Source organism: Azospirillum sp. B21, from assembly GCF_008364825.1.
Classification (GTDB): Bacteria; Pseudomonadota; Alphaproteobacteria; order Azospirillales; family Azospirillaceae; genus Azospirillum.
Window position 1 is genome coordinate 392,364 of sequence record NZ_VTTO01000005.1, and the last position, 57,671, is coordinate 450,034.

At 66.3% G+C, this 57,671-nt stretch carries 46 protein-coding genes, 2 pseudogenes and 1 CRISPR repeat array (2 of these 49 cut by a window edge); of the genes and pseudogenes, 19 read left to right on the forward strand and 29 right to left on the reverse strand.

The genetic code is table 11. The features are described 5' to 3' along the window. Window positions 1-527, reverse strand: the 5' portion of a protein-coding gene (locus tag FZ983_RS15220) for a DUF4427 domain-containing protein (protein ID WP_149224344.1). It extends 724 nt beyond the left edge of the window; the window shows 527 of its 1,251 coding nt (coding positions 1-527); its start codon is at window positions 525-527; the stop codon falls past the left edge of the window. A 132-nt stretch (window positions 528-659) separates the two neighbouring features. Then, window positions 660-1,139, reverse strand: a complete 480-nt coding sequence (locus FZ983_RS15225; RefSeq protein ID WP_149224345.1) for a VOC family protein — start codon at window positions 1,137-1,139, stop codon at window positions 660-662. Between the two features lie 282 nt (window positions 1,140-1,421). Between FZ983_RS15225 and FZ983_RS15230 the strand changes: the two genes are divergently transcribed. Then, the gene (locus FZ983_RS15230; RefSeq protein ID WP_149224346.1) at window positions 1,422-1,847 is read left to right on the forward strand and encodes a VOC family protein; all 426 of its coding nucleotides are present in this window, start codon (window positions 1,422-1,424) and stop codon (window positions 1,845-1,847) included. A 36-nt stretch (window positions 1,848-1,883) separates the two neighbouring features. Here FZ983_RS15230 and FZ983_RS15235 read toward each other — a convergent pair whose 3' ends face one another. From FZ983_RS15235 to FZ983_RS15290, 12 genes are all read right to left on the reverse strand, one after another. Beyond that, a complete protein-coding gene (locus tag FZ983_RS15235) occupies window positions 1,884-2,321 on the reverse strand; it encodes a CopD family protein (RefSeq protein ID WP_149224347.1) in 438 nt (145 codons plus the stop codon). Between the two features lie 29 nt (window positions 2,322-2,350). Continuing rightward, window positions 2,351-3,301 carry a zinc-dependent alcohol dehydrogenase family protein gene (locus tag FZ983_RS15240; RefSeq protein WP_149224348.1) on the reverse strand — a complete coding sequence of 317 codons (951 nt, stop codon included), beginning with the start codon at window positions 3,299-3,301 and terminating at the stop codon, window positions 2,351-2,353. 243 nt (window positions 3,302-3,544) lie between these two features. Beyond that, entirely contained in the window at window positions 3,545-4,504 is a 960-nt protein-coding gene (locus FZ983_RS15245; RefSeq protein WP_149224349.1) for an isoaspartyl peptidase/L-asparaginase, read from the reverse strand. An 11-nt stretch (window positions 4,505-4,515) separates the two neighbouring features. Further along, on the reverse strand, window positions 4,516-5,349 hold the full coding sequence (locus FZ983_RS15250; RefSeq protein ID WP_149224350.1) for a M55 family metallopeptidase: 834 nt from the start codon (window positions 5,347-5,349) through the stop codon (window positions 4,516-4,518). After that, the gene (locus FZ983_RS15255; RefSeq protein WP_149224351.1) at window positions 5,346-6,425 is read right to left on the reverse strand and encodes a P1 family peptidase; all 1,080 of its coding nucleotides are present in this window, start codon (window positions 6,423-6,425) and stop codon (window positions 5,346-5,348) included. The genes FZ983_RS15250 and FZ983_RS15255 overlap by 4 nt, the downstream gene beginning before the upstream one ends. Next, on the reverse strand, window positions 6,400-7,296 hold the full coding sequence (locus FZ983_RS15260; RefSeq protein WP_149224352.1) for an ABC transporter permease subunit: 897 nt from the start codon (window positions 7,294-7,296) through the stop codon (window positions 6,400-6,402). Before FZ983_RS15260 ends, FZ983_RS15255 begins: the two co-directional genes overlap by 26 nt. After that, on the reverse strand, window positions 7,293-8,213 hold the full coding sequence (gene gsiC, locus FZ983_RS15265) for a glutathione ABC transporter permease GsiC (RefSeq protein ID WP_149224353.1): 921 nt from the start codon (window positions 8,211-8,213) through the stop codon (window positions 7,293-7,295). The genes FZ983_RS15260 and gsiC overlap by 4 nt, the downstream gene beginning before the upstream one ends. A gap of 194 nt (window positions 8,214-8,407) precedes the next feature. Further along, a complete protein-coding gene (locus FZ983_RS15270) occupies window positions 8,408-9,940 on the reverse strand; it encodes a glutathione ABC transporter substrate-binding protein (protein ID WP_149224354.1) in 1,533 nt (510 codons plus the stop codon). A gap of 22 nt (window positions 9,941-9,962) precedes the next feature. Beyond that, on the reverse strand, window positions 9,963-11,876 hold the full coding sequence (locus FZ983_RS15275) for a dipeptide ABC transporter ATP-binding protein (RefSeq protein WP_149224355.1): 1,914 nt from the start codon (window positions 11,874-11,876) through the stop codon (window positions 9,963-9,965). Then, entirely contained in the window at window positions 11,873-12,718 is an 846-nt protein-coding gene (locus tag FZ983_RS15280) for a D-amino acid aminotransferase (RefSeq protein ID WP_149224356.1), read from the reverse strand. The genes FZ983_RS15275 and FZ983_RS15280 overlap by 4 nt, the downstream gene beginning before the upstream one ends. Before the next feature lie 41 nt (window positions 12,719-12,759). Continuing rightward, window positions 12,760-13,653, reverse strand: coding sequence for a MurR/RpiR family transcriptional regulator (locus FZ983_RS15285; RefSeq protein WP_149224357.1), 894 nt, complete (start codon window positions 13,651-13,653; stop codon window positions 12,760-12,762). A 168-nt stretch (window positions 13,654-13,821) separates the two neighbouring features. Beyond that, on the reverse strand, window positions 13,822-14,577 hold the full coding sequence (locus tag FZ983_RS15290) for a hypothetical protein (protein WP_149224358.1): 756 nt from the start codon (window positions 14,575-14,577) through the stop codon (window positions 13,822-13,824). A 195-nt stretch (window positions 14,578-14,772) separates the two neighbouring features. Here FZ983_RS15290 and fliG point away from each other — a divergent pair, with 195 nt between their 5' ends. The 7 genes and pseudogenes from fliG to FZ983_RS15325 all read left to right on the forward strand — a co-directional run. Then, window positions 14,773-15,795 carry a flagellar motor switch protein FliG gene (fliG, locus tag FZ983_RS15295; RefSeq protein ID WP_014188857.1) on the forward strand — a complete coding sequence of 341 codons (1,023 nt, stop codon included), beginning with the start codon at window positions 14,773-14,775 and terminating at the stop codon, window positions 15,793-15,795. A gap of 255 nt (window positions 15,796-16,050) precedes the next feature. Further along, on the forward strand, window positions 16,051-17,061 hold the full coding sequence (locus FZ983_RS15300; RefSeq protein WP_188092338.1) for a TRAP transporter substrate-binding protein: 1,011 nt from the start codon (window positions 16,051-16,053) through the stop codon (window positions 17,059-17,061). Window positions 17,062-17,166: 105 nt separating this feature from the next. Beyond that, window positions 17,167-17,676 carry a TRAP transporter small permease gene (locus FZ983_RS15305; protein WP_149224359.1) on the forward strand — a complete coding sequence of 170 codons (510 nt, stop codon included), beginning with the start codon at window positions 17,167-17,169 and terminating at the stop codon, window positions 17,674-17,676. A 3-nt stretch (window positions 17,677-17,679) separates the two neighbouring features. Continuing rightward, window positions 17,680-18,981, forward strand: coding sequence for a TRAP transporter large permease subunit (locus FZ983_RS15310; protein ID WP_149224360.1), 1,302 nt, complete (start codon window positions 17,680-17,682; stop codon window positions 18,979-18,981). Window positions 18,982-18,992: 11 nt separating this feature from the next. After that, entirely contained in the window at window positions 18,993-19,715 is a 723-nt protein-coding gene (gene pxpB / locus FZ983_RS15315) for a 5-oxoprolinase subunit PxpB (protein ID WP_247883767.1), read from the forward strand. After that, window positions 19,712-20,782 carry a biotin-dependent carboxyltransferase family protein gene (locus tag FZ983_RS15320; RefSeq protein WP_149224362.1) on the forward strand — a complete coding sequence of 357 codons (1,071 nt, stop codon included), beginning with the start codon at window positions 19,712-19,714 and terminating at the stop codon, window positions 20,780-20,782. The genes pxpB and FZ983_RS15320 overlap by 4 nt, the downstream gene beginning before the upstream one ends. Before the next feature lie 21 nt (window positions 20,783-20,803). Then, window positions 20,804-20,893, forward strand: a pseudogene (locus FZ983_RS15325) (IS5/IS1182 family transposase); the annotation flags it as partial. A gap of 48 nt (window positions 20,894-20,941) precedes the next feature. Continuing rightward, window positions 20,942-22,165: a CRISPR direct-repeat array (repeat unit 36 nt; unit sequence GTTGCGGCTGGACCACGGTTTCCCATCGGCTACACT). Window positions 22,166-22,239: 74 nt separating this feature from the next. Here the strand turns inward: FZ983_RS15325 and cas2 are convergent. The 8 genes from cas2 to FZ983_RS35045 form a co-directional block, all read right to left on the reverse strand. Beyond that, the gene (cas2, locus tag FZ983_RS15330; RefSeq protein ID WP_247883768.1) at window positions 22,240-22,539 is read right to left on the reverse strand and encodes a CRISPR-associated endonuclease Cas2; all 300 of its coding nucleotides are present in this window, start codon (window positions 22,537-22,539) and stop codon (window positions 22,240-22,242) included. A 39-nt stretch (window positions 22,540-22,578) separates the two neighbouring features. Beyond that, entirely contained in the window at window positions 22,579-23,541 is a 963-nt protein-coding gene (gene cas1, locus FZ983_RS15335) for a type II CRISPR-associated endonuclease Cas1 (RefSeq protein WP_149224364.1), read from the reverse strand. Beyond that, on the reverse strand, window positions 23,541-26,780 hold the full coding sequence (cas9, locus tag FZ983_RS15340) for a type II CRISPR RNA-guided endonuclease Cas9 (RefSeq protein ID WP_149224365.1): 3,240 nt from the start codon (window positions 26,778-26,780) through the stop codon (window positions 23,541-23,543). Before cas9 ends, cas1 begins: the two co-directional genes overlap by 1 nt. A gap of 255 nt (window positions 26,781-27,035) precedes the next feature. Further along, on the reverse strand, window positions 27,036-30,215 hold the full coding sequence (locus tag FZ983_RS15345) for a class I SAM-dependent DNA methyltransferase (protein WP_211102914.1): 3,180 nt from the start codon (window positions 30,213-30,215) through the stop codon (window positions 27,036-27,038). Between the two features lie 574 nt (window positions 30,216-30,789). Continuing rightward, window positions 30,790-31,731 (reverse strand): hypothetical protein, encoded by a 942-nt coding sequence (locus FZ983_RS15355; RefSeq protein ID WP_188092339.1) that lies wholly within the window; start codon window positions 31,729-31,731, stop codon window positions 30,790-30,792. Window positions 31,732-31,790: 59 nt separating this feature from the next. After that, entirely contained in the window at window positions 31,791-32,765 is a 975-nt protein-coding gene (locus FZ983_RS15360) for a cupin-like domain-containing protein (protein WP_149224367.1), read from the reverse strand. Window positions 32,766-33,005: 240 nt separating this feature from the next. After that, a complete protein-coding gene (locus FZ983_RS15365) occupies window positions 33,006-34,046 on the reverse strand; it encodes an MvdC/MvdD family ATP grasp protein (RefSeq protein ID WP_149224368.1) in 1,041 nt (346 codons plus the stop codon). 47 nt (window positions 34,047-34,093) lie between these two features. Further along, a complete protein-coding gene (locus FZ983_RS35045; RefSeq protein ID WP_282187000.1) occupies window positions 34,094-34,225 on the reverse strand; it encodes a hypothetical protein in 132 nt (43 codons plus the stop codon). Between the two features lie 211 nt (window positions 34,226-34,436). Here FZ983_RS35045 and FZ983_RS35050 point away from each other — a divergent pair. Further along, window positions 34,437-34,670, forward strand: a pseudogene (locus FZ983_RS35050) (transposase); the annotation flags it as partial. Between the two features lie 108 nt (window positions 34,671-34,778). On the opposite strand, the gene vapB reads toward FZ983_RS35050, so the two are convergent. Beyond that, window positions 34,779-35,024 (reverse strand): type II toxin-antitoxin system VapB family antitoxin, encoded by a 246-nt coding sequence (gene vapB / locus FZ983_RS15375; RefSeq protein ID WP_149224369.1) that lies wholly within the window; start codon window positions 35,022-35,024, stop codon window positions 34,779-34,781. A 495-nt stretch (window positions 35,025-35,519) separates the two neighbouring features. Here vapB and FZ983_RS15380 point away from each other — a divergent pair, with 495 nt between their 5' ends. The 7 genes from FZ983_RS15380 (at window position 35,520) to FZ983_RS15410 (ending at window position 46,661) form a co-directional block, all read left to right on the forward strand. Then, a complete protein-coding gene (locus FZ983_RS15380; RefSeq protein ID WP_149224370.1) occupies window positions 35,520-37,061 on the forward strand; it encodes an amino acid adenylation domain-containing protein in 1,542 nt (513 codons plus the stop codon). A gap of 78 nt (window positions 37,062-37,139) precedes the next feature. Next, entirely contained in the window at window positions 37,140-38,144 is a 1,005-nt protein-coding gene (locus tag FZ983_RS15385) for a TauD/TfdA family dioxygenase (RefSeq protein WP_149224371.1), read from the forward strand. 58 nt (window positions 38,145-38,202) lie between these two features. Then, window positions 38,203-39,219, forward strand: a complete 1,017-nt coding sequence (locus FZ983_RS15390) for a TauD/TfdA family dioxygenase (RefSeq protein WP_188092340.1) — start codon at window positions 38,203-38,205, stop codon at window positions 39,217-39,219. After that, window positions 39,219-44,810 (forward strand): FkbM family methyltransferase, encoded by a 5,592-nt coding sequence (locus tag FZ983_RS15395; protein ID WP_149224373.1) that lies wholly within the window; start codon window positions 39,219-39,221, stop codon window positions 44,808-44,810. Before FZ983_RS15390 ends, FZ983_RS15395 begins: the two co-directional genes overlap by 1 nt. Window positions 44,811-44,960: 150 nt before the next feature. Continuing rightward, window positions 44,961-45,203, forward strand: a complete 243-nt coding sequence (dmpI, locus tag FZ983_RS15400; protein WP_149224374.1) for a 4-oxalocrotonate tautomerase DmpI — start codon at window positions 44,961-44,963, stop codon at window positions 45,201-45,203. Window positions 45,204-45,356: 153 nt separating this feature from the next. Continuing rightward, entirely contained in the window at window positions 45,357-45,968 is a 612-nt protein-coding gene (locus tag FZ983_RS15405; RefSeq protein WP_188092341.1) for a formyltransferase family protein, read from the forward strand. A gap of 15 nt (window positions 45,969-45,983) precedes the next feature. Further along, complete coding sequence (locus tag FZ983_RS15410) at window positions 45,984-46,661, forward strand: 4'-phosphopantetheinyl transferase superfamily protein (RefSeq protein WP_149224376.1); 678 nt, start codon at window positions 45,984-45,986, stop codon at window positions 46,659-46,661. A gap of 23 nt (window positions 46,662-46,684) precedes the next feature. Here the strand turns inward: FZ983_RS15410 and FZ983_RS15415 are convergent, their stop codons facing one another. Then, complete coding sequence (locus tag FZ983_RS15415) at window positions 46,685-48,037, reverse strand: PLP-dependent aminotransferase family protein (protein ID WP_247883769.1); 1,353 nt, start codon at window positions 48,035-48,037, stop codon at window positions 46,685-46,687. A gap of 130 nt (window positions 48,038-48,167) precedes the next feature. On the opposite strand from FZ983_RS15415, the gene FZ983_RS15420 reads away from it, so the two are divergent. The 3 genes from FZ983_RS15420 (at window position 48,168) to FZ983_RS15430 (ending at window position 50,657) form a co-directional block, all read left to right on the forward strand. Then, complete coding sequence (locus FZ983_RS15420; protein ID WP_149224378.1) at window positions 48,168-48,773, forward strand: LysE family translocator; 606 nt, start codon at window positions 48,168-48,170, stop codon at window positions 48,771-48,773. 82 nt (window positions 48,774-48,855) lie between these two features. Beyond that, window positions 48,856-49,266 (forward strand): antibiotic biosynthesis monooxygenase, encoded by a 411-nt coding sequence (locus FZ983_RS15425; RefSeq protein ID WP_348771054.1) that lies wholly within the window; start codon window positions 48,856-48,858, stop codon window positions 49,264-49,266. Window positions 49,267-49,628: 362 nt separating this feature from the next. Beyond that, on the forward strand, window positions 49,629-50,657 hold the full coding sequence (locus FZ983_RS15430; protein ID WP_149224380.1) for a linear amide C-N hydrolase: 1,029 nt from the start codon (window positions 49,629-49,631) through the stop codon (window positions 50,655-50,657). A gap of 138 nt (window positions 50,658-50,795) precedes the next feature. Here the strand turns inward: FZ983_RS15430 and FZ983_RS15435 are convergent, their stop codons facing one another. The 5 genes from FZ983_RS15435 to nrfD all read right to left on the reverse strand — a co-directional run. After that, entirely contained in the window at window positions 50,796-51,482 is a 687-nt protein-coding gene (locus FZ983_RS15435; protein WP_149224381.1) for an ABC transporter ATP-binding protein, read from the reverse strand. Between the two features lie 4 nt (window positions 51,483-51,486). Further along, window positions 51,487-52,620 carry an ABC transporter permease gene (locus FZ983_RS15440; protein WP_149224382.1) on the reverse strand — a complete coding sequence of 378 codons (1,134 nt, stop codon included), beginning with the start codon at window positions 52,618-52,620 and terminating at the stop codon, window positions 51,487-51,489. Continuing rightward, complete coding sequence (locus tag FZ983_RS15445) at window positions 52,617-53,792, reverse strand: efflux RND transporter periplasmic adaptor subunit (protein ID WP_188092343.1); 1,176 nt, start codon at window positions 53,790-53,792, stop codon at window positions 52,617-52,619. Before FZ983_RS15445 ends, FZ983_RS15440 begins: the two co-directional genes overlap by 4 nt. Window positions 53,793-53,950: 158 nt before the next feature. After that, window positions 53,951-57,055, reverse strand: a complete 3,105-nt coding sequence (locus FZ983_RS15450; RefSeq protein ID WP_149224384.1) for a molybdopterin-dependent oxidoreductase — start codon at window positions 57,053-57,055, stop codon at window positions 53,951-53,953. Window positions 57,056-57,084: 29 nt separating this feature from the next. Further along, window positions 57,085-57,671 carry the 3' portion of an NrfD/PsrC family molybdoenzyme membrane anchor subunit gene (nrfD, locus tag FZ983_RS15455; protein ID WP_149224385.1) on the reverse strand. It continues 547 nt past the right edge of the window, so 587 of the gene's 1,134 nt are visible here — the last part of the coding sequence; its start codon lies beyond the right edge, outside the window; it ends in the stop codon at window positions 57,085-57,087.

Genomic DNA, 57,671 nt, shown 5'->3' on the forward strand with positions numbered 1-57,671 from the left:
CGCTCATGTGTCCAATCAATCCGCTGGCCGCTTGAAGACACGTCAGACACATATCTGTATTGCTCAACAGGTGGCATTACATCAGCGGGAAAGATGCGAGGTCTTCCATCCGAACCGGAGGGCCAAACACTCAATTCCTGACTCAGCCCGTACACCACTGGGCGCGCACCTAGTCTTCGCATGTCATTCTTAGGAAAGACGAGTGCGACTTCTCCCATCGCTTCGCCACGAGCATGACGTAATTGACTCGCTTCTACGAACGCAGCGATCGGCATATCAGTGAAGCACACGGCGGGATCGGGTCCATAAATTGTCCGAGCGTTGCCGCGATAAGACCAAGTAGCCCACAGTCGACCATTGCGCAGTGCGGCGCGCAACATGAACATCGCCGGCAAATTAGTGCCTTCGTAAAGGCTATGCCAACCCATGTGCTCTGGCATATCAATAGCACTTTGTCCAAATAGATCGATATCTCGAAAGAAGTGGATCAAGTAATCGGAAAGATCGAAACGATGGCTGTTCCTCAAGATCTTCTCCTTACGTCAAATATATCAGCGCTTTCAATTTTCTTTAATATTAAAGTATAGCAGCAATCACTGCAAGGGGCCACTTCGGGTCATAAGCCGACGCACAGATTCACGGTGTTGCCCCGAAACCCCTCACCCCCTCCGCGCCGCCTTAATCGCCGCCACGTCGATCTTCGTCATCTCCATCATCACCTCGAACGCCCGCTTGGCCTCCTCTCCGCCCGCCGCCAGCGCATCCGTCAGCACGCGGGGCGTGATCTGCCAGGAGATGCCCCAGCGGTCCTTGCACCAGCCGCAGGCGCTCTCCTGGCCGCCGTTGCCGACGATGGCGGTCCAATAGCGGTCGGTCTCCTCCTGGTCGTCGGTGGCGATCTGGAACGAGAAGGCCTCGCTGTGGGTGAAGGCCGGGCCGCCGTTCAGGCCGAGGCAGGGGATGCCGGCGACGGTGAACTCGACCGTCAGAACGTCGCCCGCCTTGCCGGACGGGTAGTCGGCGGGGGCGCGGTGGACGGCGTGCACGGCGCTGTCGGGGAAGGTCTCGGCGTAGAAGCGGGCGGCGGACTCGGCGTCCTTGTCGAACCAGAGGCAGATCGTGGTCTTGGCGACGGCCATGGCTTGTCCTTTCGCGCTGGAACCGACTCCCCGGCATGGGGCCGTGTGCTGCTGGATAGGGTTTTACCACCGCAAGTGTCACGGTGGCGATAGGCCAGGCGTCCAGGGGCGCCATTCTTGACGCCCTCTCGCCCAAAGCATAGGATCCCGCCGTCTGAAACAGGTTAGGTTCGGGACGGTTGGCCCGGCCCCCGCCATGCGGGTCCTTCCGTTACCCAGGGTAACGGCCCAAGACTATCAGGGTGCGTGCATGATGCAGGCGCCGATAGCAGGGACGTGGACATGAAGCCGAGAATCTCCGTTCTGACGCTGGGCGTCGCCGACCTCGACCGGGCGCTTGCCTTCTATCGTGATGGCCTCGGCCTGCCCACCGACGGCATCATCGGCCGCGAGTTCGAGCATGGTGCGGTCGCCTTCTTCGATCTGGCGGGCGGATTGAAGCTGGCGCTCTGGGCGCAGGACGACATCTGCCACGACACCGGTCTGGCCAAAACTCCCGTCAGTTCCACCGCCGTCACCATCGGGCACAATGTCGCGCGCAAGAACGAGGTGGACGAGGTGATGGAGGCCGCAGGACGCGCCGGCGCCGAAATCGTCAAGACCGCGCAGGACACGTTCTATGGCGGCTATGCCGGATATTTTCGGGATCCGGACGGGCATCTGTGGGAGGTCGTCTGGAACCCCCATCTGCTCCCTGCCGATAACTGACCAAGCGCAGGCGACACCGGTCCGTCGGGCTTCGGCTCAATAGGGCTTCACCACCACCAGCGTGACGATGGCGATGACCCCGGCGATCACCACCAGCGGGGAGAAGCGCAGCAATGGCGAGACCGGCCGGACACCCGACGTGGGCGCCGGTTCGCCCAACCGGCGCAGCCCGGCGGCGAGCGTGCCGTGCAGGGCGGACAGGACGACGACGATGGCAACCTTCGCCACCAGCCATGGCTCGAAGCCCCAACCGCCCCACAGCACCAGCGTGATGCCCAGCAACCAAGCGAGGCCCATTGCCGGAGAGGTCACGCGGCGGTCCCAGCGCGATGTTGCGCGCAGGATGCGGGCCGGACCCTCCCCGGTGGCGGTCGTGGAGTCCAATGCGCTGATCAGGATGGCGGCGACGGACATCCCCGCGATCCACACCGTCACCGCGGCGACGTGCAGCCCGATAAGCCAGATATACTCCACGACCGTCCCTCAAGAGCCTCGCCTGGGCGTCAGGCGCCCACCTGGAGGATGATCTTACCGCGGCCGTGGCCGGAATCGAGCCGTTCATGCGCCTTGCCGACCTGCTCCAGCGGCAGGACGGCGTCGACGATCACCTTGGCCTGCCCACGCTCGAACAACGGCGCCATCTCGCGCAGGCGGGCGCCCTCGCGGGTCAGGAAGGTGCCGTAGAGGGTCTGGTTCTTCACATAGAGCGCATCCAGGTCGCCGGTCGGCGGCAGGATGGTGGCGATGCGGCCGAAGGGGCGGGTCACCTGCGTGCTCATCGGCACATTGCCGCCGGCGGTGTCGAAGGAGGCGTCCACCCCCGCCCCGCCCGCCTCGCGCAGGATCTGGTCCACCACGTCGGTGTCGCGGTAGTCGAGCGTCACGTCGGCGCCGAGATCGCGCATCGCCTCGTGGTTGGCCTTGCTGGCGGTGGCGAGCACGCGGGCGCCGGCCGCCTTGGCGAACTGGATGGCGAAGCTGCCGACGCCGCCGGCCCCGCCATGGATCAGCACCGTCTCGCCCGGCCGCACCGCCAGTCGGCGGACGATGGCCTCCCACGCCGTGCCGCCGGCCAGCGGGATGCCCGCCGCCTCGACATGGGAAAGGCCGGGCGGCTTGTGCGCGACGATGGACGCGGCGGCGACGGTGTATTCGGCATAGCTGCCGTTGGGATTGCCGAAGATCTCCGGGGTGTAGAACACCTCGTCGCCGGCCTTGAAGCCGGTCACGCCGGGGCCGACCTCCTCCACCACGCCCGACACGTCATAGCCGAGCACCGCCGGAAAGGGGATGCCGGCCCAGCTGCCGGCCTGCCGGATCTTGGCGTCCACCGGGTTGGTCCCCGACGCCACCACCCGCACCAGCAACTCGCCCGGCCCCGCGACTGGGCGTGGCCTGTCCTGAAGTTCGAACACGTCGGGACCGCCGAACCGCGAAATCACCATCGCACGCATGCCGTCATCCTCCAATCCAGGCGTTGCACCGTTGAAGCAGCAACGTGGGAAGCCGCCCGCCGCCTGTCCAGCGGGGGAAACAGGATCCCCCTCTCCCCCCCGGGGAGAGGGTCGGGGTGAGGGGGATGCACAGCGTGGCTTTGGTGGGAGCCGGGAGTGCGCGATGCTTGGGAATCCTCGCCATGCGTCCCCCTCACCCTAACCCTCTCCCCAGGGGGGAGAGGGGACTTTCCCGTCGGAGGGTCAGCCGATCCGGAACTCCTCGCGGTGGATCGCGGTCATCGCCAGCCCTTCCGGCCCGATGGCACCGCGATACATGCCGGAGCAGTTGAAGGGCAGTGCCACCCGGCCGTCGCGGTCGATGGCGACGAGGCCGCCGGAGCCGCCGATCACGCCCAGCTCGTCCACCACGTCGGCGGCGGCGCGCTCCAGGGTCTGGCCGGCCCAGCGCATGCGGGCGTCGATCTCGTGGGCGGCGCAGCGGCGGATGAAATGCTCGCCGTGGCCGGTGGCGGAGACGGCGCAGGTGATGTTGTCGGCGAAGGTGCCGGCGCCGATCACCGGGCTGTCGCCGACGCGGCCCTTGGCCTTGGCGGTCATGCCGCCGGTCGAGGTCGCGGCGGCGAGGTTGCCGTCGCGGTCGCGGGCGACGGCGCCGACGGTGCCGTGGCGGCGCTGCTCGTCCCCGTCGTCGGGGGCGCCGGCGCGGCGGCGCTCCAGCTCCGCCTGCAGGGCGTCCCAGCGCGGCTGGGTGAAGAAATAGGGGGCTTCCTCCATCGGCAGACCCTGGCGGCGGCAGAGATCCAGCGCGCCCTCGCCGATCAGCAGGACATGCTCGCTGTGCTCCATCACCGCGCGGGCGGCCAGGATGGGGTTGCGCGGGCCGAACAGGCCGGCCACCGCACCGGCGGCGCGGTCGCGGCCGTCCATGATGGCGGCGTCCATCTCCTGCTTGCCCTCGGCGGTGAAGACGGCGCCGCGGCCGGCGTTGAACAGCGGCTCGTCCTCCAGAGCCATCACGGCGGCGGTGACGGCGTCGAGCGCGCTGCCGCCGTCGGCCAGCACCTCGTGCCCGGCGGCGAGCGCCCGGCGCAGGCCTGCATGGTAGCCCTCGGTCAGCACGGGCGTCAGGGCGTTGCGCTTGATGGTGCCGGCGCCGCCATGGATGGCCAGCGCGAAGGGCTGCGGTTGGGTGAAGCTCATGGGTGCGGGTCTCAGCGCAGGGCAGCCGACATGGCCGACAGGGTGTTGATCCAGCCGAGCACGGCAGCCATGCTGGCGGCCGGCAGACGGACGGTGACGGGGTTGAGGCGTTCGGAAACGGGGATCAGTACCGCCAGATCGGCCAGCGCCGGGCTGTTCATCTCGATCTCCAGCCGGTAGGGCACGCCATCGGCTTGCGGCGGGACGCGGAAGGGCGGGATGCTCGATGCCCGGCGGACGGCGCGGGCAGCGGCCTCGCGGATGCGGTCGCGGGCGACCTTGGGCGCTACGGAGCGGGCGGCGCGCTGGCCGAGCGCCTGCTTGACCACCACCCGTTCGGACTCCGGGAACAGCGGCGCCATCTCTGCGGCGAAGCGGTCGTCGCCGCTCAGCAGGATCACCGGCACGCCGATCTCGCCGGCATAGGCGCCGTAATTGCCGGCCTCGCCCAGTTCCAGCCCGTTCACCCGGACGCGGCCGAAGGCGAAGCTGTTGGTGGTGTGGGCGAGGATGCCGTATTGCCGGGCCGAGGTGTGGAAGCCGACGCACATCACCCCGGCAGCGTCCGGCTCCAGCCCGGCGAACATGCCGATGGGCTTGGGCCGGCCGAGGATCAGTTCGGCGGCGGGGTGAAGCTCGTCCGGCAGCAGGTTGACCATCGGGCCGTGGCTGTCGTTGACCAGGATTTCGCTCGCCCCGCCCTCCAGGGCGCCTTCGATGGCGGCATTGACCTCGGCGGTCATCAGGCGGCGGGCGCGCTCATACTCGGTGTTGCCCTGCGTCACCTGCTGCTGGGAGACGACGCCGGCAACGCCTTCGATGTCGGCGGAGATGTAGATCTTCACGGAGTGCTCCCGGATGTCAGGGCATCGGATAGGCAAGGCCGGCTGGCGCCGTCGCGGCCGACCACCGGAGTGGCGGCGGCGAGCGCGTCGAGAACGGCTTCCTGCGTAGCGTCGGCCATCGCTTCGAACAGGGCGTCGATGCGGCGTTCGTTCAGCATGCGCAGGACCAGGATGTCGGCGGATTCGTCATGGTCGATGCGGTTGGCGGTGGTGAATCCCAGCGCGATGTCGCCGCTGCCATGGCCCCAAAAGGATCCCACCCGCGCGAGCCCGACCCCGGCGCGGCGGATCACCCGGCGCAGCTGGCGGTGATCGAGCGGCACGTCGGTGGCGGCGATGACGATGACGGAGCCCTTTTCCGGCGCGTCGTCCTTCGCCGGCGGGGCGACGCGGCGGCCATCGGGGAGGCGCAGCTCCCCCGGCCGGCCGAAATTCGCCAGGACAAGCAGGCCGATGTGATGGCGTTTGCCGTCCAGCTTCAGCCGGCGCGACGACGTGCCGATGCCGCCCTTGAAGCCGAAGCAGGACATGCCGCGCCCGGCCCCGACCGATCCGACCGCAACCTCGGCGCCGTCCGGCTCCGACAGCGCGGCGGCCAGGGCGGCGGCGGCGTGGGCCTCGGTGACAGCCAGCGCCTGGATGTCGTTCAGCGGGCCGTCGTTGCACTCCATCACCACCGGGTTGACGGTGGCGGTGGTGCGGCCGATGTCGGGGTTGGCGGCGATGGCGTGGCGGACCAAAGCGGTGGACGCCGTGCCGACCGACAGGGTGTTGGTCAGCAGGATCGGGGTTTCCAGCGCGCCGAGTTCCTCCACCTGCATCAGGCCGACGCTCTTGCCGAAGCCGTTCAGCACTTCGGCGGCGGCTATGGGCTTGTCGCGGTAGAGGTTGCCGGCATGGGGCAGGATGGCGGTGACGCCGGTCTGGATGGCGCCGTCATCAAGCGTGACATGGCCGACGCGCACGCCTGGAACGTCCGTGATGGCGTTGCGCGGCCCCGGCGTCAGCCGGCCGCAGGCGAGCCCGAAGGCCCGCGCGCGCTTTGCCGGTTCAACGGAGTTTCGGGTCGAGGGCATCGCGCAGTCCGTCGCCGAGCAGGTTGAAGGCCAGCACCGTCAGGAAGATGGCGAGGCCGGGATAGAAGGTGACATGGCTGGCGACGCCGATGTAGCTGCGCCCATCGGCCAACATGGCGCCCCATTCCGGGCTGGGCGGCTGGGCGCCGAGGCCGATGAAGCTGAGGCTGGCCGCCGTCAGGATCGAGGTGCCGATGCGCATGGAGACATAGACGATCACGCTGGGCAGCGTGCCCGGCAGGATGTGGCGGACCATCAGCAGCCGGTCGCGCACGCCGATGGCGCGGGCGGCGTCGACATAGACCGCGCGCTTCAGCGACAGCGTGCTGCCGCGCACGAGGCGGGCGAAGACCGGCACGCTGAAGATCGCCACCGCATAGATGACGTTCTCGATGCCCGGACCCAGGATGGCGACGATGCCGATGGCCAGCAGGATGCCGGGGAAGGCCAGCAGCACGTCGCAGATGCGCATGATCAGGCTGTCGATCCAGCCGCCGCGGAAGCCGGCGATCAGCCCCAGCGCCACGCCGGCCACCCCGCCGAGTAGGACCGACAGCAGGCCGACCGACAGCGAGATGCGGGCACCCCACAGGATGCGGCTGAAGATGTCGCGGCCATAGGCGTCGGTGCCGGCCCAATGGTCGGCCGACGGGCCTTCAAGGATGCGGTCGTAGTCGAAGGCAGCCGGATCGAACGGCGCGATCCAGGGAGCGGCGGCGGCAGCCAAAGCCAGCGCCAGCAGACAGATGCCGGCCGCCATGGCGGTGCGGTTGCGCCGAAACTTGCGCCAGAACTCGCGCAGCGGCGAACGGACGGCTTCGTGGCCCGTATTTTGGCCGGCGGCCACGCCGGTTGCGTCTGTCGTGGTCATGAGTAGCGAATCTCGGGGTTGGCGAAGGCGTACAGCACATCGACCAGCAGGTTGATGATGATGAACTCCAGCGAGAACAGCAGGATCTCCGCCTGGATGACGGTGTAGTCGCGGTAACTGACGCTATCGACCAGCAGCCGGCCCAGCCCCGGCCAGGAGAACACCGTCTCCACCACGATGGACCCGCCCAGCAGGAAGCCGAACTGCAGGCCGACCATGGTGATGATCGGGATCAGCGCGTTGCGCAGCGTGTGCTTCCACACCACCAGCCGGGCGGGTACGCCCTTGGCCCTGGCGGTGCGGACATAATCCTCGCGCGCGATCTCGATGAAGGCGGAGCGGGTGAAGCGCGCCATCACCGCGGCGACGCCGAGACCGAGCGTCAGCGACGGCATGACGAAATGCTGCCACGTGCCATAGCCGCTGGTCGGCAACCAGCCGAGCTTGACCGAGAACAGGTCGATCATCAGCAGGCCGAGCCAGAAGGACGGGAAGGCGATGCCCGACACCGCGACGATCATGCCGGCATGGTCCTGCCAGCGCCCACGCTTGGTGGCGGACGCCACGCCGATCAGCAGCCCGGCCAGCGTCGCCCACGCCATGGCGGCGACGGTGAGGTAGAGCGTGGGCATGAAGCGTTCGCCGATCTCCTGCGACACCGGCCGCTTGGTCTTCATCGAGCGCCCGAACTCGCCCTGCACCGCGTTGCCGAGGAAACGGCCATACTGCACCCACAGCGGCTGGTCGAGGCCGAGGTCCTGGCGCACCAGTTCGACGTCGCGCTGGGTCGCATCGGGACCGGCAACCAGCCGCGCCGGATCGCCCGGCAGCAGATGGACGAAGCCGAAGACGAAGACGGAAATCACCAGCAGAACCGGCAGGATGCCGGCGACACGGCCGACGAGATATTTCAGCATGGGGCAGAGGTCCTGGTGGAGGGCCTGGAGGTGCGGGGGGTGGATTCTTGGGGGCGTTAGACCCCCACCTAACCTCCCCCGCTGGGCGGGGGAGGGACTGCCGCCACTCTCCCGCCTAAGCACTTAGTCCCCTCCCCCGCCCAGCGGGGGAGGGTTAGGGTGGGGGTCAAACCTCCCCACCCCCACACTTCACATCACTGCAGATCGGCCTCTTCCATCTGCAGGCCGCCGTCGGCGACGTAGTAGAAGCCGGTCAGCTTCTTCGACTTGCCGGCCAGCAGGTTCTCGACGCCGAGGAAGATCCAGGGCGCGTCCTTCCAGATCTGCTCCTGGGCAACGCGGTAGGCCTCGGCGCGCTTGGCGTTGTCGGCGGTGCCGATGCCGGTCTCGATCGCGGTGTCGACCGTCTCGTTCTTATAGTAAGCCACGTTGAAGAACTTCGGCGGGAAGCCCTTGCCCCACAGCAGCGGACGCAGGCCCCAGTCGGCATCGCCGGTCGAAGCCGACCAGCCGCTGTACTGCATCTGCACCGTGGCATCCTCCGGCTTTTCGACGCTCCAGACACGGGAGGCCTCGACACCGGCTTCGAGCGGGGTGACGGTCAGCTTGACGCCGACCTGGGCCAGCTGCTGCTGCACGAACTGCATGCCGCGGATGAAGTTGGTGCTGTTGCGGCCGATCATCTCGGCCTCGAAGCCGTTCGGGTAGCCCGCTTCGGCCAGCAGCGCCTTCGCCTTGGCAAGGTCGTAGGTGTACTGGTTCGGCTGCGAGACGTGGAAGCCCAGCTTGGACGGGATGGCCGAATCCAGCGGGCCGGCATAGCCGCGATAGACCACCTTCGCGTAGGCGTTCTTGTCGATGGCGTAGTTCAACGCCTGACGGACGCGCGGGTCGTTGAACGGCTTCTTCATGGTGTTCATCGCCACATAGCGGGCGATGATCGACGGGGCGTCGATGATCTCCAGCGCCTGGTTGGCTTCCACCATCTTCACCATTTCCGGCGGCAGCGGATAGATGAACTGCGCCTCGTTGGTCTGCAGCATGGCGATGCGGCTGCCGTTCTCCGGCACGCTCTTCAGCGTCACGCGGTCGACCTTCGGCAGGCCCGGCTTCCAGTACTTGTCGTTCTTCTCGACCTTCAGCGTGTCCGCTTCCCAGCTGACGAACTTGTAGGGGCCGGTGCCGACCGGGTGGCGGCCGATCTCCTTGCCGAAGGTCTCCAGCGCCTTCGGGCTGTGGATCATGGCGCCGGGGTGGGCGAGGTTGTTGTTCAGCGCGCCGAAGGGCTGCGACAGCTTCAGGGTGATGGTGTAGTCGTCGACCACCACCGATTCGGCCAGCATCGCCAGCAGGCTCTGGCGCTTCAGACGGTTGGCCGGGTTGGACAGGCGGTCGAAGTTGGTCTTCACCGCCTGGGCGTTGAAGGGCGTGCCGTCATGGAAGGTGACGCCCTTGCGCAGGCGATAGGTGTATTCGGTGGCCGTGTCGTTGACCGTGAAACTTTCCGCCAGCAGCGGGACCAGCTTCATCTCCTTGTCGAAACCGAACAGGCCCTGCATCATCGTGCGGCTGGCCGACTGCGACAGGGTGTCGTTGATGTCGGCCGGGTCCAAACCGGTGATGTTGTCGGGAAGGCCGACCACCAGAGTCTTGGCGGCGAAGGCCGGACCGGCCAGCGCGGTGCCGGCGAGCAGGCCGGCCAGCAGGGGAAGAGCGAAACGCGTCACGTGATGTCTCCCTTTTCTTGATTCAAAAGTCGCCGCCGACGGGGTGGCGGGCGACGAAATGGTCATCGCCGACCGGCACCAGCGGCTGCACCGCCGGCTCGTCGCCGATGGCGCGGATCGGGCTGGGGATCTCGCCGGTCAGAAGCCGCAGGTCGCGGGTGCGCCGGCTGGGATCGGCGATCGGCACGGCCGCCATCAGGCGGCGGGTGTAGGGGTGCTGCGGATTCTCGAACACCGCGCGGCGCGGACCGAGTTCGACGATCTGGCCGAGATACATGACGGCGACGCGGTGGCTGACCCGCTCCACCACCGCCATGTCGTGGCTGATGAACAGGTAGGACAGGCCGCGCCTGGCCTGCAGCTCCATCAGCAGATTGACGATCTGCGCCTGGATCGACACGTCGAGCGCCGCCACCGCCTCGTCGGCGATGATCAGCTTGGGATCGCAGGCGATCGCGCGGGCGATGCAGATGCGCTGGCGCTGTCCGCCCGAGAACTCGTGCGGGTAGCGGCGCGCGTGCTCCGGCTTCAGGCCCACCTGGGTCAGCAGCTCCGCCACCCGCTCCTCGATGGCGCGGCGGCGCGACACGCCCGGCCTGGATGTGGGCACATAGTCGTGGACCAGCATCGGTTCGGCGACGCTGAAGCCGACGGTCATGCGCGGGTTCAGCGAGGCGAAGGGATCCTGGAAGATGTACTGGATCTTCTCCTTCAGCTTCGCCTGACCGTTGGAATCCAAGGTCGCGGTATCGGTGCCGTCGAAGCGGATGCTGCCGGAGGTGGCGGACTGCAGCCCCATGATGGTGCGGCCGGTCGTCGACTTGCCGCAGCCGGATTCGCCGACCAGCGCCAGGGTCTCGCCCGGACGGACGGCGAAGCTGACCTTCTCCACCGCATGCACGCGGGCCTTCAGCGATCCGAAGATGCCCTTGCGCACGTCGAAACGGGTGGTGAGGTCGCGCACCTCCAGAAGCGGGGCGTCGACGGCGCGCACGGTGTCCTGTACCGGCGGCGGAGCCGGCGGCGCTGCTTCGGCCTTCGCGTCGTCCACCACCAGCAGGGGGAACCGCATCGGCAGGTCCTGGCCGCGGAGCGCGCCCAGCTTCGGCACGGCCGACAGCAGCGCCTTGGTGTAGGGGTGCTGCGGCGCCTGGAAGATGCGCTCTACCGTGCCCTCCTCCACCTTGCGGCCGCGCCACATCACGACGACGCGGTCGGCCACCTCCGCCACCACGCCCATGTCGTGGGTGATGAAGATGACGCCCATCCCCATCTCTTCCTGCAGCAGACGGATCAGCCGCAGGATCTGGGCCTGGATGGTGACGTCCAGCGCCGTGGTCGGCTCGTCGGCGATCAGCAGCGACGGCTTGCAGGACAGCGCCATGGCGATCATCACGCGCTGGCGCATGCCGCCCGACAGCTGGTGCGGGTGACGGTCGAGCAGCCGGGCCGGTTCGGGAATCCGCACCTTTTCCAGCATGCGCAGGGCCTCATCCCGCGCCGCCTTACGGTCGAGACCCTGGTGCAGCATCACCGCCTCGGCGATCTGGTCGCCGATGGTGAAGACCGGGTTCAGCGACGTCATCGGCTCTTGGAAGACCATGGCGATGTCGTTGCCGCGCATGTCGGTCAGCGATTCGGCCGGCGGGGATGCCAGGTCGCGTTCGCGCCCGTCACGGCCCTTGAAGCGGATGCGCCCGCCAACGATGCGGCCGCCGGCATAATCGACCAGCCGCATCAGCGACAGCGAGGTCACCGACTTGCCGGAGCCGGATTCGCCGACGATGGCGACCGTCTCGCCCGGCGCCACGGTGAAGCTGACGTCGTCGACCACGCGCACGGGACCATGCTCGCCGTCGAAGGCGACGCTCAGCCCCTCTACCGACAGCAGGGCCGGCGCGGTGTCGACCGCCCGCATCGCGGCGGCGCCGCTCATCGTCCCAGCCTCTCGGCGAACAGCGCGAACATGCGGCGCCACACCATGCCCGGCGCGCCGGTGCCGACCGGCTTGCCGTTCAGGCTGGTGACGGGGGTGATTTCCTTGGTGGTGCTGGCAATCCAGATTTCGTCGGCCGTCTCAAGCTCAGCCGCCGGGATGTCGCGCTCCTCCAACCGCAGGCCGGCCTCGGCGGCCAGGCGCAGGATGACAATGCGGGTGATGCCTTCCAGGATGCGGTTGTCGTTGATCGGGGTGGCGATGACGCCGTCCTTCACCACGAAGATGTTGGTCGCGGCCCCCTCGGTCACCAGACCGTCGCGCAGCTGCAGCGCATCGACCACGCCGGCATCGGTCGCCGCCTGCTGCGCCAGCACGCTGCCGAGCAGCGCCACCGTTTTGAGGTCGCAGCGGCTCCAGCGGATGTCGGGGATGGTGATGGCGGCGACACCCTGGTCGCGCCAGGAAGCCGGCGGGCGCTTCAGCGGGCTCGCCATGCCGAAGACCGACGGGGTGACGCCGGCCGGGAAGGCATGGCCGCGGCTGGATGCTGCACCGCGCGTGACCTGGAGATAGACGGTCAGGTCGCCGTCGATGCCGGAAGAGGAGGCCAGCCGCTCCATGATGTCCAGCCAGTCGCCGGCCGACAGCGTGCAGTCGATGCGCAGTTCGGACAGGCCGCGCTGCAGGCGGGCGATGTGCGCCTCCGGCTCGAACAGGCGGCCATTGTAGGCGGCGGTCACCTCATAGAGGCCGTCGGCGAACAGGAAACCGCGGTCCAGCGGCGACACATGGACCTCGTCCAGCGGCAGGTAACGCCCGTTCCAATAGGAGATCGTCATCGCTTTTCAGCTTCTTTGGCGCGTGGAAAGGAAAGCCTTGCTCACTCGGTCGGCCGTTTGCTCTTCGGCACGACGTGGAGATAGGGCAAGATACGTTCGGCGACGTCGGCGGCCTGTCCGACGCTGTCGGGACCGGAGCGGGACAGCGCGGTGCCCAGCGCCACGATCAGCGCCATCAGCCCGGTGGGGGAGCTGTGGCGCACGCCGTGGTCGGCCCCGGCCAGCAGGGTGACGTCGGCAAGCGGAACGATCGGGCTGTCCGGCGCGTCGGTCAGCGCGATGGCCTTCGCCCCGCGCTCGCGGCACAGCTGCAGATGCTCGATGGTCCGGCGCGAATAGCGCGGCGAGGTGATGGCGATCACCAGATCGCCGGGCTTCACCGTCATCAGCCGGCGGATGGTGCGCTCCGTACCCGCGAACTCGATGGCTTCGCGGACATGGTCGACATAGGGCTCCAGCACGTCGGCCAGGAACAGGGCGAGATAGGCGCTGTCCCCAAGGCCGAGCGCCACGATGCGATCGGACTCGCGGATCAGGCGGATCGCGGCCTCGCACTGTTCGGGCTGCAGCAGATCCATGGTGCGGGTGATGTTGCCGGCGTCGCTGGCCAGCGATTCCCGCATGATCTCGGCGTTGGAGGTGTCGCGCTGCACCGCCACGCGCAGCTTCTCCACCGGGGCGAAGGTGGATTCGAAGGCGCGCAGCAGATCCTCGCGGAACTCCGGATAGCCTTCATAGCCGAGGAAGCGGGCATAGCGGTTGACGGATGCCACCGACACCTCGGCCGCCGCCGCCAGCTCCCCGATCTTCAGGGTCGCGGTGCGGAACGGATAGGCCAGAGCCCACTCCCCCACCTTGGCGAGCGCCGCCGGCAGCTGCGCCTGGCAGTTCTGCATCCGGATCAGCAGCGATCCCGTCTGAATGGGTGGCTCCATCCCCCCGATGCTCCTCCGGAAAGCCCAAGCGTGGCTTGCGTGAGCACAGAGTTACAGGCTTTCCACATTCCTGTAAATTCATTTTCACATAGTGGCGTATGCCAAAGGGCGGCGTGACTGGGGGCGACGCCCATGGGGAGCCTAAGACGGACGGTGAAAGGACGCCGGTTATTGCTGCGGGGTGCGCAGAAGCTGATTGGGCTCCGTCAGCCATTCTTCCAGCCGCTGCGGCCCGGCGGCGTCGGCTGGCGGCGATGCGGGAACCGGCGGAGGAACGGATGCGGATTGCGGCGGACGGTCGAGCGGAGCCCCGGCCCTGATCGTGCCGCGGGCGTCGACCTGCGCCTGGAAGCGGCGGCCGTCGGCGGTCACGAACTCGCCCGGACCGGTCGGACGGTTGCGGTGGAATTCGCCGACATACTTGTTTCCACTGGGGAAAATAAGCGTGCCGAAGCCGGTGCGGCGGTCGTCCCGCCATTCCCCCTCATATGTCCGCCCGTCCGCCCAGACATGGGTGGCCTGTCCCGAAACCAGCCCGTCCCTGAAATTGCCGTTGAGGCGGCGGCCATCGCGCCATGTGATGCGGGCCGGCCCTTCGATCCGCCCGTCGACGAGGGTGGCCTCCGCCCGGCCGTCATAGCGGCCGTCATGGAACCAGGTCAGCACGCCGGACCCGCTCGCCCAGCCGTCCACACAGGCGCCGGACCAGCGGATTGTCTTGCGCCGGTCGGGATACTGGTCGCGATAGCGGCAGTCGGAGCCCTCCAGCGTCACCGCCTGTTCCGCCAGGACGGGGGCCGGCAGGGCGACCATCAGGCCGGGAAGGAGCAGGACGGTCGCGGCGCCGCGAAGCCCGGCACGGATCATCAACGCCCGGATGGCGAGAGCGGCGGGACGGCGGGACATGTCCGGCGGGGCAGGCATGGGCGCCTCCCATTCTTGTGCAGGGGAATGACGCAGACCCCAACCGCGCCGGCCGGCTTCGGTTCCGGGACGCCGGCGGAAAGCTGGCGCGACAGCCGGTTTTGCTATTCCCGACCGGCTTCCTTATCGTTTGTTAACGATGTTTGCCGCAATGATCTGCCGGTAATGGCAATCGCGCAGGCATGAAGGTCAGCAATGGCTCAAAAGGTTCGTGAGGACTACCGGACCCTCACCGGCCCGGAAAAGGCCGCCATCATGATGCTGGCCTTGGGCGAGGAGCATTCGTCCAAGCTGTTCTCGCTGATGGACGACGAGGAGATCAAGGAGCTGTCCCAGGTGATGGCGAACCTGGGCACGGTCTCCGCCAACCTGATCGAGCGGCTGTTCGTCGAGTTCGCCGAACAGATGTCGTCGAGCGGCACCGTCGTCGGCTCCTTCGATTCCACCGAGCGGCTGCTGCTGAAGACCCTGCCGAAGGACAAGGTCGACCAGATCATGGAGGACATCCGTGGTCCGGCCGGCCGTACGATGTGGGACAAGCTGACCAACGTCAACGAGTCGGTCCTGTCCAACTACCTGAAGAACGAGTATCCGCAGACCGTCGCCGTCGTGCTGTCCAAGATCCGCTCCGACCATGCCGGCCGCGTCCTTGCCCAGCTTCCGGAAAGCTTCGCGATGGAGGTCATCATGCGCATGCTGCGCATGGAGGCGGTGCAGAAGGAGGTTCTGGACGACGTGGAGCGCACGCTGCGCACGGAGTTCATGACCAACCTCGCCCGCACCAGCCGACGCGACAGCCACGAAATGCTGGCGGAGATCTTCAACGGACTGGACCGCACCACCGAACACCGCTTCATGGCGGCCCTGGAGGAGCGCAACCGCGACAGCGCCGAGCGCATCAAGTCGCTGATGTTCACCTTCGAGGATCTGTCGAAGCTCGACCCCGGCGGCGTCCAGACCGTCCTGCGCACGGTGGACAAGCAGAAGCTGGGCACCGCGCTGAAGGGCGCGTCGGAGTCGCTGAAGGATCTGTTCTTCTCCAACATGTCCGAGCGCGCGGCCAAGATCCTGCGCGAGGACATGGCTGCCATGGGCCCGGTCCGCGTCCGCGACGTGGACGAGGCGCAGATGTACATGGTCCAGCTGGCCAAGGACCTCGCCGCCCGCGGCGAACTGGTGCTGGCCGAGGGCAGCGGCGAGAACGAGCTGATCTACTGAGCCCGCACCCATAAGGGACGGGCGGCGCTGATTTTTCCCCGTTTGTAACATTGGAGGTTTGACGGATCGCTCGGAACGGTGAACCCTTGGGGACCGAATGGGCAGGATAAGGGAGGCCGCCGTCACGATGCCTTGGCTATGGGCTGCTCGCGCAGGCTCCGGCCGGGCCGGACATCCGGCTTCTGCCCACCGTCCGACCGGCCACAAGGCCGGCGGGCGCCGCTTCGGCCAACAATCAGGGAGCTTCCGAACATCATGACCGCTGACATGCTGCAATCCCGTCTCGTCGCCCGGATGGCCGGCCCGATCGTCGCCGGCCTGCTTGGGCTGGGCGTCGCCGCCGGGCCGCTGGCAGCACTCGCCGAGACCTGGGACATGCCGACCCCCTATCCCGACACGAACCTGCACACCGTGGTGGTGAAGCAGTTCGCGGAGGACGTGAAGGCGGCCACCGGCGGCAAGATCCAGATCACCGTCCATTCCAACGGCTCGCTGGTCCGCCATCCGGAGATCAAGCGCGCGGTCCAGTCCGGACAGGCGCAGCTGGGCGAGGTGCTGATCAGCTCCTGGGCGAACGAGGATCCGCTGTTCGGCCTCGATTCGGTGCCCTTCCTCGCCACCGACTTCCAGGCGTCGCGCAAGCTCTACGACGTCTCCAAGCCGTATCTCGAGAAGAAGCTGGAGCGCCAGCGCCTGAAGCTGCTCTACTCGATTCCGTGGCCGCCGCAGGGCCTCTACGTGAAGGACGAGATCCAGTCGGTCGAAGCGCTGAAGGGGCAGAAGTTCCGCGCCTACAACCCGGCCACCACCCGCATCGCCGAGCTGAGCGGCGCCGTCCCGGTGAAGATCGAGGCGGCGGAGGTCGCGCAGGCCTTCGGCACCGGCATCGTCACCGCGATGATCACGTCGGCCGCCACCGGCGTCGACACCAAGGCCTGGGATTTCGTGAAGGTCTATTACGACGTCCAGGCCTGGCTGCCGCGCAACATGGTCTTCGTCAACGCCGAGGTGTGGAAGGGGCTGGACGCCAACACCCAGAAGGCGGTCCAGGACGCCGCCGCCAAGGCCGAGGCCGCCGGCTGGGCCGAGTGGGAAAAGAAGACGGCCGAGCTGAACAAGACCATGGCCGGCAACGGCATGAAGGTCCTGCCGCCGTCCGACAAGCTGAAGGAAGGCCTGTCCACCATCGGCAAGACCATGACCGAGGAATGGACCAAGGCCGCCGGTGCCGACGGCGAGGCGATCATCTCCGCCTTCCGCAAGTAACCGGCCGTTGCGCGGCATCCCGGACGCCCCGCTGCGGCGTGCCGGCTGGGATGCCGCCGCATCCTTGCCCCTTCGCCCCGACCGACCGCAGGAGGTGGTTGCGCCATGCGCACCGCACTGTCCCTTCTTTATCGAACCGCCGAGATCCTGGGCGCGGTCGCGCTTGCCGCCATTGCCGTGCTGATCATCACGCAGGTGGGAAGCCGCCTGTTCGGCCGCATGGTGCCGGGAGCCGACGAGCTTGCCGGCTATTGCATGGCGGCGTCCTTTTTCCTGATGCTGGGGCCGGCGCTGCGCCGCGGCTCCCACATCCGCGTCGGGGTGCTGGTGGAGCGGCTGCACGGCGCGCCCCGCCGCGCCTTCGAACTGGCCTGCCTCGCCTTCGGTACGGCGCTGAGCGCCTATTTCGCCTGGTACTGGGCGCGCATGACCTATGATTCCTACGATTTCGGCGACCTCAGTCAGGGCGTACTGCCGATCCCGCTGTGGATCCCGCAAGCGCTGATGGCGGCCGGGCTGGTCGTGCTGGTCATCGCCCTGATCGACGACCTTGTGGCGGTGCTGCGGGGCGGGGACGCGTCCTACCAGCATGCCGGCATGCAGAGCGAGGGCTGAACGATGGATCAGACGACCGCATCCCTCGTCGTCGTGGTGACGATGTTCCTGATGCTGGGGGCCGGCGTGTGGGTGGCGCTGGCGCTGGCCGGCGTCGGCTTCGTCGCCATGGCGCTGTTCACCGCCCGGCCGGTGGGCATGGTGATGGCGACCAACATCTGGGGGGCCAGCACTTCCTGGACGCTGACGGCCTTGCCGCTGTTCATCTGGATGGGCGAGATCCTGTTCCGCACCCGCATCTCGTCCGACATGTTCAAGGGGCTGGCGCCCTGGACCGGCTGGCTTCCCGGCCGGCTGATGCATGTGAACGTCATCGGCTGCTCGATCTTCGCCGCGGTGTCGGGGTCCTCGGCCGCCACCGCCGCCACCATCGGCCGCATGACGATTCCAGAGCTGAACCGGCGCGGCTACGACCCGCTGATGACCATCGGCACGCTGGCGGGCGCCGGCACGCTGGGGCTGCTGATCCCGCCGTCGATCATCATGATCGTCTATGGCGTGGCCGCCGACGTGTCCATCGCCCGGCTGTTCATCGCCGGTGTCATCCCCGGCATCGTGCTGACCGGCCTGTTCATGGCCTATGTCGGCGGCTGGTCGCTGCTGAATCCCGGCCGGGTGCCGCCGCCCGAGCCGTCCCAGAGCTTCGCCGAGAAGCTCCGCGATACCGGCGCGCTGATCCCGGTGATGCTGCTGATCGCCGCGGTTCTGGGGTCCATCTATGTCGGCATCGCCACCCCGACCGAGGCCGCCGGCATCGGCGTGCTGGGGTCGCTGGTGCTGGCGCTGGCGACCGGCACGCTGAGCTGGGCGACCTTCCGCGACAGCCTGTTCGGTGCCGCCCACACCTCGTGCATGATCGGCTTCATCCTTGCGGGTGCGGCCTTCCTGACGGTGGCGATGGGCTATACCGGCATCCCGCGCCTGCTGGCGGAGTGGATCACCACGATGCAGCTGTCGCCGGCGGCGCTGCTGGTGGCGCTGACCGCCTTCTTCATCGTGATGGGCTGCTTCCTCGACGGCATCTCCATGGTGGTGCTGACCACCTCGGTGATCCTGCCGATGGTGCAGCAGGCGGGCATCGACCTGCTGTGGTTCGGCATCTACATCATTATTGTGGTGGAAATGGCGCAGATCACGCCGCCTGTCGGCTTCAACCTGTTCGTGCTGCAGGCGATGACCGGCAGGAACATCTTCACCATCGGCAAGGCCAGCCTGCCCTTCTTCCTGCTGATGGTGCTGATGGTGGCCCTGTTGTGGCTGTTCCCCGGCATGGTGACGTGGTTGCCGTCGATGATGATCGGGTAAGGAGCGTGGGCGTGAAGATCCGCTTCACCACCGCAGGCGACACCGCCTTCAACGTCGAGTTCGGCGAGGCCATCGACCGGGCGACCAACGCCCGCGTCATGGCCCTGCACGCCCGGCTGAAAGCCGAACCGCCGGCTGGGCTGGTGGAGACGGTGCCGACCTTCCGCTCGCTGCTGGTGGTCTACGACCCGGTCGCCACCGGTCGGGGGGAGATGCAGGCGGCGGTGGAGGCGGCGCTGGCCGGCAGCGACGCCGCCGCGTCCGAAGGACGGCTGTGGCGCCTGCCGGTCTGCTACGACCCGGACCTCGGCCCCGATCTGGCCGAACTGGCCGGCGGGCTGGGGCTGACCACAGAGCGGGTGGCAGAGTTGCACGGCTCGGCCGAGTATTTCGTCTATATGCTGGGGTTCATGCCGGGCTTCGGCTACATGGGCGACCTGCCGGCCGAACTGGAACGGCCGCGCCGGACGGAACCGCGGGTGCGGGTGCCGGCCGGCTCCGTCGCCGTCGCCGGGCGGCTGACCACCGTCTATCCGTGGGAGAGTCCCGGCGGCTGGCACCTGATCGGCCGCTGTCCGGTTCCGCTCTATGACTCCGGCCGGGCCGATCCCGTCCTGCTGGCGGCGGGCGACCGGGTGCGCTTCGAGACGGTGGACCGCGCCGCCTTCGACGGCATCGCGCAGGCGGTGGCTGCCGGCCGCTTCGATCCCGCCAGTCTGAGGACCGCATCATGAGCGCCTTTCTGACCGTGGTGCGGCCGGGCCTGTTCGCGACGATCCAGGATTTGGGTCGCTTCGGCTTCCAGGAGTTGGGCATGCCGGTGGCCGGTGCGCTCGACCCGGTGGCGCTGCGGCTGGCCAACGCGCTGGTCGGCAACCCGCAGGGCATGGCGGGGCTGGAGATCGCCCTGCTCGGCCCCGTCCTGCGGGTGGACGCCGCCTCCGTCCGCATCGCCGCGGTCGGTCCGCTGGCAATGACGCTGGAGCGCGAGGGGGAGGCCTCCCGGCCGCTGGAACCCCACCGCAGCCACAGCCTGCGCCAGGGCGATCTGCTGCGGCTTGGGGCGGTCGATGGGGCGTCGGTCGCCTATCTGGCGGTGGCCGGCGGCTTCGCGCTGGCACCGGTGATGGGCAGCCTGTCCACCTATGTCCGGGCCGGCATCGGTCCGCTCGGCGGGCGTCCTCTGGGCCAGGACGACCGGTTGCCGCTTGTCCGCGACAGCGCGCCCATTGGGCCGCCCGATGAGCAGGAATTGGAACTGCCGCAGCCGCCGGAGTATGGCGTTGGGCCGTTGCGCGTCGTGCTTGGGCCGCAGGACGACCGCTTCACCGAACAGGCTTTGGCGACCTTCCTGTCGGCGCGCTATCATGTCGGCAAGCAGGCCGACCGCATGGGGCTGCGGCTGGAGGGGCCGGCGCTGAAGCATCGCGGGTCGGCCGATATCCCGTCGGACGGGCTGGTCACCGGCTCCATCCAGGTTCCGGGCAACGGGCAGCCGATCCTGCTGCTGAACGACCATCAGACCGCCGGCGGCTATGCCAAGATCGCCACCGTGATCTCCGCCGACCTGCCCCGCGCCGGCCGCCTGCGTCCCGGTGACCGCCTGTCCTTCCAGGCCGTGACGGTGGACGAGGCGGAAGCGATCCGCCGCCGACAGGAACAGGCGATATCCGGCTGGATCCGCGCCATCCGCCCGGTGCGTCCGGCCGGCGGCATCGATCTGGAGGCACTGTATGCGGAGAACCTGATCTCCGGCACGGTGGACATCGTCAATGGCGGCAGCGATCTGCCGCTGGTGTGAGGGGGCTCCCTAGAGTCTGTTGACATCCGCCGCATCGCCACACGATGTGACAAAGCAGACAAAAGCTTCGCAGCGGCCATCAACCTCGTCGCTACAGTCTTGGCAACGCGGCGAATGTCAACAGACCCTAGCGCCGCCGCGGGTGTAGAGGGGTTACCGGTTGCGGCTGGACCACGGTTTCCCATCGGCTACACTTTCCCGGTCGGCACGATGGAGGCGTTCAAAGTTGCGGCTGGACCACGGTTTCCCATCGGCTACACTGCTCTTGCGCCGAGTAACGGCCAGGGCCTTGTTGCGGCTGGACCACGGTTTCCCATCGGCTACACTCGGAAGGGGGGCGCTTTTGCGGGACAGCCGGTTGCGGCTGGACCACGGTTTCCCATCGGCTACACTACTTCGCCGGATGGCGTCAAAACCAGCTCTGTTGCGGCTGGACCACGGTTTCCCATCGGCTACACTGCGGCGAGTTCTTCGGCGAAGGGCTCGATCGTTGCGGCTGGACCACGGTTTCCCATCGGCTACACTCTGGCGCTCGCGTGCACCCAGAACCGGGCGGTTGCGGCTGGACCACGGTTTCCCATCGGCTACACTCCCGCGCCCGTTACCCAGTCCGTGCGCGCTGTTGCGGCTGGACCACGGTTTCCCATCGGCTACACTGCTGGGCCGGCTGGGCGAGCGCGCCTTCGAGTTGCGGCTGGACCACGGTTTCCCATCGGCTACACTCATCGCCGACAGCGTCCGGATCGAGGGCACGTTGCGGCTGGACCACGGTTTCCCATCGGCTACACTCGGGCGTGGCGCTCTGACCATGGGCGACCTGTTGCGGCTGGACCACGGTTTCCCATCGGCTACACTCGATCTCGCCGCACGCGCTGTAGTTGGGGTGTTGCGGCTGGACCACGGTTTCCCATCGGCTACACTGCGAAGACGGCTGGGCACCCGACTACGTCAGTTGCGGCTGGACCACGGTTTCCCATCGGCTACACTCAAATAGCGGCGCTCCAACTCGTGCGGCTCGTTGCGGCTGGACCACGGTTTCCCATCGGCTACACTGAAGTGCTTCACGAGATCGACCGCGGCGCGGTTGCGGCTGGACCACGGTTTCCCATCGGCTACACTTACCACCGGTTGCGCCTCATCCGCCGCCCCGTTGCGGCTGGACCACGGTTTCCCATCGGCTACACTCAGCTGCGGGTCTATCCGGGTGACGGCGCAGTTGCGGCTGGACCACGGTTTCCCATCGGCTACACTAGCAACCAAGAGGACAACATGACGACCCTGGTTGCGGCTGGACCACGGTTTCCCATCGGCTACACTGCAGCTGCCGCTGGATCTGGGGCAGCCGCCGTTGCGGCTGGACCACGGTTTCCCATCGGCTACACTACGTGGCGGGATAAGGCTCTGAAAAAGCAGCCTTATCCCGCCGCTCCACTGCCTCGATTCCGCCGCTCGGGCCGTCAGAAAAGAACGTATTGCTCCGGATTTTTCCGAGAGGGCTGACGGACTCGCCCATCAAAGCACACGATGGTTTCATACTGCTTTTCCGTGATGAAGACGATGTGCACCTTGCCAGTTGGTGGAACTGCCTTCTCGATTCGGCGCGTCAGCGCTTCCGATTGCTCTTTGCCAATGCAATGGCGGAGATAAACGGAGAACTGCGACATCTCGAAGCCTTGGTCCAGCAGGAACTTGCGGAAGGTCGTCGCGGCCTTGCGTTCGCGTTTGGTCAGGACCGGCAGGTCGAACAGCACCATCATCCACATGATCCGGTATCCGCTCAACATTGCCGCGGTCCGTCAGGCCGGTTGCGGCACGTTCGACCGCGCGGGTGGGGGAGCAGGCCATTCCAAAGGCTTCGGCGCCCAGGCTTTGCTGCCTTCCCCGGCCGGAAGGTCGAGCACCGCTTCCCCCTTTTCATAGGCCTGCGCCAGTGACGTCGCGGCCCGCATCACCACCGTGGACAGCGGCGTGGTCCCCTCCGCCGTCGGCAGGTCGAGTGACGGGACAAGCGCCAGGAATCGTTTGGTGTCCGGCGTCACCGCTTCGTGCCCCGCATCGGCCAGCCGAGCCACGGCGAGGTCGACGAAGGGGCGGAAAGGCTCCATCAGATCGTCCACCAGGCACAGCGGATTGGCCCTGTTGCGGTGGAACAGGCCAAGCGTGGGGTGCAGTCCCGCCCCCATCACCGCCCGCGCCACGGTGGAGCGCAGGATGGCGTAACCATAGTTCAACAGGCCGTTCATACCGTCGGCGTCCGAATCGCGCCGGAAATCGTTCCCGAACAGCAGCGGCCAGTATCGGCGCGCCGCCTGCGCCTCGATGTTGTCGGGGTCGCCGGAGCGCACCTTGCGGGCCAGCGCCTCGAACGCACCGGCGGGCGCGCCGCGCGCCTCCAGCACCGCGCCCTGCTGGCGGACCTTGGCGCGCACAAGCAACTGCCAAAGCCGCTTCGTCTGCGGCACCGAGACGTTCAGCTGGGCGCGCATGCGCTGGGCCTGTACATGATGGCCATCCACCGGCCACAGGAAGGCTGCCGGCACATGGTTCGGTCCGCACAGCACCACCACGACGCCGCGCTCCGCCAGGGCCAGCAGCAGGTTGTTGCTGTAGGTCAACCCATGGGCGTTGGCGACCACCGCGCCGATGTCGTCGAGCGGCACGCGCCCGATCTCCCGCCCCTGCCCTTCCACCACCAGAAAGCCGCGCGACAGCGACAGGTGGCGGCCATCCTCGGCGATCTCGACGATGCGGCCGGTCATCAGGCGGGCTCCGCCTCGCCGGAAATGGGCATCGCCGCCCATTTCGGGAATCCGGGGTCGCGCACCCGGCCCAGCGGGTCGACGGTCACCCGCCTCGCCCTGCGCGTGCGCAGCTTGTCGAAGGCGACGATCAGCCAGCGGAACGGGTCGTCCGGATCGGCGTGGCGCTTGTCCAGTTCCCCGGCGTCCACATGCTCGACCATGCGCAGGCGGTTGTTGGCAGGCTCCAGCCGGGCCACGCGCATGATCCGCAGGCGCCCGTCATGGTCCAGCCTGACGAGGTCGCCCTTGTGCAGGCGCATGACGAAGCGCTCGCCGTCGGCCGGTACATAGGGTGCGGCACGGCCGTCCGGCAGGGCGGTCCGGCGGGCCTCGAACAAGGTGGCGGCGCGCCCGGCCCAGCGGCCATCCGGAAGCGCCACGATGTCGATGTGGTGCACGTCGCCGGCGATCAGCCCCTTGTAGGGTTCGCCGTCCGGCCCGGCGAGCCAGATCGGATCGGCCTCCTTGGCCAGCAGGCGGACACGCCGGATGCCCACCCAGGGTTCGGTCGCTGCCAGATCCTCCGCCGCCTTCGCCACCGCCTGCTTGGCGTCCAGCCGGTCGGGGCCGTTCCGGTGGAAGGCGACACGCTCCTGCATGGCTTTGCGCAGGTCGGGGGCACGGATGCGCGCGACCTCCTTCTCCGTCAGACCGTCGAGCGGCTTACGGTAGACGAGGTTGAAGCCAAGCGCCCGTTCCGCCTCCAGGGTCGGACCATAGGCCGTGTCCTCGTGCAGGCGGCCGCCGGTGCCGTGCTCCGGCTTGTGCGAGACGGTCACGCCGCGCGCCCGCGCCGCCAACTCGTCGCGGAAGCCGTCCCAGGGATCGTCGATGTCGTCCATCAGACGGTCGAGCCCCAGATCCTCGGCACGGGATGCCGCCTGAGCCAGCCTCTGCACCATGCCCTGGTCGATGCAGCCGATCACCGCCGCGTCCAGCGCGTGGTGCAGGTGGTTGTCGCGGTTCTTGGCGAAGGTCGCATCGACCGGCGCTTCACCGCCTTCGCGGTTGTGGTCGCGCAGGATGGAATCGACGCCCCAGCGCCGGCGCAGCATGGCGGTCAGCCGCCCCGGCGAGACACGCACGCGGTCGGGGTGACAGACATGGCGCAGATACTCCCGCGCCAGCCGGGCCAGATATTGCGTGTCGGTGATCTGCCGGGCGAGGAACTCTTTCTCCTCTCCCCAGCGGTTCATGGCGCCTTCGGCAAAGCGCCAGCGCTTGTTGGGCGGCAGATCCTCGACGCAGCCGAGAATCCGCGACCAGCGCGCCTCGTCGCCGTGCCAGCGCTCGTAGGGTGTCAGGTTGCGCTTGTCGCGGTTGGCGGCGGCCAAGCAGACGATTTTGTTGGCGGCGCTGTCGTCCAGCGTGCGGGAGAAAGGCAGGATGTGGTCGATGTCGACCTTTTCCGACAACAGCATCTCCAGCCCGATGGTCTCGCCGGTGTAGGGACAGCGGCGGTTGACCCCGGCCCCCTGCTCTTCCCACAGCCGGAGCTTCATCAGGTTGCGGCCGTTGACCGGCGCGTTGACGCTGCGCAGCAGCGCCTTGCGCTCCTCGTTCCGACGCTGGTTCTCCGCCTGCTCCTTCTCCTTCTGACGACGCTTCTCCTGCGTCTGCTTCACCTCGCGCGCCAGTTCCACCACGATCTCCTGCGGCTGGCCGTAGCGGTCGATCAACGCGTTGACCACCGTCCGGACCTGATTGAGCCCGATATGCACCGTCGGGTTGGCGAGCCGGCCGAGCCGCTTCTCCTCCGGGTCGCCTGGATTGCCGGTGCCGAAGGCGACATGGCGTTCCAGCGCCTTGGCGTAGTAGGGCAGGCGTTCCAGCCGCTCGCCCGGCCGGCGGTCGGAATGGTGGGCGCCGGGGAAGGCGACGGGCACGGCCTCGTCATAGCGGATGGGCCGCTGGTCAGATAGCTGGGGGCGCGATTCGGATTCCAGCACCGGCAGCAGGGCGGCCAGGGCCTTCCGGCCGACGCGCAGGTGAAAGTCGGGCAGCCGTGCGTCGGCGACACGGGCCGCGGCGTCCGGTTCCAGATCCCAGCGCGCGACCAGCCAGTCGATCAGCGCCCCATCATCGGTTTCCGACAGCAGCCGCTCGACCACCTCGTCCTGTTCGGCCAGGGTCAGCCGCGCCCAGCGCGGGCCGAAGCGCTTCTTGTCGGCCAGCACCGCCGAGGTCTCGTCGGTCGCCAGTTCCGGCCTGCGGGTGGATTCGTGGGAGAACCCGACGTCGGAGCCGAGCTTCAGCACCTTGCGGATGTCCTTGAATCCGATGGCCTTGCGGGCCGGCTTCGCCCGCGCCGCGCGCAGGATCAGGTCGCGTTCCTCCATGGTCAGGGGCCGCTCGCTGCGGTCCGGCATGATGATCCGGAGGTTGGCGAGTTCGGTGTAGAGGCGGAAGCGCTGCGCCGAGGGCAGCGCGCGCGGGGCGCGCTCGTCCTCCGGGATCAGGGAGCATTTGCCAACCTGCGGCGGCTTCAGCGGGCGCTGGTGGAAGATGCGCTGGCGCAGAGTGGTCCGCACCTCCTCCGTCAGCAGGTCCGGGTGATGGCGCGCCTGCGCCGCCCACAGCGCATCGAACTCCGCCTCCAGCATCTGCCGCGCCGGGTAGAAGGGGTATTCGGCCTTGGCGCCCCGCCCGACCAGCCGGGCGCGCACGCTGCGCCCGTTCGCGCGCAGCCACGCGAAGAAGGCGCCCAGCGTCGGCGTGCCGGCCTCCGCCATCTGCATGTCCAGCCGGTCGATGCCGGAGCGGATCTTGCCGGCCTCCTCCTCGTCGCCGGTGCCGCGCATCGCCTTGAAGCCGCGGCGCTGGTTGATGTGGAACAGCGCGCGGCCGATCTCCTGCGGCTCCAGCCGTTCGGTCAGCCCGCGGGCGCGAAGTTCGTAGGGGTCGAGCCGCTCCAGCGCCTTGCGTGCCGCGCGGTCGCCCGGCATCAGGCCGAAGCGGATGAGCCCTGCCATCAGCCGCGCGCGGCGCACCAGCGTCCGGTCGCGCCGCCGCCGCATCTGCCGCGCGATCCGCCGCGCCACCGCCAGCGAAGTCTTGTCCTGGGGGTTGCGTCCATCAGTGAAGATGCGCACGCCCATGCGCCGGATGCCCTTCGGCCTTCCATCATGATCAAGGTCCAGCACGCACCAGCCAAGGGAAGCGGTGCCGAGATCAAGGGAAAGGCGGTAAGGCTGCATGGGATCGTCCGCTTACGAATTGAATACGCGTGAGTTCAAGCGGGATAGAGTCGCCGGAAACTCTTCGCCGTCGAGCCTATCACAACCCTTGACCGTGCGGCGGTCTATGCTATTCTCTTTTTTAACTGGAAGCGTTGCCTGTTTTAGCCGATGGGAAACCGTGGTCCAGCCGTTAACAAGTCCGCCTCGGCGGACACAAGATGCGGGGCGGGCTACGGCTCGCCCCTTCTTGTTTGCGCAAGCTTCTCTCCCCGGTCATCCGGCCTTTCTCCGGTGCGAGGTTGGGCGCGAAGGCTCCGTAGCGCGTTGCGGCTCCGCCACGGGCATTTCCACAGAGTCGGACTGCGCCGGTTTTCCGCCCGAGATCGGCAGCAGCAGATTCCCTTGATCCCTGTCGATCGCCTTCGCCGCCTTCTTCCGGCGTTTGACCGCATCGGCAGCCGGCCTTGCATGGTTCAGAGCCAGGAGGCGGCGCAGGACCTCCTCGTCGGAAATGTCGGCCGGCCAGCCGTAAGCGGCGGCCACGGCGGCGTCGAGCGCCGCATGGGCGTTCGCCAGGAAGGCCGGGCGCTGGTTGTAGAGATTGGTCAGGGTGCGGGTCTTCAGGATCGCAGCAGCGGCCTCGTCGCGCGGCAGCAGGCGGTCGGGAAAGCCCGTTACCACCTCCGGCTCCCGCGTCACAAGGTCCGGTGGGTTCAACCAGTTTTCCCGCAGCTCGTTCAACCGCTGTGCTGCCTCGGCGATGGCCTGCGCGCGGGGGTCGGCTGCGTAGGATGAGGCCGGGAGATCAGGCGTCAGTCCCTCCGGGAAGGGGAAGGTTTCGAATGTGGTCGAGGGGGTGTAGCGGGGGCGGTCCTCCAGGCTTGTTCCGAGACGCAATGCCCAGAGTTCGTGGAAGCGGCTGTGCAGGATGCCGAAAGTCGTGTCATCGTCGCGGGCAATCACGTCCAGCAGATTGGCCGACAACACGCCGGTGGGCTGCCACACGAACACCCGATGCTTGGCGACGACCGGTGTCACTATGCAACGTACAAGCCTGGAGAGGTTGGTCCGCAGTTCGGGACGGGAGCGCTCGTGCTGCCACCATACGCTCCGGGTTCGTTCGTTGCGGTCTTTGCTTCGTTCCGGACGGACTTCGCGCAGCACATGCTCGAAAGGTGCCTCATAGAAGGCCGCTTCCTGTTCATCCATCCCCGTGAAGTCGATCACCCAGGTGTCCGAAGATCGACGGACGACATCCAGGGCGTTCAGCCAAGGGCGCAGAACATCGGCATTCGGTCGTCCATTCGGGTTGGTCGGGCTGGATAACCACGCGCGGGCCGTCGAACCGGGAACGTCGAAGGATCCATATTTTTTGATGCCTTCGAAACACACCCCGACATTCTCCGCCAGCGGCTTCGCCGTCGTCAGATCCACGCCGCCCGCGGTCAGATCGGCGAAGATCTCCGGCACCTCGCGGCCGTCCAGCCGGGGCGTTTCGTCCAGGCCCTTGGGGCCGAAGCACACCAACGACACGCGGACGGCGGCGCCGTCCACCGTCCAGGGCTCGTCGGACCACGCTTCCAGGATGGTGCCGTCGGCGCGGATGCGGTCGAGGACGCTGCGGTTGGCGCCGCCGCGGATCGAATTGGTGGCGACCAGTCCGACGCGCTCGATCTTACCCTCTTCCAGCAGGGCGCGCGCCTTCTCGAACCAGTAGCAGACGAGGTCCGCCGCACCCGGCACACGCCCTTCGAACAGGCGTCGCAGGCGCGTGACATACTCCGCCCCCAATTCGCCCAGCATCGTCTTGTCGCCGAGGAAGGGCGGGTTGCCGACGATGACCATCCGGTACGGCTCCCCGTCATCCTCATCGCCGCCGTCCTTCCCGGCCGCTGCGAGGGCTTGCGGATCGGACCAGCGGGTCTCGCCGCCGATCAGGTCGACCAGCGCGTCCTTCTGCTCGATGGTCTTCAGGGACTGCAGGATGGGGTTGCGCGGCACGTCGTAGCCATGGCGGCGCATCCACTGGATCGCGCCGATCCAGACGGAGATGCGGGCCAGTTCGACGCCCAGCGGGTTCACGTCTATGCCCAGCACCGCCTCCGGCCCGATGGTCTTGGAGCGCTCGTTGCCCTTCAGATCGAGTTCGAGCTGACGGGGAAAGCCGAAGGTCTCCCCGTCGATCACCACCTCGTGCTCCAGATCCTTCAACTCGCGCAGGGCCAGATACAGGAAGTTGCCGGAGCCGCAGGCCGGATCCAGCACGCGGAACCGGCGCAGGCTCTTGAGAAAGCGGTCATAGAGCGCCCGCGCGTCGCGGCGTGCCCGGTCGCGCCGCCGGGGCGCCGCCCCCCTGGCCTCGGCGAGCAGTGCCGTGATCCGCTCCCGCGCCGCCGCCCATTCCCGGCGCAACGGCCGGGTTATGACAGGCTCCACCAGCTTCATGATGGTCGGTTCGGGCGTGTAATAGACCCCCACCGCCCCTTTGGAACGGCCGTCGCGGTCGCGGCGCACCACCTCGCGCGCCAGCGCCCGGCGGCGCTCCGGGCTCAGGCCGCGCTCGAACAGCGTGCCCATGATCGTCGGGTCGATCTCCGACCAGTCCAGCCGCGCCGCTTCGCGCACAATGGCGAGGTCGTCCCCGTCCAGCGGCAGGGCACCGGCGTCTTCGAACAGCCCGCCGTTGAACCATTCGACCTTTTCGAACCCCAGGCGTCCGCCGTTCTTCATGGATCGGAACAGCTGCTCCGCCAGCGGCACGAACTCGGCCGGGTCACGTACGGTCTCGTCCAGCAACCGGGTGAACAGGCCCTTTCCGAGCAGGCCGACATCTTCGGCGAACATGCAGAAGACCAGCCGCATCAGGAAATGGGCGACGGTCCAGCGGTCGTGCCCGCGCGCCACCATCCGGGCGGCCAGGGTCGCGAAACGGGCCGCCACCTCCTCCGTCAGCATGGCCCGTGTCCGACCGGGCCGCAGCCGCTCCGGATCGGAAAAGGCCCATTTGAGGATGTCCAGCCGGCTGGAATCGAGCAGATCCCGCAGGCCGATCTCGTGCATCACCGTGACCGCGTTGGTCCAGTTCGTGTAGACCCGGACCCTTGCCATGTCGCTGACGATCAGCAGTGGCGGGTTGGCCAGGGCCGGCGCGTAGCGCTGCAGCTGGGCGTAGGCCGCGTCCAGGTTGCGGCCGGGTCCCTTGTACTCCCACGCGAAGCAGCCACGTTTCCAGACATCGGCTCGTCCCGGGCGCCGGTCCGTCTTCGCGACCGCTTTCTCGAAGCAGTAATCGGTGGCCGACGGGTCCGCTTCGGCAGGAGGCATCTCCCCCAGAACATGACAAAGGTCGATGAAATGCTCGTGCGAACCCTGGCTCTCGCCCAGTGAAGACCGCCCCCATTTGCGGACGAAGTCTTCCACCGTCATGCGAGGCCGCATGGCGTTGTCAAGCATCTTGGCACGTTCTCTGGTGTGTTTATCTACATCAGATACGCGCCAGAAATATTAAAGGATGATTAATCCCAGAGAGAACACAAACATATGCTCTCTCTCGATAAAGCATACGACTGGATGGTTTTCGCTTTTCTATGATTTTTGCAAACACAATTCTAAGATTTGAAGCGAGCCGTCTTTTGATACTTTGATCGTATATATTGGGCCCATGATAAGGATACCGCCCCCAGGCTTGGGTCGATCATCCCTTCCCTTCCATGGAATTCAGCAAAGGGCAGGTTTGGGGGAACCGGCCGGAGGCAATGACGCGAGCAACGGAGAAACGCCCCGATTCGTCAATACTGCGGCGTTTTGCCGCACAGAATGCGCTTCCCACTTACCTTGCTTTCCGGACCATCCACCGTCGCCACCGGGCGGGGATCCCGAGTTGCGCGGCCATGAGGACAAGATCGGGCAATGAACGGGCGCCCATCTTCTCCATCACGGGGCGTTTGTGCATCTTTGCCGTTATCTCACAGCAAATCATGAACCACGCCACGCACTGAACCTCGAAATCCACCACATCAGTTCACGCTTACGGTCCAACATCAGACATAGGAAACAGGATTTGCCTGAGACGGTCCTTCAAACGAGCGCCTGTGGCCGCCCAATTCTCACCTCTTACGTCCAGGACATGGTCCGTCAGATAATAATATACCCAACTGTAGGCCCGCCTCCTCTGTGCAGGACTGTAACCGTCAATGTATGCGGCCGCCAAATCGAGGTCTACGCCCAAACCCGCGAATGTAACCCACTTGTAGTCACATTGCCCAAATGTCACGACCGGCTTGCCATGAATCAGCGCCTCGAAGCCACAGCCCGAATTAATTGTGACGACACCGGCGGATTGGCAGATCAAGCTATGAACGTTCTCTTGTGATTGATAGATGTTTGGCTTCTGTGTCCAAAACCGCACGGCTTCGGCGATTGCGGGATCATCATTGTAAGGATGAAGCTTTATTACAAGCGGCCTGCCTGTGCTGACGGCCCAGGTGGCAACCTGATGCAGAAATTCGGAAACACCGATTTCCGCATGGCAGACGATTGCATCATCCGCACTCAGTTGAAGCGGCACGAATATATATCCCTGCGGCGCCTCGATCGCTTTTGGATTCGGCTGGGAATATTTCGATTCTCCACTTCTCAACCATGTCTCGCTCAACTCGACACAGTAGGCAACGCTGTCAGCCGAGTTTACATGGCTGATGTCTGGCATGTTCCGCATGCTGGCCTGAAACGGTCCCCAACCATCACGATCCAGCGTGAAGGTACCGTTCAAATACATTTCCATGTAATAGACATCGCCATCCGGCATCTGGTTCCTTGACAGATGCTCGTAGAGAATCACCGGGCGAACGTCATCGCTTCGGTGCTGATCACACAGCCAGGGCTCCGGGTCATCCGGAGACCAGGATTGTTCGACGACATCAAACCCCAGTTCGACGAGGCCCTTGAAGAGAAGATGCTCGAACCGCAAACGAAGTTCATCCTTCGTACGCCGCCGAAGGTTCCGTACATATGCAGTGCGGGCCTGGGTCATGGACGATAATACGAGGTAAGAAGCGACAAGAGATATGGGTCATTGCGCACCCGATCCGCCCAGGGTGGCGCTATGCCGTCTCTCTGCAGGCTTGGATGTTGGACGACGCGCGAGGCCAGTTTGGGCAGATTGGTGATGGCCATTGATTGGAACCACCTTCCGAAGTTCCAGCGATCGACACTGTCCCTCGCAACGCTAATGCCCGCTGTCAATCCATACGCGTAATGCAGCCAACCGGACGGAAGGAACAACAGGTCGCCCCGTTCAATGACACATTCGAACGGGGTCGTTTCCAAGAACCGGGGAAACCTGTCCGGATCTGGGTTTTGCGGATCGATCCCCGTCCCGTCCACCGTGAATCCGAACGGGTCCACCTGGGCGACCAGTTCGGCCTCCGCCGGTGAAAATAGGACCAGCTTTTTTCTGCCAACAATTTGCGCCAGATACGAATGCGTGTGATCGTGATCATTATGCAACTGGGACAGTGACCCCTTTGGCCCAATGAAGGCAAACGTGTGCTTGTTGAAGAACGCTCGCTGGGTCTCCGGCATTAGCCTGTCCAGCAAATTCCGATCTTTCATGAAATACGGTTGATGGAAATGGTCACCGATGCCGCTGAGGTATTCGAGATCCCAAGAAACCAAATATTGTGGCCCATCAAGCGCACTACCCGCTCCAGCCGTGTCCAGCTGGCTCTCTGTCCCGACATAGGAAAAGTTACGCGGGACACGACCGCGCAAATCGCCGTCTTCAGTGATGTAGTCGATGTAGTCCGAAAGGCGTCCGCGCATGCGGACATCGGATTCAAAAGACGATGACGTGATTACAATCGTTTCGCCATAGGTCTTCTTGAACCAGTCGAACGACCATTGCATGCACGACCAATTGGCCATAGCGTCCGTGACGATGAATGGCGTCCCGAATCCTCCGATCCCCCCGGACAACAATTCGTCCACATCGGCGTCGCTCAATCCGGAGAGTCGAGGAACAGCCTGACTATGGGGTAGCCACTGTTCCCTCGTCGTAAGAACTGATGTGTCCACTTGAAAATCTCCCGGTTGGTCCGCCAGTGGTAAGCACAGCAAGATCCCTCATTGCATGGCACTTGAAGGTACGCCACATGGGCGATACTTCACTCGAAGCAGCCAATCCGGCGTCTTCGACCATTTTCTTTATGAGATTTTGGTAATTTTTACATTTCCAAAAATTGGTCAATTGGCTGATCGCGCAAAGCTCCCGAGGTTGCAGGAAACCGTCGGCAGATCGACCCGGCGCTGCACGCCCCCGGTGAGCAATCTGGCGATTGTTCGGGCGATCGGCATGCCGGTGGCGTGTTCAACCCACCCGAATTGCCCCACCGGATTGTCTTCCAGAAACACATAGCGGCCATCCGGGGTAACGATCACATCGATCGCCCCATAGTTCATTTGAAGCGCATCCATGAATGCGAGCAGCCTCTCTGCGAATTCCGGAGGCAGTCGGTAGGGTTTCCAATGCTGGCTCAGTTTTACGAAGCCACGACGAAAATCTGTCTCCGCCGTTGGTTCAAGACCGGATTCGACAGAAGCCGCAAATATTTCGCACCCTACCACCGTTATGCGCAGCTCCATGGATTTCGGAATACGCTCCTGAAACGTCATCGGACATTTTGATAGCGTGTCAATTTTACGGAGATGTTCAGAAGTGACGCGGTTTGTCATGACGACCTGATCATGACCGCTTTCGTCGCGAACGCTGAATGACGATAGCATCTTCACGACCACATCGCCGTTACATTCATCGAAGAAGCTCAGCGCGTCCTGTGGACTGTTCGTCGTGAGCGTGCGAGGGACTTCGATTCCGAGTTGCCGCGCCAGCGCGAGTTGCAGGGGCCGGTTCCGCGCCCGTGCGATGGTCGCGGGCTGATCCAGATGAAAACAGGGAAGCGCGCCGACGACGCCCTCCAAGGAAGCGGTGCTTTCGCGCTGAATTGCTTGCCGGACATCGTCTGGGATGTCGAGCGAAGTCACCGTTGCCGCAGTCCTCCAGCGGCGGTGCCACACTGCCGACACCGAGGCAAGGTCGATCGTGCGCCCGTCAATGAACAGGCGCGCATTCTCCCCTGCGTTGCCTGAATGGGCAGCCATTCGGACCGACAGTGGGAAATGGTCTGTTACGAGGCGCACAGCGTCCGCACCGTCCGCCAGAAGGGACTCGTGGACCGCATCAGCGGTCCACGAGTCTTCAGTACTTGCGACAATCAAAATTGTCATAATTGTAGTCCATGCCGCCTTAGGTCGGAATAGGACTTGAAGAAGACTTAGTCATCTTTCTTCTTCGACGTTGAGGCAACGAAAGGCGTAGATTGAGCGCCTTCCTGCTGGTTGGAGGAAATGGCGTCGATCTCGTCATTTTCGAGGAACATGACAAAGAATACCTCGTTCAGTTCCATGAGAACCTCTCTGTTTGAATGAACGGCTTTATCCAATCATTGCAAATATACCGTGTCAAGCGAACTTTTTTACCTTTGCCGAACAATCGTTTTACTCATACGATTATATGCGATCCGGCCTCGTATTGAACGATGTGCCTGCTTGAATGCCTGCAAACCGGCGGTTCCGGTAGGCTTGGCGCCACCTCGGGTCCGTCCAAGAAACGTGTTTATGCCGAGCTCGGGACCTTGTTGCATCGAGGCGGCCCTGAGCCAGCGTGGCAGCCTCACACTCTGGGTCGGCGAAGCGGCAATCGAGCAGTGGAAAGCGATGCCACGCCGAACGCCGGATGGACAGGCGAGCTATTCGGACTTGGCGATCGCTACGCCGTTGATGCTGAGAGCGGTGTTCCACTTGATCGCCAACGGAACTGGGGCGTCTCTTGCACCGCTCGTCTCGCTGCAGCACGCCGTCCCGCGGCGAAACCGGACGCCGCCTAAGCGCGGCTCATTCCGTCCGTGCCAGCGGCCATCACAAGAGGTATCGAACACCCTGGCCCGGTGCAGGGCGGGGTCAGCGCCCGCCCGTCTCGTCCAGCCAGACCTCGCGCTCTTGCCGCTCAAGCTGGCCGTGGTCGAGAAAGGCGATGCCGGGGGAGTCGAAGAAATCGTCCCAGTTGCTGTCGGCCGGCACGATGGACCGGCTTGGTTCTTCGCGCAGGATGACAACCTCGCGAACATGGGCGGGGAACGACACGTCCTTCGGAAGCCGGACGGCCTGGCTGCGGTTGGACTGGAACAAGGTCTTGCGGACCGCCATGGATCACCCTCCTGCGTATATCCCGCCACAGGGGGCGTCAGTGACCGGAGCCTTGGATTCCGGCTCCAAGCGACCCCGAGGCATTCTTGCGTACACCTGTGGGCTTTGGTGCGTCAAAACGCTCCGCTTTGACAGAAGATAACAGCCTTGCTTTCCCAAAACTGCATGCTACAGGTACGGTCATACACCTCAGATTGAATACATGCAAGTGTGTTCTAACCCAGGGTAGGCCTACATTAGAGAAAAAGTGTCCGGACGAGGCCGCAAGGCTCCGATCCGGCAAAGGGAGAACGCAGTGAAACCCTCTGCTGTGGACCGAACTCCGTCTGGATCGCGCCGCCTGCATGACCTGCTTTGCCGGTGGACGGCCGCGGCATCCTTGCTGCCCGCGAAGAAAAGTGGGCTGGGGAAAGGCATCCGGTGGCGGCAATCAAAGAAACGCTGAGCCGAAGACACCAGAAAATACAAATATATGCCGGTAGATGGAGTGCCTGAATGCTTCGCACCACCGACGCATGTGGAACGGCTTACGCAGAATCACTGCACGGCCGCTTCTTCGAACGCTGCAACGAGCGCGGCATGCAGGACCGCATCGCTCTACGCTCGACGAATCGGCAGTGGAGCTATGGAGAACTGCTGGCGCGCATCGAGGAGATCAGCGGCGCCCTGGACGAGGCCGGCGTGCGGAAGGGCGATATCGTTGCCCTTGCCGCCTGCCGGACATTCGACGCGATCGCGGCAGTCTACGCGGTGATGGCGCTCGGTGCGGTCTATCTCCCCATCGACAAGCAATTCCCGCAGGACCGCGTGGCCTACATGGTCGGGATTTCCAGCGGCCGCTGGTTGGTCACCGATGAGCCCGAACGGTACGCGGGCCAAGCGCCAAGCTGCCGCATCCTGCCCTTGAGCGGCCTGGCAGGGCCGCGCAGGTCATGCGATCCGACCGCCGTGGCGGCCGGTGACCTCGCCTATGTGATGTTCACGTCCGGCACGACAGGCCGGCCCAAGGGCGTGATGGCGACCCACGGCAGCGGGGCGCGGCTTCTGGACTGGGCGCTGGACCGATTTTCTCAGGAAGATTTTCACTGCGCGCTGGGCGCAACCTCCTTTTCGTTCGACGTGTCGATCTTCGAGATCTTCGCGCCGCTGGCGTGCGGAGGCAGCCTGTTCCTTGTCGACTCGATCCTGAGTCTGGCGGATCTGCCGCAATCCTCCGCAATCACCCTGATCAACGCGGTGCCGTCGGCCCTCACGGCCCTCCTGGCTTTTCCGCTGCCGCTGCGAGCGGTGCGTGCCTGCCTGCTCGCCGGCGAACCTGTCCATGCTCCCTTGGTGCGGCAGCTCCACCGCGCCGGAATTGCTCGGGTCTACAATCTCTATGGACCGACGGAGGACACCGTCTTCTCGACGGAACATCTGATCGGCCACGACTTCGACAACGAGATCCCGATCGGCACGCCGCTTCCGGGGCATGAATATCTCGTCGTCGACGGGACTCTATCGCCCGTTCCCCCCGGCGAGGCCGGCGAGCTGTGCCTGATGGGCGCAGGGCTGGCCAAAGGCTACATCAATCGCCCGGATCTCACCGCCGAACGCTTCCTGCCCTGCCCAGGCGGGCCGCGCCGGGGTGCCATCATGTATCGCACCGGAGACCGCGTCTGCGTGGGACGGGACGGGCTGCTCCACTTCATCGGACGCCTGGACTCGCAGATCAAGCTTCGCGGACATCGAATCGAGCTTGAGGAGATCACGCAGATCATCGCGTCGGTGCCGGGGGTGGCGCAGGCCAGCACGCAGGTCCGCGATCTCGGCCGGGACAGCGATCAAGGGCGGGAAACCATCGTCGCCTATGTCGTCATGCAGCCTGACTGCTGCGATCAGGCTGGCGTGCGCGATGCGATCCGGGACGCCGTCGCGCGCCGGCTGCCGATCTACATGCGTCCCCGGCATTTCGTCTTTCTGGATGCCTTCCCGCTGTCGGCCAGCGGAAAGCTCGAAAGTCGGCACCTGCCCGCCCCGATACTCGATGCGGCCTGATGCCGGCGCCGCCGGCAGCCACGCCCAATCGCGCGTCCCAAGAAAAAACCTGTTCAACTGAATAAGGCGCATTCCTCCATGAGCCAGACGACCAGCCTTGCGTTTCAATCGGACATGCCGGCCATCGAGCCGTCCTTTCCGGTCGTGATCAATCCGGAGCCCGGCGCCCCGGATGCAGTCGCGTATGTGCGCAATCACAAGGACCGGATTGAAAAGCTGGTCACGGAACACGGAGCGGTGCTGCTGCGCGGCTTCGATGTTCGCGAACCCGGGCAGTTCTTCGACATCATTTCCCAGATCTCCACCGAGATCCTGAACTATTCGGAGCGTTCCTCGCCCCGCCACGCGGTCAGCGACCGGGTCTACACCTCGACGGATCATCCGCCGGACCAGAACATCGAACTGCATGCCGAGCAATCCTACACGCTGAATTGGCCGTGCTTCATCTGCTTCTTCTGCCACACGAGGCCCGGCACCGGCGGCAACACGCCGATCGCCGACAACAGGCGTATCCTGAGCCGTCTTCCGAAGTCGCTGGCCGAACGGTTCGAGGCCCATGGCATCCTGTACCAGCGCACTTACACGCCCGGCCTCGGCGTGAGCTGGCAGACCGCCTTCCAGACCGAGGACCCCGCCCAGGTCGAGGCCTTCTGCAAGGAGCGCGACATCGACTTCCATTGGGACGCGGAAGGCCGTCTGAAGACGAAGCAGTACCGCTCAGCCTTCCAACACCACCCGGTCACCCAGGAAAAGCTCTGGTTCAACCACGCCCTCTTCTTCCACGTCACCAGCCTCGAACCGCACATCACCGAGGCCCTGATCGAAGCGGTCGGCTATGAGAACGTTCCGACCAACACCTTCTTCGGCAATGGCGAGCCGTTCTCGCCGGAAGACCTCGCCGCGATGCGGCAGGCAGTCGCCGCCGAAAAGCGCAGCTTCGACTGGGTGAAGGGCGACGTCCTGATCCTCGACAACATGATCTGCCAGCATGGGCGCGATCCTTTCTCGGGCGAGCGGCGCATCTACACTTTGATGGCACGGCCCTATCAGTCCATTCGGTCCCCGCTGATCCTCCGCCGCTGACGGCATCCCGCCCGATTACCGCCCAATGGAGACGATTCCAATGTCGGAGACGATTCCCATGTCCGCGAAGTTCACGGCGCCCGAATTAAACCCACGCACGGTTGCCGTCGATCGCCCCGTTCCGTCGGCTTTCATCGATGAGACCGAAAAGTTCATCGCCGTCATCGAGGACGGCACCCGGTCGCGGCCGCTGCCCGATTACATCCGCAAGCACAAGTCCGAGTTGGACGAGATGATCGCCACGCACGGCGGCGTCCTGTTCCGCGGCTTTGCGGTGGAAACCCCCGCGCAGTTCCGCGATGTCGTCACCGGCTTCGGTCGCGAACAGCTGCCCTACCTGGAGCGTGCCGCGGCACGGACGGAGGTGGTGAGCGGCGTCTTCACCTCGACCGAGTTCTCGTCCTCGAGCTGGATCGAGCTGCACCACGAGATGTCGTTCGCGCAGCGGATCCCCGAGAGGATCTTCTTCTACGCCGATACGCTCGCCGAGACCGGTGGGGAGACGCCCGTCGCCGACGAATATCTGGCGACCGCGCGTATTTCTCCGGCGATCCTGAAGGCCTTTTCGGAGCGTGACGTCCTCTACACGCGGAACTTCCGCAGCGAGATCGACATGGACTGGCGCTCCGCCTTCCAGACCGACGACCGCGCCGACGTCGAAGCCTATTGCCGCACCAATGACATTTCCTTCGAGTGGCTCGGCGAGGATCACCTGAGAACGCGGCAGCGGCAGAAGGCCTTCGCGCTGGAGCCGGGCACGGACCGGACGCTGTTCTGCAACCACGCCCACATCTTCCACAGGGCCGCGCTGAACCCGGCGCTGCTCGCCGCCCTGGTGGACGCATACGGCGAAGACCTGCCGCGCAACGTCCAGTTCGGCGACGGCTCCCCTATCCCCGACGAGATGATCCTTGAGATCCGCGGCATCTACGAAGACTGCCTGCGCATTTTTCCCTGGGGACACCGGGACGTGATGATTCTCAACAACGTCCGCTGCCTGCATGGCCGCGCGCCCTTCACGGGGCGCCGGACGACGCTGGTCTCTATGACGAACCTGATCTCCAGGAGAGTGTGATGGATACGCTTGAACAGACCGAGCCGGCCCCCGCCGCGATCAAGAACGAGCCGGGGAGCCCGAAGCGGCCGGTCCATCCGGTGATCCGTCCCGATGCGACGTCGATCATGGACCTGTTCGCGCAAACGGTGGCTGAAATGCCCGCGGCGGAAGCCTTCGTCGCCACGGACCGTTCCTACAGCTTCGCCGAACTGGCGGATGCCGCCGCCCGCCTCGCGGCGGAGCTGCGCCGGCGCTTCCAGCCGAAGGACCGCATCCTGATCTTCGCGGACCGGTCGTTCGACGCGGCCGCGGCGATGTTCGGCGTGCTTGGCGCTGGCATGACCTGCGTGCCGATCCTGAAGGATTTTCCCGATGACCGCATCCGGCACATCCGGACGGTCGCCAAGGCGGCCGGGGCTGTTTGCGAGCCGTCGGAGCGGGCCCGCGCCGAAGCCATCCTGGACGTTCCGGTCCTGCCGGTGCTGGGCCATCCGCCGTCGTCGGACAAGGCGCATCCGGGCTCGGGCGAGGATGAAGCCTACATCCTCTTCACCTCCGGCTCGACCGGGGAGCCCAAGGGCGTGGTCGTCGCCCAGCATTCGGTCGTCAATCTCCTCAGGGCGCTGAAGGAGCGCATCTTCACGCCGGCCGAAGGTCAGCTGCGGCTGTCCGTCAATGCGCCGCTGGCGTTCGACGCGTCGATGAAGCAGTTCTTCCAGGCCGCGCTCGGGCGCACCCTGGTTCCCGTCCCGGCCGATGTCCGCGCCGATCCGGAAGCCCTGATCGACTTCGTGGCGGACCGCCGGCTGTGGGCGCTGGACGTCACGCCGACGATCCTGAAGGCCATGATCGCGGCGGGCTTCGGCAGCCGTCCCGAGATGTTGCCCAAGGCCATCCTGGTCGGCGGCGAGGCCATGGACCAGGCCCTTTGGGACGAGGTCCGGCAGTGGACGTCCTGCGACGTCTGGAACGTCTATGGACCGACCGAAGCCACCGTGAACACGCTGGTGGCGCGGGTGAAGGACTTCGCGCGCCCCACGCTGGGCTATCCGCTGACCGGCGTTTCGGTGGCGTGCGTCGACCCCGACGGCTTCGAGCTGCCGGTCGGCGCCGACGGGGAACTCCAGATCGGCGGCGCGGGCGTGGCCATCGGCTACATCGGGGCATCCGCGGACGAAAACGCGAAGTTCTCGACCGCCGCGAACGGCGCCAGATGCTACGACAGTGGCGATTTCGTCCGCCGTCTGCCGGATGGCAGCTTCGAGTTCCTCGGGCGCCGCGACGACCAGGTGAAGGTCGCCGGGCAAAGGCTGGAGCTGGGTGAAATCGAGGCCTGCATCAAGCGCCTGCCCGGCGTCCGGAACGCCGCCGTCCTGATCGACAAGAGCGTCGAGGGAGACCCGCGGATCGTGGCGGGCGTGGTGGCGGACCGTCTGCCGTCCTTCACCGAGACCAAGGACGAGTTGGTGGTCGAAGTCCCGACCGGGCATCGGATATCCAGCATCAACGTCAACGAGACCACCTATCAGTTCAAGGAGATCTTCGAGGACCGCATCTACGTCGATGAGGACATCGTCTATCCCGAGGACGCCGTCGTCGTGGACGTCGGCGCGAACATCGGCCTGTTCAGCCTGTTCGTGTCCACATACATCCCGAAAGCCAAGGTCTATGCGTTCGAGCCTCTGACGCCCATCCGCCGGCGGCTGGAGCTGAACATGGGCCGCTATGCTTCCAATGTGTCGATCTTTCCGTACGGACTGTCCGACTCCGAACGGGAAGAGACCTTCACCTACTATCCCGGCTATTCGATGATGTCGAGCCAGCAGGCCTATGCGGATGCATCGGGCGAGCGGAACGTCATCAAGAGCTACCTGACGAAAGCCGCGGAGAGCGGCGACCAGTCGGCAGCGCTTCTGGTCGACAACCTCGACGAGGTTCTGGAGGGGCGATTCGACGCGGAATATCACCCCTGCCGCCTGCGCCGTCTCTCGGACGTGATCGACGAGGCGGGCATCGAGCGCATCGACGTCCTGAAGATCGACGTGCAGCGCGCGGAGCTGGACGTTCTGCGCGGCATCGAACCGCGCCATTTCGGGATGATCAACGCCATCTCGATGGAACTGCACGACGACCCGGACGGGATGACCGGCGGGCGGCGGGCGGAAATCACCGCGCTGCTGGAACAGGCCGGCTTCGTCGTCAAGGCGCAGCAGGATCCGTTCCTCGTCGGAACGGACCGATGGAACCTGATCGCGTTCCGCGAGGATGCGCGCGGCGGAACCCAGGTCCGCACGGTGCGCTTCCCGAAGGGAACGACCGTTCCGCGCCGTGAAATCACCGAGGCGACCATCCTTTCGGCGCTGCGCACCACGCTGCCCGCTTACATGCTCCCGCGGACGATGAAGATCCTGTCGGACCTTCCCAGAACTCCGCAAGGGAAGCTGGACAAGCGGCGTCTGCTTCAACTGATCGATGCTCAAGACACGGGCGACACCATGACCTCAACACTTGTCAAAACGGAAACCGAGACCACCGCGCCGCGCGCCGAACCGAAGCCGGACACCGCCGCGCAGGCCGAGACGCTGCTGACGATCTGGCGGGAGGTGCTGCGCAAGCCCGACCTGACCGCGGACGACGACTTCTTCAACAACGGCGGGGACTCGATCCGCGCCATCCTGATGCAGTCCAAGGCGCGCGCGGCGGGCATTGCCATCAGCCTGAAGGACCTGCACGCCAAGCCGACCATCGCGGGCCTGCTGCCGCACGAGGCTTCAGCTTCCGCGGCACCCGCTCCGGCCACCCCCGCCCCGGTGGTCTCCGTTCCGCCCGCCGGGTCGAAGGTGGACACCGCCGCGCAGGCGGAACAGCTCCTGGCGATCTGGCGGGAAGTGCTGCGCAAGCCCGACCTGACCGTGGACGACGACTTCTTCAACAATGGCGGGGACTCGATCCGTGCCATCCTGATGCAGTCCAAGGCCCGTGCGGCGGGCATCGCCATCAGCCTGAAGGATCTGCACGCCAAACCGACGGTCGCCGGCCTGCTGCCGCACCAGGCTCCCGCCACTCCACGTGCCGAACCGAAGATGGACACCGCCGCGCAGGCGGAAACGCTGCTGACGCTCTGGCGGGAGGTGCTGCGCAAGCCCGACCTGACCGCGGACGACGACTTCTTCAACAACGGCGGCGATTCCATCCGCGCCATCCTGATGCAGTCCAAGGCGCGCGCGGCGGGCATTACGATCAGCCTGAAGGATCTGCACGCCAATCCGACCGTCGCCGGCCTGTTGCCGCACGGGACCGATGCCCCGGCGAAGGCCGCGGGCGATGCCGGCGGGACCATCGCGATCCCGGCGAGCCGGCAGGACGTCCGCCGCTGGCCCGCGACCAGCATGCAGCGCCTGAAGCTGCTCGCCTCGATGACGCGGGACGACGCCCAGGTCTTCCACAACGCGACCATCACGCCGGTTCTGCTTCCCTTCGACGCGGAAAAGTTTCGGCGTGCCCTGCACGCCATCCGCGTGGCTCACCCCGTGCTCACCGCCCGGGTGGAGTTCGAGGACGACGGCGTTTCCTTCGTGTTCGAGCCGCGCTCGGTCAACGGCGACCATGGCTATGAGAACCTGACCGCACTTTCGCACGCCGAGCAGGAAGCGCTGATCACCGACCGCGTGTTCAGCGAGCGTGCGAGCCGGTTCGATCTCCTGAAGGGAGGGCTCGTGCGCTTCGGGGTCTTCGAACGGTCGCCGCAGGTCTTCGAGATCCTGGTGGCCGAGCACCATGCCGCGCTCGACGGGTACAGCCTCAACGCGATCATCCGCGAACTCGTGGAGCGCTATTGCGACATCGCCGTCGAAACCACCGACGATCTGACGGTCTTCGCGGCGGTGACGGCCAACGAGAACGAGGCCGACGGCAGCCACGAGACGCGCGCCTTCTGGGAGACGCGCTTTGCCGAGGTCGCCGCGCCGAAGCCCTTCGCGCGCCCGCGCCGGCGTTCGCAGCCGGCCCGGATGAAGCAGGTCAATGTCCTGAGTTCCGACGAGTTTTTCCCGGTCCTCCACGCCTGCTCGCGGCGGGCCGGGCTTTCGACCAAGGGCATCCTGTTCGCCCTGCACGTCGAAGCCCTGCGCGAGGCGTTCGGGGACAAGCCGTCCCAGATCGGCGTGGTGTATTCGCTTCGCCCGGAGGTCGAGGGCTCCCTGGCCGCGATTGGCAATTTCCTGAACGTGCTGCCGGTTCCCACGACGCAGCGAAACGACCTGCTGACGGAAGCGCGGAGCTTCGACCAGTTCGACCGGGCCGTGTTCCCGCACAAGGCCGTTTCGCATGACCGCCTGTCGGGTTGGCTCGGTGTCCGCGCCGAGATCGGCACCGTCTTCAACTTCATCCAGTTCGCCGAGCCGGACCGGAAGAAGGGCGACAAGCACGAGACGGAACGCCGCTTCTTCGCCGTCGATGCGATGATGCCCCTGTCGGTCGATTGGGACCTCTCGGCCGACCGCCTCAACCTCGGCTTCCAATATGACGCGGAACGGCTGGACGAGAGCCTCGCGCAGAAGCTCAAGGCCAGCTTCGAGCGGTCCGTCGCGCGGTTCATGCAGGCCGAGACGGGGCAGCAGGGCCGATTCTCCGGCGATGGGACCCGCGAAGCGGTTCTCGGCATTATCGCCAAGGGCCTGCCCTACGCGCCCACGGACGGCGAACTTCTGGCGGACCTCGGCTTGCATTCGCTTCAGATGGTGCGGGTCGCGCGCCAGATCATGGATGCGTTCGCGACGACCTTCACCCTGGCGGATTTCCTCAAGCTGGAGACCGTCGGGGACGTGGTCGCGTTCTGCCGGGGCTTCGACAAGGCCGTCCAGGCGGTCTTCGTCGAACTGACGCCCCCGCAACCCCGCGGCGTGAAGGCGCGGCTGATCGGCTTCCCGCAGGTCGGCGTCGCCCCGTCGGTTCTGGACCCGTGGTGCGATCGGGTGCCGGATGGCGTCAGCATCCACGCGTACCGGTATCCGGATTTCAACGCCTCCGATTTTTCGGCCGTCTCCTTCGACCGCTTCGTCGGCGCAATGGTCAAGGCCCTTGCGCCGCTGGCGGGGCCGCCGATGGTCTTCGTGGGCAGCTGCTTCGGCTCGATCCTGGCCTACGAGGTGGCCCGCCGCATGACGGAACAGCCGGTCGGACTGGTCGTGATCGGCTCCGGCGCGCCGACCGTCGGCGCTCCGCCTCCAAACTATCACCTGTTGTCCGACGGCGAACTGAAGAACGAGCTGATCCGCATGAAGAGCATGCCGGAACAGTTCCTGGGCGACGACGATCTGCTCGCCCAGGTGTTCGTCAAGCTGCGCGGCATGTCGAAGCTGGCGGCCAGCTACCGGCCGGACCCCAAGCCCCTGCGCCGGTGCGAACTGACCTCGATCTGGCCGCGCTACGACGTCTCCTGCGGGCGGCAGGACATGATCGCCTGGAGCAACCTGACGGACGGCCGCTTCACCTTCGCGGAGATCGAAGGGGAGCATGCCGTGATCATGGAGAACCCGCTCGCCGTGTATGAGCTTTCCGGCCTGCACGGCTTGCTGCGGGACCTGGTGTCCGCCAAGGCGGTGGCATAGCCGGACCGAGCACATCCCGACCGCCGTGAGACGAACTGTCACATGGCGGCCGGGTGTGTCGGCAGATGATTTTTACAACCTCTGCTCACTATCGGCGTCGCCCGGAATTCTCATTCCATCGCCGCAACCACACATGTCGGAGGACAAATCATGCCCGTGATCGTTTTTGAATCCGGAGCGCTGACGAAAGAGGTCAAGGCCGAGCTGATCCAGCAGCTGACGGACATTTCCGTGAAGATCACCGGAATTCCGAAGGAGCTTTTCCTGGTGTCGATCCACGAACTGCCGGACGAGGACATCGCGGTGGGGGGCGTCACCGTCAAGGAACTGAAGCAGCGCTTGGCCGAGCAGCGCGCGCGGAACGAGGGCGCCGGGACGGTCTCGGAGGGCTGATCCGGCGGCCCCGACCGGAAGAGGCTTGTCGAAGCTGAAGGGCCGGAACGCGCATCGCCCATCTGAATGGATGTCCTCCGGCCCCGCACTCCCCCACGGCCCGACAGCCCGATTCTGCTGCGATTTCAAGACCCTAAAACGATCGGCGTCCGAATGAAGATCCTAGTGCTCAGCCAATTCTCCGATATCATCGAGAACGAGATACCGAAGCGCGACCTGGAGATCGTCTACCACCGCGACGTTCGGACCTTCGACATTTATAAGTTCCATGCCGAATACCCTTTCGATTTGCTCATTTGCTTCGGGTATCTCCGCGTCCTGCCGGTCGCCGACCCGCATTTCGGCAAGGTTCGCTTCGTCAATCTGCACACCAGCCTGCTGCCCTACGGGCGCGGTTTGAATCCGAACTTCTCCAGCTGGCTGAACGGCGAGCCCCATGGGGTGACCATTCACGAAATGGACGGCAGCTACGATACCGGCCGGATCATCTGTCAGAAGAGCCTGAGCTTCGACATCGAACGCGAGACGCTAAGGTCCACCTATTACAAGAAGATTCTGTCCGCCATCGAGCTTCTGGCCGAAAAATGGGATGACATCATCGCCGGCAACTATGTAACGACGGCCCAACCGGACGGCCCCGGCTCGCTGATGACGCTGCAGAAGCTGCGCTCCTACGCCCACGTCCTGGACGCCTACAACGACCAGCCGTTGATCGACTTCCTGAAGGCGGTCGAGGACGGGCGGATCGTGCCGGAGAAGGCCTAGCCCGGAAGCCTCGGCATGATCCGGCTTTGCGAGATGCGCCTCGATATCGACGCGCCCGGAGGACCACTGGCCTTCGTGACGGGAGAGTACCGCGTGCCGGACGGGGCGGTCTTCGCCCAAGGCGACATCACGTTGCCGGAGGCGCTGCGCAGGGCCGTGCCGAAGCGCCAGATAGAGTTCCTGGCCGGACGGACCTGCGCCGCACGGGCCCTGGGACTTCTCGGCCTCGCGCCCGCTCCGCTGCCGGTCGGCGAGGGGGGAGCGCCGCTTTGGCCCGGGGACGCGGTGGGCAGCATCTCTCATTCGCAGGGCATGGTCGTGTGCATGGCCGGGCTGCGCCCCGGCTATCTGGGCCTGGGGATCGACATCGAGCATGTGGTCTCCAGCGACGACGCGACGGCGTTGGCGCCGGACATCGCGACGGAGCGCGAATTCGCCGTGCTGGCGCCGTTCCACGAACGCCGCATGGCGTTCACCGTTCTCTTCTCCGCCAAAGAGGCCGTCTACAAGGCGATCCACAGCCGCGTGCGACGCATCGTGGAATTCAACGAGGTCACCTGCACCGAGGCATCCGCAACTGCGCTGAGTTTCAGGCTGCGCCCGAAGCTGGCCGGAGAGGCCGGCTTGTCCGGAGAGGTCGGCGTCCTGGTGAAGACGTCGGAACGCCATTGCGTGACGCAGTGCCGGCTGTGACGACGCGGCCCGGCAACCCGCCCTCACACGGCGACCGAGCGCTCCTCCCCCTCGTCCGCCCTGCTGTCGAGCAGGTTGCGGAGGGTGGTCAGCGCGCGGGTCAGGTCGGCGCGCGACGGTCCGCCGAGGCACAGGCGCAGGCCGGAGTCGCCGACGTCCGGGTCCGGCATCACCGCGGTGGGCGGGGTCAGAATGACGCCCGCCGTCGCCGCGCGGCGGGCCGTCCGCTCGGCGGCGAGGAGAGGCATGGGCAGCCAGGCGTGGAAGCCGGCGTGGTCGCACGGCACGCGCAGTTCGGGCAGCGTCTCGCGGGCCAACGCCATGCGCCACGCGGCCTCCATGCGGATGGACGTGCCGATGGAGACCACCGTGCCATCGACGACCCAGCGCTCCAGAATGGCGCAGGAGATCGGCGATGCCATGGAGCAGGTGGCCTGGAGTCCGGCGCGGGCCGCGTTGAGGTACGCCGGCGGCACGGCCAGCAGGCCGAGACGCAGTCCGGGGCTCAGCGTCTTGGAAAGGCCATTCACATAGAATGTCCGCTCCGGCATGAGCTCGGCGAGCGTCGGGAGGCCGCGCGGCGCGAACAGCGAATAGATATCGTCTTCGACGACGAGCACGTCGTGCGCCCGGCAGACCCGTACAATGTCGTCGCGCCGGGCGGCTGCCATGCTGGCGCCTGTCGGGTTGTGCAAGGACGGCGTCACGTAGACGGCGCGCCGGCCGGCGGCGCGGGCCGTGGCGGCGAGGGCCGCGTCGAGCGCATCGGCGCGCAGGCCCTCGCCATCGAGAGCGACCGGCGTCATGGCGATCCCGACATGCCGGGCGAGCGAGATCGCACCTGGATAGGTCACCGCTTCGGTGAACAGCCGGCCGCCCGTCCCAAGTGCGACGGCGAAGGCGACGGCCAGGGCATGCTGCGCACCGTTGGTGATGAGCAGCCGGTCGGGCGGAACCTCCATCCGATGACCGGAAAGCCAGCGCGCCATGGTGCGGCGATGCGCGAGGCTGCCCATGGGCGGGTGATAGCTGCCGAAGGTCGCCGCATCCATTTCGCGGGCAAGCGCCTGAAAGGTGGCGGCGAGCAACCGGTCGGCGAGCATTTGCGGCGGCGTGTTGACGGACATGTCCACGACGTTCGGCGCCGCGCCGGTGCCGCCGGCAACGAACATGCCCCGCCCGCGCTCGCTCTTCACCAGTCCGCGGCGCTCCAGCACGGCATAGGCGCGGGTCACGGTTACCAGCCCGATTCGCAAGCGGTAGGCAAGATCGCGATGCGACGGCAGGCGCGCTCCGGCCGGCACGACGCCTTGGACGATGTCGTCGGCCAGGGCCGCCGCCAACCGTTCATGGATCGGGCCGGGGACATCGGCCATTCGCGCCGACCAAGGCGAGGCAAGACGCATCGCAACACCCTAATAGTGTCATATGACGCAATAACGTTATGCCCAAGAGTGTCATGGTTTTAGGGTCACCGCAATGCAGTCGTTCCTTGAGGACGCTTCGATGACGTTCGAACTCATTCTTACCTTTGCTGCATACGCCTTCGTCACTTCGATAACTCCGGGACCGAACAACACCATGCTCCTGGCCTCGGGCGTCAATTACGGGCTGCTGCGGACGGTTCCTCATATTCTCGGCGTCAGCCTGGGTTTCGGGGCCATGGTGTTCGCGGTCGGCTCCGGCCTTGGCAGCCTTTTCGTGGCTTTTCCAGCCCTGCACACCCTGCTGCGCTGGGTCGGGGCGGCATACCTGCTCTGGCTCGCCTGGAGGATCGCCGTTTCGGGCACGATGAAGGACGAGGCCACGAACGCCAATCCGCTGACCTTCCTTGAGGCCGCAGCGTTCCAGTGGGTCAATCCGAAGTGCTGGGTGATGGCAACGGGCGCCATAGCGACCTACATGCCGCCGACCGGCGACGTGAGCGATCTTATGGTGATCACCGTCCTGTTCTGCCTGATCAACGGTCCCTGCGTGGGATCGTGGGCCGGGTTCGGGGTGGTGTTGCGGCGCTGGCTGAGCGACCCGCAGGCCAACCGGTTCTTCAACGTCGCGATGGCCGGTCTGCTCGTCCTTTCACTTCATCCGCTTCTGACCGAAGGGATGTGGTGAGCGTCCGGCCTTCCGCCCCCTCCCCCGCCGCAATTCGTCGATCACCGTAAACCAAGGAAGAAAGGAAACCACCGTGACCTCCATGAATCGTCGCGCCGCCTTCATGGGCGCGGGCTTTGCCACTCTGGGCCTCGTCGCCGTGTCGTCTGCCGCACACGCCCAGGCGACGGAAAAGCCACCGGCCGCCGCCGCGCCCGCGGGATCGCACCCCGTGACCGTGGTGCTGCGTCTGAGCGCCAAGGATCCCGCAGCCTTCAAGGCGCATCTCATGAAGACGGTTCCGGTGACGCGGGTCGCCTCCGGCTGCCGCTACAGCCACTCCTTTCAGGATCCGCAAAATCCGGCGGAGTTCATCCTGATCCAGGGCTGGGACTCAGCCGCGCAGCAGCAGGCCTACGTCGCATGGCGCAAGCAGACGGGTGACCTGAAGCTGCTCATGGATTTCCTGGCGAAGCCACCGATCGTCGAGACCTTCGAGCTTTTCGACGCCTGAGTCGTGGTCTTGTCATACCCAAATCCCAGGTAAGCGTTGAACCGCTCCGGGTTTGTCGGAAGCCCCATTTCCGGAGAGGATGGGGCCTCCATGACCGGCCGTGTCATGCCTGTCTCCCGCAAGATCGCCTGATCACCGCAACCCGCTGGTGAATTCCGCTCTCACGCCGATTTGTGCACCAAAGTCCTGTGCCGTACGACCCGAACGTCCGGTCGTCGCCGTCGAGTGGCGGTGCGGGCCGCGCATGCGTCTCCTCCAAGAGGAAGGAGAACCGCTACGCGGCAGCACCGCAACGATCAAGCTGGCGCTAAAGCTGACGGAACCCCATATCGGTTCCGGATGCACAGGATGAGGACTTTGTTATGGCAAACAAAGTGGCCCGTGTTATGGCAGTTGGGCTTGTCGCTGCATTCTTTGCAACAACAGCAGCCGATGGCGCATCGGCCTGCTCCCGCATCCTGTCGAATACGAATGGTCAGGCCAATGTCGTCGCTCGGACCATGGATCTTTACCGCTCGGATGATGCGAAGATGGTCGTCTATCCGCGCGGATTGGAGAGGGTTTCGAAGACCGGTGACGGCAAGTCCTTCAACTGGGCATCGAAACTGGGAAGCGTGGCCGTCACTTCGTTTGGAAGCGCGACGAGCGACGGCATGAACGAGAAGGGGCTCGTGGCGAACCTGCTCTATCTTGGCGACACCAGATACGAGCAGCGTGACGGTCGGCCCGGACTGTCGAATCTGCTATGGGCCCAATACGTGCTCGACAACTTCGCTTCAGTAAAGGAAGCGGTCGAAGGATTGAAGGACGTTCAGATCGTTCCTGTTGCGCACGACGGCAAGCAATGGCCGCTTCATCTCGCAATATCGGATGCCGAAGGGGATTCAGCCATCGTCGAGTTCGTCGACGGCAGGATGGCCGTTCATCAGGGCAAGGAGTTTACCGTGATGACCAACGAGCCGCCGTTGGAGACTCAGCTCAACAACGTCCGGAATTACAAGCTTTTCGGCGGCACGAAACCGATGCCGGGCGATATCGATCCGCAAAGCCGTTTCATCCGGGCTGCTTCGTATTTGAAAACGTTGCCGCCGGCCAGGAGCGTGCCGGAAGCCATCGCCGGCGCTCAATCCATTGCCCGCACCGTAGCGGTCCCGCCGGGCGCCAAAGATACCTCCGGCGGCGTTGCCGAGGATGCATGGCCGACACTTTGGTTCACGCTGGCCGACTCAACCAACAAGACTTATTTCTTCCACTCCGCCAGTTCTCCCAATCTCTACTGGGTCGATCTCGCGAAGATCGATTTCGGGTCGAAGGCAAGCGAACGAGCCATCGATGCATATGACTGGGCCCTTGCCGGGGACATCACACAGCGCTTCACCAACACCGATTGAAACGATTCCGCCAAGTATCGCACCAAGTCTGAGCTGACGACGCCGAGGGTCGGCGGGCGGACGCGGTGAATTCCGCACAGCGCGACCGTCATGTTCAGCGGATCGCCGGGTTCGGCCGAATGGGCAGGCGGCGACCGCCTACGGAAGGTCTACCTGCCCGTCGCGCAGCGACACCGCATGGTCGAAGCGGCCGAAGATCGACTCGTCGTGCGTGACCACCAGAACCGCGGCCTGCTGTTCAAGGGCGAGCCGGCGGAGCAGATCCATCACCATGCCGGCCCGTCCGGAATCGAGCGCCGCCGTCGGCTCGTCGGCCAGGATGATGCGCGGGCGGTTGGCGAGCGCGCGGGCGATGGCCACCCGCTGCGCCTCCCCGCCGGACAGCCGGGACGGCAGCGACGCGCCGCGGTGCCCGACCTCCAGATAGTCCAGCAGAGCCCGTGCCCGCCGCCGCGCCTCCTCGCCGGAAACACCGGCCAGATCGAGGGCCACGGCGACATTCTCCTCGGCGGTGAGGAACGGCAGAAGATTGTGGAACTGGAAGATGAAGCCGATCTTCTCCAGGCGAAGCCGGCGCAGGTCGGATTTCAGCCAGCGGCCGTCATAGACCGTCTCGCCGTCCAGGTCCATGCGGCCACGCGTCGGCTCGACGATGCAGCCGATCAGGTTCAGGAGCGTCGTCTTGCCGGACCCGCTGGGACCGAGCAGACCGACCACCTGCCCGGGATAGACCCGCAGGTCCGTATCCTTCAGCGCGTGCACGGCGGCCTCGCCGCTGCCGTAGGTCTTGGCGATTCCCTGAAGCTCGACGAGCGGCGCCGCCATCGCCTCAGCCTCCGAGCGCGGTCGCAGGATCGACCTTGAGCGCAAGCCGGACGCCGAGTCCGCTCGCCACCACACAGAGGACCAGCACGGCCGCTCCCAGCATCAGCGCATCGTCCGGCAGCAGCAGCAGGCGGCGCGGGAAATGGTCCTTGGCGAGCAGGATCAGCAGCGTGCCGGCCCCCCACCCGATCGCCCCCATGGCAAGCGCCTGCTGCAGGATCAGGGCGACGATGGTGCGGTCGGGCGCGCCAATCAGCTTCAGCGTGGCGATGGCCTTCACCTTGTCCATGGTCATCGTATAGAGGATCAATGCGATCACCACCGCGGATACCGCCATCAGCAGCGCCGTGAACAGGCCGATCTGCCGGCGCGCCTTTTCGACCACCGACTTCAGCAGCAGCCCCTCCTGCTCCCCCTGTGTGAGCGCCGCGATGTGCTTCCAACGCGCCGCCTCCGCCGCCACGCGGGCCTCTGGCACGCCGGGCAGGACGCGCGCCACCACCGCGTTCACCGTGTCGAGGCCGGCCGGCAGGCCGCCGCGCGCCAACTCGCGGCGGGCGGCGGGCGGATCCAGTTCGAACTGCAGGCGCTGGCTGTCCCGCAGGGTCATGTGGACGACCGGATCGCCGCCGGATGCGACGATGCCGTCGGTCAGCCCGACCACCTCGTAGACGTCCCGCCCCAGCCGCACGCGCTCACCGATCTCCAGCCCGGCGCGACGGTCGGCGAGCATCTCGTAATGGCTGCGGGTGATCGGCCGGCCGGCGGCGAGGCGCCGCGGCTCTCCGGGCCGGCCTGGCTCGTAGCCCACGACGTACAAGCGCAACGTCCGCCCGCGATGCTCCGTTTCCACCGACTGGAAGGTCAGCGAGCCGGCCGCGGCCACCCCGGCCAGTCGCGCCACCGCGTCCCGGTGATCGCCGGGGATGCGCGAGGCCTCGGCAAAGGGGCCACGGGTGCCGGATTCGACGATCCACAGATCGGCTCCGGGCTGGCGCACCAGCGTCAGCGCCTCGTCCACCAGCCCGCGGTAGATGCCGATCATCGACAGCACGACACCCAGCAACAGGCTCAGCCCCAGGCAGGTCAGCAGGAAACGGCCGAGATTGTGGCGGACATCGCGCACCGCGAGGTTCATGGCGCCGTCTCCAGCGGTTCGGCGCGCCGGCCCTCGCGCAGGCCGGACACCGCGGCGACGACCGGCCGCGCCCCGTCGGGCAGGCCGCCGGTCACTTCCAGCCGGCCGTCCAGCGTGTGGCGGCCGAAGCTCAGCGTGCGGCGGGCGAGCCGGCCGTCCTCGACGGTCCACACCATGCCGTTGCGCCCGTCGAAACGGTCGACCGCCACCTGCGGCACCAGCACGGCGCGTGGCAGGGAACCGACGGCAATGGTCGCCTCCAGCTGTTCGGCGAGGTGGACCCGGGACGGGCAGACCTCGCATTTCAGGTAGACCTTCCGCTCTTCGGTGACTCGGTCGCTCTCCAGGTCGATGCGCACCACGCGCGCCGCGAAGGTCCGGCCGGGCAGCGAGCGCAGCCGCACCGCCGCCTCCTGCCCTTCCGTCAGGCTGCCGGCCGAGGCCTCGTCGATGTGGACCAGCGCCCACACGCTGTCCGGAGCGATCAGGGTGAACAACGGCTCGCCGGGATTGACGGCGGCACCCAGTTCCTTGTGGCGGGCGATCACCAGCGCCTCGAACGGGGCGGTCAGCGTGTAGCTGTCGAGCCGCGCGGATTCGTAACGCAGCCGCGCTTCGGCGTCGGCCACCGTGGCATCGGCCAGCGCAAGGTCGGATCGCGCCAGCGCCAGTTCCGCATCGGCAACGCGCAGGTCGGCGGCACTGTCCTGTGCCACCTCGACCGACACGCTGCCTTTGGACAGCAGTTCCTGCCGCCGTCCGGCGGCCTGCCGGCGCTTGTCGAGCAGCGAGTTCGCCTTGAGGATGGCAGCCTCCGCCTTGGCGCGCGCCGCGCGGGCCTGTTGCAGCGCGGCCTCGGCCTCGGCGACGCGGGCGTCCTGCTGGCGGGTGTCGAGCCGGGCGAGGACGGCGCCCTTCGGCACACGGTCCTCGTGGTCGGCGAACAGCCCGGTCACCGTGCCGGCGACCTCCAGCCCGACCGCCGAGCGCACGCGCGCCTCCACCGTACCGATGCCGTAGACCTCGATGGCGACGTCATGCTCGACCGCGGCGACGGTGACGGCGACCGGGCGGAGCCAGACCGCCCACCCAGCCGCGGCGAGGGCGCCGGCGATCAGCATCAGCACGAGACCCAACCGCCACCGACGCATCACCGGATTCCCCTTGGCCATTCCCGTACCGCCAGCATCGTACCCGCCGCCCCCGGCCCTGTCGGTGAGACAGTCACCGAAGCAGCCGGGGCGAAACGCCGCACGTCGTGGACCCAAACGGCTCATCGGTTAGCCGCAAGCATCGGGACCAGGGCTCCGAGACAGCGGCATCGCGGCCACTACGCCGCGGCGACGCGCTCGAGCCTGGCGGGAATGCCCTGGCGGACCGCGGTGCCGGCGATCGGATCGACCCACACCGAGGCGCCCGCCCGGGTCGGATCGACGAGGCCGAGGTCGTTCAGGTTGATGCCCGCAGCGATCTCCGGCACGTCCGGCTGGCGGCGGTCGCCGATCACATGGGCGCGGGCGCCGAATTCCCTGTGGCCGAAGCCATGCTCCACGGCGAGGACGCCGGCCATGACGCCGTGGCGGACGATGGCGGTCGCCGGTTCGGTCCCGCCCGGCGTGGCGATGCGGATACGGTCGCCGGTCTCGATGCCCAGCCGCCGGGCGTCCTCGACGTTCACGCCGACCGGGTTTTCCGGGTGCAGGTGGCGCAGCCGCGTCGCCCCGATCATGTAGGCGCTGACCAGCACCGACTTGGAACTGACCAGTTGGAAGGGCCAGTCCTCCGGCGGGTGGACACGGCTCACCGGCGTGCCGTCGGCGAAGACCGGCGGCATCCAGCTGGCCGTTCCGGTCCACCGCCTGCCGGTGACGCTGCTTTTCGAGGCACCAAGCGCCTCGTTGTAGACCAGCAGCCCGCCCTTGAAGCGGTGGGTCGCCTTGTCGCCCTCGAAGCCTTCGGCCTGGTTCTGGCAGCGGCCGCCGCGGGCGAGGATGAAGGCGACCTTGCGCCACTCCTCCTCCTTCAGCGTGGCCTTCAGCGCAGGCAGGACGCGCTCCACGCCGGACCACGCGATGTCCTCGTCGGAGGCGTCGGGCACCGGCTGCTTGCCGAGCCATGCGATGTTGGCGCCGCCCCGCAGGTACCAGTCCTCCGGCCGGTTCAGGGGATGCCTGTTGCCCTCCATGTCCTCGATGGCATCCGGACCGAAGCCCGGCAGGCCCAGGCGCCTGGCCGTGGCGATCAGGAAGGTCTCCATCTGGACATGCTGCCCGTCCGCCAGCGCGGCGGTGCGGGAGTCCACCACCGGCCAGCGCGCGGTCGTCGTCTTGGTCGGCACGCCGGCCCAGGGCGAGGCCCAGCCCCAGGTCTCGTACAGCACCGTGTCGGGCACGATGTAGTCGGCAAAGGCCGAGGATTCATTGATGAAGGGGTCGATGGCCACGATCAGCGGCAGCGCCTTCGGATCCTTCAGCTTCGCTTCCACCGCCGCGCGGATTCCGGGGATGCCATAGACCGGGTTGCTGTTCCACAGGAACAGCGCCTTCAGCGGGTATGGATAGCCGTCCACGACGCCGCTGGTCAGATACTCGGTCGTCAACTGCGGCGCATTGGGGTACCAGGGCGCCTTTGCCGGGTAGGGCTTGCCAGCCTCCTTCTTCGCCTTGAACTCCGACGACTTTTCATAGGGCACCGGACGGCTGATCGCGATGCCGGACGGCTTCACGGCGCCGGAGAAGCTGGCGAGCTTGTAGCGCGGGCCGTCCTGCTCATCCGGGAACCGGCCGCCGCCGAAAATGGTGCCGCCCTTCCAGTTCAGGTTGCCGATCAGCGTGTTCAGCGTGACCACGCCGAAGGCGTTGTAGAAGCCGTTGCCCGCCATCATGCCGCCATGGGCGTTCGCGGCGGCCTTCTTGCCGTGGCTGGTGAACTCGTGCGCCAGACCGGCGATGACGTCGGCGGGGATTCCGCAGATTTCGGCATAGCCGCGCAGGTCCATCCTCGAGGCCTCGTCGCGCAGCAGGGTCAGGCTGGTCTTCACGGCGAGGTCGCCGCCCGGCGCCGCCACCCTGCCGTCGTGGAACAGCGTCGCCGGTCCCGCCAGGGCATCATGGGCCGCAGGCGTGCCTGCCGGGTCGAGCACCACGAAGGCGTCCCTGTCGCCGTACCGCTCCTTCTCGTCCAGCGTCACCCAACCCATGTCGGAGGCGCGCAGCATGCGGCCCTCGCGCGGATGGCCCTTCTGCACGTTGACGAGGTGAGTGGCGTTGCACCAGCCCGCCTCGCCCGCGGCCTCGGCAGCCTTGCCGTTGGGCTGGGACAGGTAGTTGGCGTCGATGCGCCCGTTTTCGAACATCCAGCGCATCAGGCCCATGACCAGCGCGCCGTCGGTGCCCGGCCGGATCGGGATCCAGTTGGAGCGTTCGGCCGCCGCGCGGTTGTCGGCGTTGGTCAGCACCGGATCGACGACGACATAGTTCAGCACGCCGTCGGTGCGCCCCTTGGCGAGCAGCATGGCCTGACGCTTGAACGGGTTGCCCGCGTTCGACGGGGCGGTGCCGATAAACAGCACGAACTCGGCGTTCTGCAGGTCCGGCTTGGCGTGCGGCATCTTCTTGGCGTCGCCGAAGACGGCACCGGAGCCGGAACGGTAGGCGCCGCCGCAGTAGGAGCCGTGGCCGGCGAAGTTGATGGTGCCCAGCGCCTGATTGAAGAAGCGCCGCACGAACGGCTCGCGCCCATCGTTGACCGAGGACAGCAGGGCCACCTGATTGACCTTCGGTCCCAGTTCCGGCGCCGCCGGGTCGATGGGGGTCTTGATGTCGCGCAGAGCCCGCAGGCCGTCGACCTGCCCCTCGCCGAACAGGTCGCCGCCTTCGGCGATCTCCTCGACCAGCCTGTCGAAGGCGATCGGCTCCCACCGTCCCGAGCCGCGCGGTCCGACGCGCTTCATCGGCGTGGTGACGCGGAACGGCGAGGTCAGCATCTCAAGCGCCGCGTTGCCGCGCCCGCAGGCGGTCGAGCGGCCCTGAAGCCCCTTCTCGTCCAGCCGCGACAGCGACTTGAAGCTCTCCTTGATCGGCGTGCCGTAGGGCAGGAAAGGGTCGGTGGACAGCGGGCTGTAGGGGTTGCCCGCGACGCGCAGCACCTTGTTCTTCTCGACGTCCACGCGGACGCGCACGCCGCACAGCGTGGTGCAGCCGAGGCAGGCGACGTTGGCGACGATCTGGCCGGGCGTCAGGGCGATGTCGCCGCTCTTCGCATCGACGCGGAATTCGGGCTTGGGCGCGTTGCCGGAGATGGCGTGGTCGGGCCGTTCCCCGGCCCAGGCGCCCTTCACCAGCTTGCGGCCGGTTTCGGAGAATCCACCGACAAAGGCGGCAAGCGCACCGCCCGCAGCGGTGGTCTTCAGGAGGAGGCGACGGGTGATGGACATGATGGTGACTCCGTTGATCCCCTGCGCCGTTACTCGGCAGCGGCCATTGTGCGGTCGGCGGCATGAGCGGCACGGACCGGGCGGGGCGCCGATCGGGCCGGGGTCGGCAGGACGGCGGTGATGACGAGCAGCAGGAAGAGCCACAGGCCGGCGGTGCCGATGATGCCGAGCAGGCCGTCCGGGCCGGCCGGGAGCGCGTACTCGTAGAAGCCGGCACCGGTCTTCGGCACGGTCTGGCCGCCGATGAACACGGTCCAGCGGAACATCCAGGCGCTGTGGACGGCGATCAGGCCGGTCAGCAGCCCCGTCCCCACCGGCTTGGCGACGGCGATGACGAAGGGCGCCACGGTTGCCAGCACCGCCCAGACGGCGGTCACCCGCCATGCCTCGGAATTCGCCACGCCCTCCAGGGCTTCCGTGTGAGTCCTGTCGATCCCGAACAGGCCGAACGCCAGCCACAGCCCGCCGACCGCCATCACGGCGCCGAGGAACCCGGCGAGCAGCCGGTTCGCCCGGGCCTCCACCGCAAGGTCGTGGTCGGCGGCGAAGCGGTTCAGGATCAGCACCAGACCGGCGGCACCGACCAGAGCGGTCGTCAGGAATTGCACCGGCAGGA

Bases quoted from the DNA above. Each gene is read 5' to 3' on its own strand.
- FZ983_RS15225 (WP_149224345.1), bottom strand. From the start codon at position 1,139: ATGGCCGTCGCCAAGACCACGATCTGCCTCTGGTTCGACAAGGACGCC.
- FZ983_RS15230 (WP_149224346.1), top strand. From the start codon at position 1,422: ATGAAGCCGAGAATCTCCGTTCTGACGCTGGGCGTCGCCGACCTCGAC.
- FZ983_RS15240 (WP_149224348.1), bottom strand. From the start codon at position 3,301: ATGCGTGCGATGGTGATTTCGCGGTTCGGCGGTCCCGACGTGTTCGAA.
- FZ983_RS15245 (WP_149224349.1), bottom strand. From the start codon at position 4,504: ATGAGCTTCACCCAACCGCAGCCCTTCGCGCTGGCCATCCATGGCGGC.
- FZ983_RS15255 (WP_149224351.1), bottom strand. From the start codon at position 6,425: ATGCCCTCGACCCGAAACTCCGTTGAACCGGCAAAGCGCGCGCGGGCC.
- FZ983_RS15260 (WP_149224352.1), bottom strand. From the start codon at position 7,296: ATGACCACGACAGACGCAACCGGCGTGGCCGCCGGCCAAAATACGGGC.
- gsiC (WP_149224353.1), bottom strand. From the start codon at position 8,213: ATGCTGAAATATCTCGTCGGCCGTGTCGCCGGCATCCTGCCGGTTCTG.
- FZ983_RS15275 (WP_149224355.1), bottom strand. From the start codon at position 11,876: ATGAGCGGCGCCGCCGCGATGCGGGCGGTCGACACCGCGCCGGCCCTG.
- FZ983_RS15280 (WP_149224356.1), bottom strand. From the start codon at position 12,718: ATGACGATCTCCTATTGGAACGGGCGTTACCTGCCGCTGGACGAGGTC.
- FZ983_RS15285 (WP_149224357.1), bottom strand. From the start codon at position 13,653: ATGGAGCCACCCATTCAGACGGGATCGCTGCTGATCCGGATGCAGAAC.
- FZ983_RS15290 (WP_149224358.1), bottom strand. From the start codon at position 14,577: ATGCCTGCCCCGCCGGACATGTCCCGCCGTCCCGCCGCTCTCGCCATC.
- fliG (WP_014188857.1), top strand. From the start codon at position 14,773: ATGGCTCAAAAGGTTCGTGAGGACTACCGGACCCTCACCGGCCCGGAA.
- FZ983_RS15300 (WP_188092338.1), top strand. From the start codon at position 16,051: ATGACCGCTGACATGCTGCAATCCCGTCTCGTCGCCCGGATGGCCGGC.
- FZ983_RS15305 (WP_149224359.1), top strand. From the start codon at position 17,167: ATGCGCACCGCACTGTCCCTTCTTTATCGAACCGCCGAGATCCTGGGC.
- FZ983_RS15310 (WP_149224360.1), top strand. From the start codon at position 17,680: ATGGATCAGACGACCGCATCCCTCGTCGTCGTGGTGACGATGTTCCTG.
- FZ983_RS15320 (WP_149224362.1), top strand. From the start codon at position 19,712: ATGAGCGCCTTTCTGACCGTGGTGCGGCCGGGCCTGTTCGCGACGATC.
- cas2 (WP_247883768.1), bottom strand. From the start codon at position 22,539: ATGATGGTGCTGTTCGACCTGCCGGTCCTGACCAAACGCGAACGCAAG.
- cas1 (WP_149224364.1), bottom strand. From the start codon at position 23,541: ATGACCGGCCGCATCGTCGAGATCGCCGAGGATGGCCGCCACCTGTCG.
- cas9 (WP_149224365.1), bottom strand. From the start codon at position 26,780: ATGCAGCCTTACCGCCTTTCCCTTGATCTCGGCACCGCTTCCCTTGGC.
- FZ983_RS15345 (WP_211102914.1), bottom strand. From the start codon at position 30,215: ATGCTTGACAACGCCATGCGGCCTCGCATGACGGTGGAAGACTTCGTC.
- FZ983_RS15365 (WP_149224368.1), bottom strand. From the start codon at position 34,046: ATGACAATTTTGATTGTCGCAAGTACTGAAGACTCGTGGACCGCTGAT.
- FZ983_RS35045 (WP_282187000.1), bottom strand. From the start codon at position 34,225: ATGGAACTGAACGAGGTATTCTTTGTCATGTTCCTCGAAAATGACGAG.
- vapB (WP_149224369.1), bottom strand. From the start codon at position 35,024: ATGGCGGTCCGCAAGACCTTGTTCCAGTCCAACCGCAGCCAGGCCGTC.
- FZ983_RS15380 (WP_149224370.1), top strand. From the start codon at position 35,520: ATGCTTCGCACCACCGACGCATGTGGAACGGCTTACGCAGAATCACTG.
- FZ983_RS15385 (WP_149224371.1), top strand. From the start codon at position 37,140: ATGAGCCAGACGACCAGCCTTGCGTTTCAATCGGACATGCCGGCCATC.
- FZ983_RS15390 (WP_188092340.1), top strand. From the start codon at position 38,203: ATGTCCGCGAAGTTCACGGCGCCCGAATTAAACCCACGCACGGTTGCC.
- FZ983_RS15395 (WP_149224373.1), top strand. From the start codon at position 39,219: ATGGATACGCTTGAACAGACCGAGCCGGCCCCCGCCGCGATCAAGAAC.
- dmpI (WP_149224374.1), top strand. From the start codon at position 44,961: ATGCCCGTGATCGTTTTTGAATCCGGAGCGCTGACGAAAGAGGTCAAG.
- FZ983_RS15405 (WP_188092341.1), top strand. From the start codon at position 45,357: ATGAAGATCCTAGTGCTCAGCCAATTCTCCGATATCATCGAGAACGAG.
- FZ983_RS15410 (WP_149224376.1), top strand. From the start codon at position 45,984: ATGATCCGGCTTTGCGAGATGCGCCTCGATATCGACGCGCCCGGAGGA.
- FZ983_RS15415 (WP_247883769.1), bottom strand. From the start codon at position 48,037: ATGGCCGATGTCCCCGGCCCGATCCATGAACGGTTGGCGGCGGCCCTG.
- FZ983_RS15420 (WP_149224378.1), top strand. From the start codon at position 48,168: ATGACGTTCGAACTCATTCTTACCTTTGCTGCATACGCCTTCGTCACT.
- FZ983_RS15425 (WP_348771054.1), top strand. From the start codon at position 48,856: ATGAATCGTCGCGCCGCCTTCATGGGCGCGGGCTTTGCCACTCTGGGC.
- FZ983_RS15430 (WP_149224380.1), top strand. From the start codon at position 49,629: ATGGCAAACAAAGTGGCCCGTGTTATGGCAGTTGGGCTTGTCGCTGCA.
- FZ983_RS15435 (WP_149224381.1), bottom strand. From the start codon at position 51,482: ATGGCGGCGCCGCTCGTCGAGCTTCAGGGAATCGCCAAGACCTACGGC.
- FZ983_RS15440 (WP_149224382.1), bottom strand. From the start codon at position 52,620: ATGAACCTCGCGGTGCGCGATGTCCGCCACAATCTCGGCCGTTTCCTG.
- FZ983_RS15445 (WP_188092343.1), bottom strand. From the start codon at position 53,792: ATGGCCAAGGGGAATCCGGTGATGCGTCGGTGGCGGTTGGGTCTCGTG.
- FZ983_RS15450 (WP_149224384.1), bottom strand. From the start codon at position 57,055: ATGTCCATCACCCGTCGCCTCCTCCTGAAGACCACCGCTGCGGGCGGT.